This is a genomic window from Klebsiella sp. 10-1 (assembly GCF_009758445.1).
GTDB lineage: Bacteria > Pseudomonadota > Gammaproteobacteria > Enterobacterales > Enterobacteriaceae > Klebsiella > Klebsiella scottii.
Genome location: NZ_WQRE01000007.1, coordinates 173,554 through 231,106 on the forward strand (window position 1 = coordinate 173,554; position 57,553 = coordinate 231,106).

The following is a 57,553-nucleotide window of genomic DNA, read 5'->3' on the forward strand; positions in this document are numbered from 1 at the left end:
GCAACGACTCCCCGATCACCCGCGTGATGTTTAATCCGGGCGACACCATCACCAGCCACGAAGGCTGGCAGCTCCAGGTTGACGAAGTTAATGAAGAAAACGGCCTGCTGGCCTATACCGGGACCCGTCTGGATACCGAGGAAGCCAACGTGGTTCTGCGTGAAGTGCTGCTCGACAGCAAGCTGGTTTTCAGCAAGCCGCAGGACCGCCTGTTCGCCGGGCAGATCGACCGTATGGACCGCTTTGCGCTGCGCTACCGCGCGCGTAAATATCAGAGCGAGCAGTACCGGATGCCGTGGAGCGGCCTGCGCGGCCAGCGTACCAGCCTGATCCCGCACCAGCTGCACATCGCCCACGACGTTGGCCGTCGCCACGCCCCGCGCGTGCTGCTGGCGGATGAGGTCGGGCTCGGTAAAACCATCGAAGCCGGGATGATCCTGCATCAGCAGCTGCTGGCCGGCGCCGCCGAGCGCGTGCTGATCGTCGTTCCGGAAACCCTGCAGCACCAGTGGCTGGTCGAAATGCTGCGCCGCTTCAACCTGCGCTTCTCGCTGTTTGACGACGAGCGCTACGCCGAAGCGCAGCACGACGCTTATAATCCGTTTGAAACCGAGCAGCTGGTAATCTGCTCCCTGGATTTTGTTCGCCGCAGCAAGCAGCGCCTTGAGCACCTGTGTGACGCCGAATGGGATCTGATGATCGTCGATGAGGCACACCACCTGGTGTGGAGCGAAGATGCGCCGAGCCGTGAATACCAGGCGATTGAACAGCTGGCCGAGCGCGTGCCGGGGATCCTGCTGCTGACCGCCACGCCGGAGCAGCTGGGAATGGAGAGCCATTTCGCCCGTCTGCGCCTGCTGGACCCAAACCGTTTCCACGACTTCGCCCAGTTCGTTGAAGAGCAGCAGAACTACCGCCCGGTGGCCGACGCCGTCGCCCTGCTGCTGGCAGGCAACAGGCTGAGCGATGCCGATCTGAATATGCTCGGCGAGCTAATCGGCGAGCAGGATATCGAGCCGCTGCTGCAGACCGCCAACAGCGATCGCGACGGGGCGCAGTCCGCGCGCCAGGAGCTGGTCTCCATGCTCATGGACCGCCACGGCACCAGCCGCGTTCTGTTCCGTAACACCCGTAACGGCGTGAAAGGCTTCCCGAAACGCGAACTACACACCATTCGCCTGCCGCTGCCGATGCAGTACCAGACGGCCATCAAGGTCTCCGGCATTATGGGCGCGCGTAAAACCGCCGAAGAGCGCGCTCGCGACATGCTCTATCCGGAGCAGATCTATCAGGAGTTTGAAGGCGATAGCGGAACCTGGTGGAACTTCGACCCGCGCGTCGAGTGGCTGATGGGCCACCTGACCAGCCACCGTTCGCAGAAGGTGCTGGTGATCTGCGCGAAAGCCGCCACCGCGCTGCAGCTGGAACAGGTGCTGCGCGAGCGCGAAGGTATTCGCGCCGCGGTCTTCCACGAAGGGATGTCGATCATCGAACGCGACCGCGCCGCCGCGTGGTTTGCCGAAGAGGACACCGGCGCGCAGGTGCTGCTGTGTTCTGAAATCGGCTCCGAAGGCCGTAACTTCCAGTTCGCCAGCAACCTGGTGATGTTCGATCTGCCGTTCAACCCGGACCTGCTGGAGCAGCGTATTGGCCGTCTGGACCGTATCGGCCAGGCGCACGATATTCAGATCCACGTACCGTATCTGGAAAAAACCGCCCAGTCGGTGCTGGTCCGCTGGTATCACGAAGGCCTTGATGCCTTCGAGCACACCTGCCCGACCGGCCGTACCGTTTACGATAGCGTCCATGACGAGCTGATTAACTATCTTGCCGCGCCGGAGACGACCGACGGCTTCGACGCGCTGATTAAATCCTGCCGCCAGCAGCACGACGCGCTGAAAGCGCAGCTGGAGCAGGGCCGCGACCGCCTGCTGGAGATTCACTCCAACGGCGGCGAAGGGGCGCAGGCGCTCGCCGAAAGCATTGAAGAACAGGATGACGATACCAGCCTGATCGCCTTTGCCATGAACCTGTTTGATATCGTCGGTATCAACCAGGACGATCGCGGCGAGAACCTGATTGTGCTGACTCCGTCCGATCATATGCTGGTTCCGGACTTCCCGGGCCTGCCGGAAGACGGCTGCACCATCACCTTTGAGCGCGACGTCGCGCTCTCCCGCGAAGACGCGCAGTTCGTCACCTGGGAGCATCCGCTGATTATCAACGGCCTGGACCTGATCCTTTCCGGCGATACCGGCAGCAGCACTATCTCGCTGCTGAAGAACAAGGCGCTGCCGGTCGGGACGCTGCTGCTCGAGCTGATTTACGTCGTCGAAGCGCAGGCGCCGAAGCAGCTGCAGCTTAATCGCTTCCTGCCGGCCACGCCGGTACGCATGCTGCTGGATAAGAACGGCAACAACCTCGCCGGCCAGGTGGAGTTCGAGAGCTTCAACCGCCAGCTGAGCGCCGTTAACCGCCATACCGGCAGCAAGCTGGTCAACGCGGTACAGCAGGACGTTCACGCGATCCTGCAGCTCGGCGAAGCCCAGGTCGCGAAGGCCGCTCAGGCGCTGATCGCAGCGGCGCGCGATGAGGCTAACGACAAGCTGTCGGCGGAGCTGTCGCGTCTGGAAGCCCTTAAAGCGGTTAACCCGAACATCCGCGATGACGAACTGTCGGCAATTGAGAGCAACCGTCAGCAGGTGATGGATGCGCTGGCCCAGGCCGGCTGGCGTCTTGATGCGCTGCGTTTAATCGTCGTCACTCACCAGTAACGGAACGCGAATATGGCGATGGAAAACTACAATCCGCCGCAGGCCCCCTGGCTGGTTATCCTCTATCAGGATGAGCACATTATGGTGGTCAACAAGCCGAGCGGCCTGTTGTCCGTGCCGGGGCGGCTGGAGGATCATAAAGACAGCGTGATGACGCGCGTGCAGCGCGACTTTCCGCAGGCCGAGTCGGTTCACCGGCTGGATATGGCCACCAGCGGCGTGATTGTGGTGGCGCTGACCAAAGCGGCAGAGCGCGAGCTGAAGCGTCAGTTTCGCGAGCGTGAGCCGAAGAAGCAGTACGTCGCCCGCGTGTGGGGTCACCCGCAGAAAGCAGAAGGCCTGGTGGATTTGCCGCTGATTTGCGACTGGCCGAACCGGCCAAAGCAGAAGGTGTGCTACGAAACCGGCAAGGCGGCGCAAACCGAGTATGAGGTGCTGGAGTACGCGGATGATAACAGCGCCCGCGTGCGCCTGAAGCCGATTACCGGGCGTTCGCACCAGCTGCGCGTGCATATGCTGGCCCTCGGCCACCCGATTCTCGGCGACCGCTTTTATGCGACACCGGAAGCGCTGGCTATGGCCCCGCGCCTGCTGCTGCACGCGGAGATGCTGACCATCACCCATCCCGCTTTCGGCAACGCAATGACCTTCCGCGCGCCGGTCGACTTCTGACCGCTGATTCCCCGGGCTATGGCGTAAGCGCCTTACCCGGGCTACCCCGCCCCTCCGCTAAGCGCGGCGAGAGCGGGGTTCCTCACGCTATCATCCGTTAGTCGCGGGCAAACCAGGCGTCAATCATCTGCTCTACGTGAGCGGCCGACTGCTGCGGGTGGCGATCGTTGCTCTCGGCAGCAGACGGGCGGCTCTGCAGGCCGTCCGCCGGGCAAATCACTTCGATATTCCATAAACGCCCCAGCGGATGGGATTGCGTCAGCTCCGTGCAAAGCGCGTTAATTTCACTGGCAGAGTGCTCAACGCACCACAGCGCTTCCGGCCCGGTTGGCAGCCACTGCACCTGGCGGTCCAGCGTTTGCCAGCGGTGTTTCCACAGCAACTGATCGAAAGCCTGCAGCGCCACGCCCATCATATTGCGATAGCGGATGCTGTCTTTCTCCGCGCCCGGCGTCACCAGGGTGAGCGAAATAACCGGCTGCTGATAATGGGTTAACAACTCGCTCTGACGAGCTTCACGCTGCGCTTTCACCGCCAGCTGGGTTTCTACGCTGGCGCCCGCACGGGCGGGAGTATCCACGGACATTAATTCCTCTCCTTCACTGAATAAAATAACGGCGGCAGGGCTGCCGTCGCGATAACGGATTTCGCTGCTGATTGTATCGCTAAATGAACAGAATTTAGGATACAGGACAAAGAAATTTTCTTCGTCCTGTGGAGGGAAATAGCAGTTTTTCCTGTTAGCACAGAACTAAATCACGCCATAAAGTGACTCAGAAACAGCAGGCCCAGAGAGACATTGATCGCTCCACCGATGCGGGTGGCGATTTGGGCGAACGGCATCAGGTTCATTCGGTTGCCGGAGGTCAGAATCGCCACATCGCCGGTTCCTCCCTGGCCGCTCTGGCAGCAGGAGACGATCGCCACATCGATCGGATGCATGCCAATTTTTTTACCGACAAAGAACCCGGTCGCCACCAGCGCGGAGACGGTGCTGATAATCACCAGCAGATTAGTGATAGTAAAGGCGTTAACCAGCTCCTGCCACGGCGTAATGGCGACGCCAACGGCGAACAAAATCGGATAGGTCACCGCCGTGCGGAAGAACTTATACACCACCTGAGAGCCCTCCTGCAGGCGCGGCGATACGCCGTTAGCCAGCTTCAGCAGCACCGCCAGGAACAGCATCCCCACCGGCGCCGGCAGGCCAATCATCTTTTGGCCCAGCATCCCCAGCATATACAGCAGCACCGCCAGCAGCGCCCCGGACGCCAGCGTCGCCACGTCCGTTTTGCCGCCGAAGCTTTCGTCACCGGCGGTTTCACGATGCGTTTCATTGCTGCGGTTCGGCATCAGCTGGCCTTCGCCAGTCAGATGCGGGAAGCGCTTGCCCAGCTGGTTCAGGCTGCCGGAGATGACAATCGCCGTCAGGCTGCCCAGCATAACCATCGGCAGAACGCGGCCTAACGCGACGCCCTGATCCATATGCAGCAGCGCGGCATAGCCAATCGACAGCGGTATCGCCCCTTCCCCTACGCCGCCGGCCATAATCGGCAGGACGATAAAGAAAAATACCTGGAACGGCTCCAGGCCTAATGCCGTCCCGACGCCAACGCCGACCAGCATGCCGACAATTTCACCGCACACCATCGGAAAGAAAATGCGCAGGAATCCCTGAATCAGCGTGGTGCGGTTCATGCTCATTATGCTGCCGACGATAATGCAGCAGATGTAGAGATAGAGAATATTGGTCGACTTGTAGAATTTGGTGGTGGATTCAACCACCACGTCCGGCAGCAGGCCGTAATGGACCAGCGCCGAGGGAATAAAGGTCGCACAGATCGCCGCCGCGCCGAGCTTGCCGAGCACCGGCAGGCGCTTGCCAAACTCGCCGCAGGCAAAGCCAAAAAACGCCAGCGTCGCCACCATCACCACAATGTCGCTCGGCAGCTTGCCGCCCAGACAGTCAAGGGCAATTAAGCCGCCGGCCAGCAGGAACAGAGGCAGCGGGATAATCCCGACTTTTCGGTTATCCATAACGTGCCACCAGCGCTGTTTCAGCGTGGCCTTTGGGGTGTCGATGGGGTCGAGGGTCGCAGAGAATGCATTGTCTGTGGTGCTCATAGGTTTAGCCCTTTAGTTATTATTCATCTTCAGACTAGGGGGGAATAAGCCGACTTAATGTGAGGATCGCCAGATTAAAAATGAAGTTTTAATGGGCACTATGGTTTTTATGGTTTCTATTCCCGGCGTGATATATCTCTGATTTATTAGCGTGGTTTTTATGGTTTTTTGTCGCAAGCGCTATAGATCATTTATAAATAGGCTTCGCGGATCGATCCTGTTCCCTGACCCCGGCGTAAGCGGCCGCTCGTTTCTTACCCGCCTTACTGAGACTCCGTACAAGGCCTATGAAAGTTTCCTTTCAATTTAAGCTGTTTATTTCCCTGGTGGCGTTTTTCTCGATCCTGTTTGCCCTGCTGGGCGTTTATTACTATTTCGATGCCAGCCATCAGCTTTATCAGGAGATGAGCACCCGCGCCAAAATACAGGCCGAAGAGATCGCCCTGATGCCCAATTTACGTCAGCAGGTTGCCCGCAAGGACCCGCAGGCGATCAAAACCTTTATGCAGGAAATAGCCGCCCGCAGCGACGCCAGCTTTATCGTTGTTGGCGACGCGCGGGGCGTGCATCTGTTCCACTCCGTGCACCCGGAATGGGTCGGTACCCGGCTGGTTGGCGGCGATAATCAGGCGGTGCTGGAAGGGCAAACCATTACCACTATCCGCAAAGGCGGGCTCGGGATTTCGCTGCGCAGCAAGGCGCCGGTGCGTAACGAGGCGGGCCAGGTGGTGGGCATCGTTTCCGTCGGCTATCTGACCAGCTACCTCGACAGCATCACGCTGCAAAAAGTCATCAATATCTTCGTCGCCGCCGTGCTGCTGCTGGTTGCGCTATTTATCTTCTCCTGGTACTTCACCCGCAGCATCAAAAAGCAGATCTTCTCCCTGGAGCCGCGGGAAATCGGCCTGCTGGTGCGCCAGCAAAAGGCGATGATGGAATCGATTTATGAAGGGGTCATCGTTATCGATCATACCCGCCGCATCAAGGTCATTAACCGCGCGGCCCGCAGCCTGCTCGGCCTTAGCCAGCCCGCGTACCGGCTGCGCGGGCAGTCCATTGATAGCGTCATCGTTCCGCAGCCGTTTTTCGCCAGCGGCGAGATGCTGGAAAGCGACACTCACGATGAGCTATGCCGCTTCAACCAGCTCACCGTACTTGCCAGCCGGGTGCGCATCATGCTGGAGAATTCGCTGCAGGGCTGGGTGATCACCTTCCGCGATCGCGATGAAATCAACTCGCTTAGCGCCCAGCTCAGCCAGGTGAAACGCTATGTGGATAACCTGCGCATCATGCGCCATGAGCAGCTCAACCGCATGACCACGCTTTCCGGCCTGCTGCATATGGGCCACTACGACGAGGCCATTCGCTATATTCAGGCGCAGTCGGAGCATGCCCAGGAGCTGCTGGACTTTATTTCATCCCGCTTTAGCTCGCCGACGCTCTGCGGCCTGCTGCTGGGCAAGGCCGCCCGGGCGAGCGAGAAAGGCGTCGAGCTGAGCTTCGATCCCGCCTGCCACATCGACCGCCCGCTGCCGTCATTAATCGAATCGGAGCTTATCTCTATCATCGGCAATCTGCTGGATAACGCCATTGAGGCCACCCAGCGCGCCGAATTGCCGCACGAGCCGGTTGAAGTGCTGATCCAGCTCAACGCCCGGGAGCTGATGATTGAAGTGGCCGATCGCGGCGTCGGTATTCGCCCGGAGATCCGCGATCGAATCTTTGAACGCGGCGTCACCACTAAAACCCGTGGCGATCACGGCATCGGACTGTATCTTATTGAACATTATGTCACTCAGGCTGGCGGCACCATCGAGGTCGCCGATAACTCGCCGCGCGGGGCCATCTTTACGCTATTTATTCCCGCCGACGGTCCGGCCCACCCGCCACAAGGGGCAAACTATGCATCATGACCTGGTCGATGTGCTGATCGTCGAAGATGAGAGCGAGCTGGCGCGGCTGCACGCCGAGCTGATTCAAAAACACCCGCGCATGCGGCTGGCGGGAATGGCCGCCTCGCTCACCCAGGCGCGGCAGATGCTCAACGCCAGCCCGCCGCAGCTGGTGCTGCTCGACAACTATTTACCCGACGGAAAGGGGGTGACGCTGATCACCGACCCGCTGCTGGCGAGCGCCAACTGTTCGGTTATTTTTATTACCGCCGCCAGCGATATGGAAACCTGCAGCCTGGCCATTCGCAACGGGGCCTTCGACTACATCCTTAAGCCGGTCTCCTGGAAACGGTTGAGCCAGTCTCTCGAGCGCTTCGTTCAGTTTTACGACCAGCAGCGGGAGTGGAAGATTGTCGATCAGCAAAACGTTGATTCGCTATATCAGCTGCAGGCGAAAAACTATCGCGCCGATAGCGGCAGTAAAGGGATTGAGGAAAAAACGCTGGCGCTGGTGCAGAACCTGTTTACCGGGCGGGAAGAACACTGCTTTTCGGTCGATGAGGTGGTGAACGACGCCGGCCTGAGTAAAACGACCGCCCGCCGCTATCTGGAGCACTGCGTGGAAACGGGCTTTCTGGAAGTGGAAATGCTGTACGGTAAAATTGGCCATCCGCGGCGGATGTACCGCCGCGCCAGGAGCCCGTCCTGATGCCTCACCCCGGCGGGAGAGGCCGGCAAATCAGAAACCGCGCTGCTCTTTGACCAGCTCCCAGGCCTTCTGAATATCCTGAGCCTTCTGCTTCGCCATCTCCATCATTTCCGGCGGCAGGCCCTTCGCCACCAGCTTATCCGGATGGTGCTCGCTCATCAGCTTGCGGTAGGCGCGCTTGACGGTCGCCGCGTCATCGGTCGGCTTCACGCCCAGCACGTTGCAGGCGTCCTCAAGGGTCGGTCCGCGCTGCGCCTGCTGCCAGCCGGCCTGGCCGCGGCCCTGGTTCCCGGAGTGCTGCTGCGAACCGCCGCCGAACTGAGCTCCGCCCTGCATCATCCGCAGGAACTGTTCAAACTGGGCGCGGGAGATCCCCAGCTCGTCGGCAATGACGAACAGAACCTCGCGTTCATTAGGGTGCAATTCGCCGTCGGCGAAGGCCGTCTGCAGCTGAATTTCCAGAAACATCCGAATCAAATCAAAGCGGCCGAAACAGACGCTGCGCAGCTGACGCATTTTCTCGCGCAGCGGATAATCATCTGATTTCCCTACGCGAAAGGCCTGCTGTGCCGCCGTACGCGACTCGCCATGCAAATTCATGCGATCCATCAGGATGCTGGCGACATGAATATCGGCTTCGGTAACGCGACCTTTGGATTTGGTCAGATGGCCCATCACCTCAAAGGTGGTGGAAAAGAACAGCGACTGCCGCTCCTGCTGGTTAGCAAAAACGTTAATCCGCCGACGGCGCGCGCGATCGAATATATGACCGACCAGTAAGCCCAGCACCACGCCCCAGAAACCCGCGCCCATCATCAGCGCAACCGCAACCCCAATTATTTTTCCCAAATACTGCATAGACTCCCCAATCTTTATGCCGCCAGTTAAGCTATATATGACCGCACGTTACAAAGCACTGACGCTTCGGTCAATTGTGGGACATAGCCTATAATTTGCTTTATCATACTCGTCATTCTACACGGTGCCTAACGCTCGGGATTGAAACGGGCAGGATTAACACTAGCGCGATGAAGATGAGTACGTTAGGCTCTGACCGTTTGCAAGCCGCTGCCACAAGATGACGGAACAACAAATACAACGTATGAAAAAACGTATTCCCAGCCTCCTGGCCACCATGATCGCCAGCGCCTTGTATAGCCAACAGGGCATCGCCGCCGATCTCGCCACGCAGTGTATGCTTGGCGTCCCAAGCTATAATCGTCCCCTCGTTGAAGGTAAAACTAACGAGCTGCCGGTGACGATCGATGCCGATCATGCGAAGGGCAACTATCCGGATAATGCCACATTCACCGGTAACGTCGATATTAATCAGGGGAATAGCCGTCTTCAGGCGGATGAGGTTCAGCTTCATCAGCAGCAGGCAGCGGGCCAGCCTCAACCCGTGCGCACGGTCGATGCGCTGGGCAACGTTCACTATGACGATAATCAGGTCATCCTGAAAGGCCCGAAAGGCTGGTCAAACCTGAACACCAAAGATACCAATATCTGGGAAGGTGATTACCAGATGGTCGGCCGTCAGGGCCGCGGCAAGGCCGATCTGATGAAACAGCGCGGTGAAAACCGCTACACCATTCTGGAAAACGGCAGCTTTACCTCCTGTCTGCCGGGTTCTGACACCTGGAGCGTCGTCGGAAGCGAAGTTATTCACGACCGCGAAGAGCAGGTTGCGGAAATCTGGAACGCGCGCTTTAAGCTCGGCTCAGTGCCTATTTTCTACAGTCCTTACCTGCAGCTGCCGGTAGGCGATAAGCGTCGTTCCGGCTTCCTGATCCCTAACGCCAAATACAGCACGAAAAATGGCGTGGAGTTCTCTCTTCCTTACTACTGGAATATCGCACCTAACTTCGACGCCACCCTGACGCCGCACTATATGAGCAAGCGCGGCGGCGTGATGTGGGAAAACGAATTCCGCTATCTGACCAAAGCCGGCGCGGGGCTGTTCGAGTTTGACTACCTGCCGTCCGATAAGATCTACCAGGACGATCACTCCAGCGACAGCAACAGCCGCCGCTGGCTGTTCTACTGGAACCACTCCGGGGTCATCGACCAGGTATGGCGCCTTAACGCCGACTATACCAAGGTCAGCGATCCGGACTACTTTAACGATTTCAGCTCTAAATACGGTTCCAGTACCGACGGTTACGCCACGCAGAAATTCAGCGCCGGCTACGTAAACCAGAACTTCGACGCCACCGTGTCGACCAAACAGTTCCAGGTCTTTAACCGCGATTCGAGCAACTCCTATGCCGCTCAGCCGCAGCTGGACGTTAACTACTACCAGAACGATGTCGGTCCGTTTGATACCCATCTGTACGGACAGGCGGTGCACTTCGTCAATACCAACGGCAACATGCCGGAAGCGACCCGCGTCCACTTCGAGCCGACGATCAATCTGCCGCTGTCTAACGGCTGGGGCAGCATCAATACCGAAACCAAGCTGCTGGCGACCCACTACCAGCAGAGCAACCTCGACGACTACAACGCGGCTAACAATGCGGACTACAAAGAGTCCGTTAACCGCGTGATGCCGCAGTTCAAAATCGACGGCAAAATGGTCTTCGAGCGCGATATGCAGGAGAGCTTTACCCAGACTCTGGAACCGCGCGTGCAGTATCTGTACATCCCGTATCGCGACCAGAGCCATATCGGTTCTTACGACTCCACCCTGCTGCAATCGGACTACAGCGGCCTGTTCCGCGACCGCTCCTACAGCGGCCTGGACCGTATTGCATCCGCAAACCAGGTTACCACCGGCGTCACGTCTCGCGTATATGATGCAGCCGCCGTTGAACGTTTTAATATTTCCGTTGGTCAAATCTATTATTTCACCGAGTCACGTACCGGTGATGACAACATCAACTGGGAGAATAACGACACAAGGGGTTCACTGGTATGGGCCGGAGATACTTACTGGCGCATCGCCGATGACTGGGGTTTACGCGGGGGAATTCAGTACGATACGCGTCTGGATAACGTCGCAACCGGTAACGGCACCGTTGAATACCGTCGCGACGAAAACCGCTTAATCCAACTTAACTATCGTTATGCCAGCCCGGAATACATTCAGGCAACGCTGCCTTCGTATTCAACCGCTGAGCAGTACAAAAACGGTATTTCTCAGGTGGGTATGACCGCCAGCTGGCCGGTTGTCGATCGCTGGTCCGTTGTCGGCGCATACTACTTTGATACCAATACCAAAAAGAGCGCCAACCAGATGTTAGGGGTCCAGTATAACTCCTGCTGCTACGCTATTCGCCTCGGCTATGAACGCAAGATCAACGGCTGGGATAACAACGGCAACGGCGAGAGCAAATACGACAATACCTTTGGCATCAACATTGAGCTACGCGGCCTGAGCTCCAACTACGGTCTCGGCACCCAGCAGATGCTGCGTTCGAACATTCTACCGTACCAGAACTCCCTGTGATGTGGCTGGTTTAAAACGTAATCCGCATTTGCGGTTAATTGAAATGGAAAAAGTATGAAGAACTGGAAAACGCTGCTTCTCGGTATCGCCATGATCGCGAATACCAGTTTCGCTGCCCCACAGGTTGTCGATAAAGTAGCGGCTGTCGTCAATAATGGCGTTGTTCTTGAAAGCGACGTCAATGGCCTGATGCAATCGGTTAAGCTTAACGCCGGCCAGGCCGGTCAGCAGCTGCCGGATGATGCCACCCTACGTCATCAGATCCTCGAAAGACTGATTATGGACCAGATTGTTTTGCAGATGGGCCAGAAGATGGGCGTGAAAATCTCTGACGACCAGGTCGATCAGGCGATTGCCAACATCGCGAAGCAGAACAATATGAGCATGGATCAGATGCGTAGCCGTCTGGCCTATGATGGTCTGAACTACGCCACCTACCGCAATCAGATCCGCAAAGAGATGCTGATTTCAGAAGTGCGTAATAACGAAGTGCGCCGTCGCATTACCGTGCTGCCGCAGGAAGTTGAATCTCTGGCGAAACAGATTGGCGATCAGAACGATGCCAGCACCGAGCTAAACCTGAGCCACATCCTGATTCCGCTGCCGGAAAACCCAACCTCCGACCAGGTTGCCGCCGCGCAGGATCAGGCGAACGCTATCGTTGAGCAGGCCCGCAGCGGTGCCGACTTCGGCAAGCTGGCTATCAGCTACTCTGCCGACCAGCAGGCGCTGAAAGGCGGCCAGATGGGCTGGGGTCGTATTCAGGAGCTGCCGGGGATCTTCGCCCAGGCGCTGAGTACCGCGAAGAAAGGCGACATCGTCGGCCCGATCCGTTCTGGCGTTGGCTTCCATATCCTGAAAATCAACGATATGCGCGGCGAAAGCAAGAATATCTCCGTTACCGAAGTCCACGCCCGCCACATTCTGCTGAAGTCGTCGCCAATCATGAACGATGCCCAGGCTAAGGCCAAGCTGGAGCAGATTGCAGCCGACATTAAGAGCGGAAAAACCACCTTCGCTAAAGCAGCGAAAGAGTTTTCTGAAGATCCCGGCTCAGCTAACCAGGGCGGCGATTTAGGTTGGGCAACCACCGATATCTTCGATCCGGCGTTCCGCGATGCGCTGATGCACATGAGTAAAGGCCAGACCAGCGCTCCGGTGCACTCCTCCTTCGGCTGGCACCTGATTGAGCTGCTGGACACCCGCCAGGTTGACAGAACCGACGCGGCGCAGAAAGATCGCGCCTACCGGATGCTGATGAACCGTAAGTTCTCGGAAGAAGCGGCGACCTGGATGCAGGAACAGCGCGCCAGCGCTTACGTCAAAGTTCTGAGTAACTAATTTACCGCCCGATACGCCAGCCGTTCCACGCGTATCGGGCGGCAAGCGCATAGCGCCCCCAGGCTGACCGATGAGCCGCCGGGGCGATGCCGCTGACCGTAACGTTGCCTGCGACGGCCCAAAACGGGCGAAGCTCATGGATGAACCGCTAACGGCGTAGCCAACCAGGAAATAGCCTGAAGGATGAAGCGTATGAATCGTGTTGTCATCACTCCCGGGGAACCTGCCGGGATTGGCCCTGACCTCGTCGCGCAGCTTGCGCAGAGAGACTGGCCGGTTGAGCTGGTGGTTTGCGCCGATGGCGCACTGTTATCTGACCGAGCCCAACGGCTCGGTCTTCCTTTATTGCTTCAGCCCTACGATCCGTCCCGCCCCGCCGCCCCGCAGCGCGCCGGCACCCTGACCCTGCTTCCCGTCACGCTAAACGCCCCGGTAACGCCCGGCGTGCTGGACGTGCGCAACGGCAGCTACGTGGTGGAAACCCTGGCGCGCGCCTGCGACGGCTGCCTGAACGGCGAGTTTGCGGCATTAATCACCGGGCCGGTCCATAAAGGCAATATCAACGACGCCGGGATCGCCTTCACCGGGCATACCGAATTCTTCGAAGAGCGCTCGCAGGCCAGTAAAGTGGTGATGATGCTGGCCACGGAAGAGCTTCGCGTCGCGCTGGCGACCACCCATCTGCCGCTGAAAGCGATCAGTGACGCCATTACCCCCGACCTGCTGCGTGAAGTCATCACCATCCTTGACCACGATCTGCGGCACAAGTTTGGTATTGCCCACCCGCATGTGCTGGTGTGCGGTCTGAACCCGCACGCGGGAGAAGGCGGCCATATGGGTACGGAAGAGATCGATACCATCATTCCGGTGCTGGAAGAGATGCGCGCTCGGGGGATGAATCTCAGCGGGCCGCTGCCTGCTGATACCCTTTTTCAGCCCAAATATCTCGACCATGCCGACGCGGTGCTCGCGATGTACCACGATCAGGGCCTTCCCGTGCTAAAATACCAGGGCTTCGGCCGTGGCGTGAACATTACGCTCGGTTTACCTTTTATTCGAACCTCCGTTGACCACGGTACCGCGCTAGAACTGGCGGGCCAGGGGAAAGCGGATGTCGGCAGTTTTATCACGGCGCTTAATCTCGCCATTAAAATGATTGTTAATACGCAATGAATAATCGAGTCCATCAGGGCCACTTAGCCCGTAAACGCTTCGGGCAAAACTTTCTCAACGATCGATTCGTGATCGACAGTATTGTCTCAGCCATTAACCCACAGAAAGGTCAGGCGATTGTCGAAATCGGCCCGGGCCTGGCAGCGCTGACCGAACCGGTTGGTGAACGTCTGGACGAGCTCACCGTTATCGAGCTGGACCGCGACCTGGCCGCCCGCCTGAAAACGCACCCGTTCTTAGGGCCAAAGCTGACCATTTATCAGCAGGATGCCATGGCCATGAACTTCGGCGAGCTGTCGCAGAACATGGGTCAGCCGCTACGCGTGTTCGGCAACCTGCCTTACAACATCTCCACGCCGCTGATGTTCCATCTGTTCAGCTATACTGATGCCATTGCCGACATGCACTTTATGCTGCAAAAAGAGGTCGTCAATCGCCTGGTTGCCGGTCCGAACAGTAAGGCGTATGGTCGACTGAGCGTGATGGCGCAATATTACTGCCAGATCATTCCGGTGCTTGAAGTCCCGCCGACCGCCTTTACGCCGCCGCCTAAAGTCGATTCCGCCGTGGTTCGCCTGGTGCCCTATCGCACGCTGCCGCATCCGGTCAAAGAGGTTCGCGTACTGAGCCGAATCACCACCGAAGCGTTCAACCAGCGCCGGAAAACGATTCGCAATAGCCTCGGCAATCTGTTCAGCGTTGAAGTGCTGACCGAGCTGGGCATCGACCCGGCGAAACGCGCAGAGAATATTTCCGTGGCGCAGTATTGTCAGCTAGCTAACTGGTTAACTGAAAACTCGCCCACCAAGGAGAGCTAACCATGATCAATTCGCCCCGAGTTTGTGTACAGGTACAGAGCGTCTATATCGAATCGCAGTCTTCTCCGGAAAACGATCGTTACGTCTTCGCTTATACCGTCACCATCCGCAATCTGGGGCGGAGTCAGGTTCAGCTTCTTGGCCGCTACTGGCTTATCACCAACGGTCACGGTCGTGAGACTGAGGTTCAGGGTGAAGGGGTTGTCGGCGAGCAGCCGCATATTCCCGCTGGCGGGGAGTTTCAATACACCAGCGGCGCGGTTATTGAAACGCCGCTGGGCACCATGCAGGGACATTACGCCATGATCGACGTGAACGGTGCGCCGTTCTCCGTCGACATCCCTGTTTTCCGTCTCGCAGTACCAACGCTCATTCACTAAAACCATGTCTACATACCTTATTGGCGACGTTCACGGTTGCTACGATGAACTGATCGCATTATTAAAGCAGGTTGCGTTTACCCCTGGCAGCGATACGCTATGGCTTACCGGTGATTTAGTCGCCCGCGGCCCGGGCTCGCTGGAGGTTTTACGCTACGTAAAATCCCTTGGCGATAGCGTGCGTATTGTCCTTGGCAATCACGATCTCCATCTGCTGGCCGTCTTCGCCGGCATTAGCCGCAACAAGCCAAAAGATCGCCTGAAGTCACTGCTGGAAGCGCCGGATGCCGATGAGCTTCTCAACTGGCTGCGTCGCCAGCCGCTGATGCAGATTGATGAAGAGAAAAAGCTGGTGATGGCCCATGCCGGCATCACGCCGCAGTGGGATCTGCCAACGGCGCAGCAGTGCGCGCGCGATGTTGAAGCGGTGCTCTCCAGCGACTCCTATCCGTTCTTCCTCGACGCCATGTATGGCGACATGCCCAACAACTGGAGCAGCGAGCTGAGCGGCCTTGCGCGACTGCGCTTTATCTCCAACGCCTTTACCCGCATGCGCTACTGCTTCCCGAACGGGCAGCTGGATATGTATGCCAAAGAAGCGCCGGAGGACGCCCCGGCGCCCCTGAAGCCGTGGTTTACCATCCCCGGTCCGGTGGCGAACGAGTACAGCATTGCTTTTGGCCACTGGGCTTCGCTGGAGGGACGCGGAACGCCTGAAGGCATTTATGCCCTGGATACCGGCTGCTGCTGGGGGGGAGATCTCACCTGCCTGCGCTGGGAAGACAAGGCGTACTTTACCCAGCCGTCGAACCGGCAGAAGGATCTGCATGAAGGTGAGGCGGTCGCCTCCTGAGAAAGATCCCGGATAGCTGCGCGTTATCCGGGTTATCTGAGAAGCCCTGTTCCCGGAAGCTTAGCGGCGTTCCAGAACTTCGAAGCAGTAGCTATGCGAGTTCTGCGCATCGGCGTCGTGGAATTCGCTGAATACCGACTCCCACTGGTCCGGATCGTAATCCGGGAAGTGGGTGTCGCCTTCCACTTCAGCATCAATATGCGTCAAATAGAGCTTATGGGCTTTCGGCAGGAACTGCTCGTACACGCGGCCGCCGCCGATCACCATCATCTCTTCAACGTCGCCGCAGGCGGCAATCGCTTCATCAACCGATTTAACCCACTGCACGCGATCGTCACTCCCGGGCTGGCTGCTGATCACGATATTTTTACGTCCAGGCAGCGGACGACCAATAGATTCCCAGGTCAGACGCCCCATAATCACCGGCTTGTTTAACGTATTACGTTTAAACCAGGCGAGATCGGCAGGCAGGTTCCATGGCATGGCGTTTTCCATACCAATGACGCGATCCACCGCTAACGCCGCAATCAGACTGATCATTGAATATTTCCCAAATACAAAAAATTGCCGCCACTATACGGAAAGCATAATACTTCGTCGACTGGACGGAGAGTAAAGAATACGAAAATTTTCGGATTTGCTGGCGAGCCCACGTCAGCCTCGTGAGCCGCCAGATGAGAACGGCGCGCGATGCCTTAAGCTGAAGGCTTATTCTCCGGCTCGTCGGCAATATCCCCCGTATGCCTGCCCTCTTCCGTACCCTGCCAGCCGTGGCGCTGGACCAGCGACAGATGGGTGCGGTCTTCGTTGATGATGCCGGTCAGCATATCGCTGGTGCGCTTAAAGACCGCCACGCGGGAAGCCGGGTCGTTTTCCGCCATCTCCACCATCTCTTCCACCATTTTGATATTGAAACGGCGGAACAGATCGGCGCGCTCGCGCGCCTCATAGGCGCCCAGGCCCAGCGCCTCCAGCGCCATGCGCCCGGACTTCAGCGCCGCTTCAAAGGTTTCACGCTCGGGCGCCTCGACCCCGGCCTGGCGCAGCTGAATATAGTGATCGATATCGCGGGCCCGCGAGATAATTTGCAGATGCGGGAAGTGCTCTTTCGCCAGCTCAACCAGCTGCAGGCTGGCCTGCGGATCGTCGATAGCGTTTATCAGCACTTCCGCTTTTCCCGCTCCCGCCGACTCCAGCAGATCGGCCCGCGTCGCGTCGCCGTAGAACACCTTCATATCAAATTTACGCAGCGCCTCAACGTGGTCAGGATCGTGGTCGAGGATGACCATCTTCACCCCGCCGGAGAGCAGCACGCGGCCGGCGATCTGCCCGTAGCGGCCAAAACCGGCGACAATCACCCGCGGCTGCTCTTCATCAATCTCATCGGCCTCGCGCGCCTGTCCGGAGGATGATTTTTCCAGCCGGGTCAGCAGCACCAGCAGGATCGGCGTCGCCGCCATCGACAGCGCCACCGCCAGGGTCAGCGCCCTGGCCCACTCGCTATCCAGCACCTCGGCCATTTGCGCGGCGCCGAATACCACAAAGGCAAACTCGCTCCCCTGCCCCAACAGCACCGCAAACCAGCGGCGCTGGGCGCGCGGTACGCCGAGTGGTTTCGCAATCAGCCACAGCATGACGCCTTTGATGACCAGGAACCCGGCCAGCAGAATCAAAATGCGCAGCGGATGAGTCACCAGGGTGCCAAAATCCACCGACATCCCGACGCCAATAAAGAACAGCCCCAGCAGCAGCCCCTTGAACGGTTCAATATCGCTTTCCAGCGCGTGGCGGTACTCCGAGCTGGCCAACAGCACCCCGGCAAGGAAGGCGCCCATCGCCATCGATAGCCCGACTTCTTCCAGCAGCAGCCCAAAACCAAAGACCAGGAACAGGGCCACGGCGCTGAACACCTCCCGCAGGCCGGAGCGGGCAACGAAGCGCAGCACCGGCCGGGTCAGGTAGCGACCGAGCACCACTACCAGCGCCAGCGCGCCCGCCACCTTCAGCGCCGACAGGGCAAACGCCCACAGCGTGGTGGAGCCGCCGCTGCTGGCCAGCAGCGGGATCATCGCCACCAGCGGGATGGCCGCGATATCCTGAAACAGCAGCACCGCAAAGGCGCTACGCCCCATTTGCGAAACCGTCAGGTTGCGTTCATTCATGGCCTGCATCGCGATCGCCGTAGACGACAGCGCCAGCGTCATGCCGATAAGCTCAGCCACCTGCCAGCGCATTCCCAGCAGCATGCAGAACAGGCCAATCAGCGCCCCGCAGGCCACCATCTGCAGCGCACCGCCGCCAAATACCGAGGCCCGCAGCTTCCACAGGCGCTGCGGGTCGAGCTCAAGGCCGATCACGAACAGCATCAGCACCACGCCGATTTCGGCGAAGTGGAGGATCGTCCCGGCGTCGGTCACCAGCTTCAGCCCCCACGGACCGATAATACAGCCGGCGATCAAATACCCCAGCACCGAGCCGAGGCCAAGGCGGACGGCAATCGGTACGATCAGCGCGGCGGACCCGAGATAGATCAGCGCCTGTATCAGCGTATGGCTATCCATTGTGCGCCTCCTGCCATTCGATTAAGCGTTGTCGATAGCGGCGCGCCTGCGCCTGGAGGGTTTCGTCGTCGCAGATAAAGGTGCAGTGCATCGCAAACGGCGGCAGCCACTTCATCCCGCAGTACAGTCCGGTAGCCTGCAGCGGCTGGGCCAGCACGTCAAAACCGGGGAAGGAGCCAATATCGAAGTGGCTTTCGCCGCCGCCGGTGGTGACCGCCCACATCAGCGATTTACCGTGCAGGGCGATGCCGTTATGGCCGTAGGCCCAGCCGTGCGACAGCACCTTGTCCAGCCACAGCTTCAGCAGAGGCGGAACGCTGTACCACTGTAAGGGATGCTGCCAGATAACCAGATCCGCGCGGGCCAGCGCCGCCTGTTCGGCGGCGACGTCGATATTAAAATCGGGGTAAAGTTGATAAAGGGAGCGTATCTCTACGCCATCCAGCGTCCCTGCCTGCTCAAGCATCCGCTTATTCGCATGCGAGTGATGCGGATAGGGATGGGCATAAATTATCAGAATCATTGATTAGCCTGCGTTAACTCTTGTTGTAATCAGCAAGAGTGTAGTCAGTTAATCGAAGCGCTTACAATGATAACTGTGATTTATGTCGCCTTATCCTACGCGTTCCGCGGCTGCTTGCTGACGCTGACATCGGGCTCGCTGCCCGCAAGGTCGCAGCGTTTCGGCAGCAGGAAGGTCATGGTTCCGGCAATGATTAACGATCCGGCAAGCGCGCAGACCGCCACGTTTTGTCCGTACAGATAGATCATCACGCCTACCAGATAGGGGCCGCAGAAACCGCCGAGATTCCCGAGGCCGTTAATCACCCCGCGCGCGCTGCCGGCCACTTCCGCTGAGGCAATCCGCCCCGGCATCGACCAGAACGGACTGGTTGCCGATTTCAGGAAGAAGCCGCAAATCACCAGCGCAATATAGGCCGCCACCACGTGTTCGCGCAGCACCACCGACGCTACCAGCGCGGCGGCAAAGCTGTAGAGCGAGAAGCGGACCCACAGCCGACGCTTGCCGCTGCGATCGCTAAATAATGAAATTACGTAGATCCCGGCGAGGGTAGCGACGAACGGCAGCACCGCCAGCAGGCCAACGCTTGCCATGTTGCCGCCGGTCAGTCCTTTAAGAATGGTCGGCAGCCACAGGGTATAGCCGTAATCGCCGGTCTGGTAAAAGAAGTTGAGGATCACCAGCTTCATCAGCCCGGAATTGCGGAAGACATCTTTTACCGGCGCGTTGCTCACCGCATCTTCCGCCAGTTTGGCCGCCCGCTCCGCGGCGAGGGTGGTGACCAGATAGTTGCGCTCCTTCTCCGGCAGCCAGCGGGCCTCTTCCGGGCGGTCGCTAATCATGTACCACCACACCGCCAGCACCACCAGCGACAGCAGCCCTTCGATAATAAACAGCCAGCGCCAGTCGAGCGCGGCGATAATGGCACCGGAGACCGGGGCGGTCAGCATGCCGCCCAGCGGGGCAAACATCATGACAAAGGCGTTGGCCCGGCCCAGCTCTTTTTCCGGGAACCAGTTGCTGACCATCGTCAGGACCACCGGCAGCATCCCACCTTCGGAAACGCCGAGAATAAAGCGCAGAACCAGCAGCTGATATTCGTGGGTCACAAAGCCGGTCGCCACCGATACTATCGCCCAGGCTACCAGCGACCAGGCAATAAAACGTTTTCCGCTGCCGTTTACCGCAATCCGCCCACCGGGGATTTGCAGAAATAAATAGCCAATAAAAAATATACCGCTGGCAACACCAGCCATCTGGCTGGTAATACCTAAATCCTCTTCCATGCCACCGGGTAAAGCAAAACTAATATTAACCCGATCCATAAACGAAATAATACAGGCGATCAGCACCGGCGTAATAATACGCAGCCAGCGGGTGCCGGGAATTTTATCATTCATATTTCGCACTCTCTATGCAGAGGTTATCGTTGTAATTTAAGAACCTGTCCCACCAGGTTCTCATTGGCGCTGGGTACAGAAATAAGAGCGGTAATTAATTAATAGCGTTGGGCAGCGGGTTCCCGGAAAAATAAGCGGCGACGTTAGCAAACACCACATCACTCATTTTCTGTCGGGTTTCATGGGTTGCGCTGGCAACGTGCGGTTGCAGGACCACATTATCGAGCGCAATCATCTCGGCGGGAACCCGCGGTTCGTCTTCAAAGACGTCGAGAGCGGCCCCGGCGATAACACCGTTTTGTAACGCCTGAATCAGAGCCTTTTCGTCGACCAGCGACCCGCGGGCGATGTTGATAAGCCACGCCTGTTTTGGCATCACGTTAAAGACGGAAGCATCGATCAGCCCGCGGTTGGCTTCACCGCCGGAGGCGGCAATCACCAAAAAATCGCTTTCATGGGCCAGGGTATGCAGATCGGCGCACCACTGATAATCGAGCCCGGCCACCTGCTTACGGTCGGTATAGAGCACCTGCATATCAAAGCCACGGGCGCGGCGGGCGATGGCCTGGCCAATATTGCCCATCCCCAGCAGGCCGATGCGCTTGCCGCTGACCTGAGTTGCCAGCGGCAGGCCGCCGTTCAGCCAGCGGCCTTCCCGCACAAAGCGGTCGCCCTGACACAGCTGGCGCGAACCGGCCAGCAGCAGCCCCATCGCCAGGTCAGCGACATCGTTGGTCAACACGCCGGAAGTGATGGAGACGGCGATCTGCCGGGAGCGGGCATACTCTAAATCCACCGCATCAGTACCGACGCCGAAGATAGCGATCAGGCCAGCGTGCGGCAGCAGCTCCAGCACGCTGTTCTGCACGCCGACGTCTCCACGGGTCACGACGGCCGCAACGTTCTCTCCCTGCTCGCGCAAAAAGGCGATCGGATCGTCCTGCTCGTACAGGCGCAATAGCGGGAATTCGGCGGCCAGCTGCTCCTGTAAGGTCTCAATAACGGGGGCCACTAAAAGGACGGCTCGGGTAATAGCACTATTCATCGGATCACCTGTTTGAAGTTTCATAACGACTGTAGCCACTATCAAACGGTTTTTTGTCGCGGCGTTTTGCGATCTGCATCACGCTGAATCGTGTTAAAAATAGCTGTTACACCGTCCGTGATCGATAAGACAAAACCCGCGGATTGCGGGCCTGGGGCGGATCGTACCTTAACCTTCTGCTAACACGGCGCTATCGTCACGCCAGCGGCGCTATATGGTTTCCCCCATCGACAGGCGATAGTGCAGATCGACCTTTTCAATGGTTGGCAGTCCTTTGATTTTTTTAATTAATATCTCTGTTGCAACCTTGCCCATTTCAAAGCGTGGCGTCAGGACGCTCGCCAGGCGCGGCGAGATAATCTGGCCGATTTCCAGGCCATGAAAACCGGCTATAGCCAGCTCTTCAGGCACGCTGATACCAGATGCCAGGCACTCCTGTAACACGCCAACCGCCAGATCGTCATTGGTGCACAGAATGCCGTCCATGCGGGCATACATCTGGCGCGCCAGGGTCATCATCCCGGTACCGATCGATACCGACGACACCTTGTTCGGCGCGATACGTCCCACCGCCAGCCCGGCATTTTCCATCGCCTGGCAGTAGCCGGCGTAGCGCTGCTCGTCGCGCACGTCGGACATCGCGCCAAAATAGACGATCTGCCGTTTACCGCTCGCCAGCAGCATATTGGTCATATCGAAACCGGCTTTGAAGTTGTCAAAGCCCACGTTGATACGCCCCGGATTCTCCGCCAGCCCCATCACCTCCGCGACGGGGATTTTCGCCGCATTGAGGTACTTATCGGCCCGCAGGGTGTGGGCAGATTCGGTCAGCAGCAGGCCTTTGACATTAAAGGCCAGCACGGCGGCAATCTGCTCCTCTTCGCGCTGGCGGTCATAATCATAGTTCACCACCAGCGTCTGATAGCCGTGGGCGGCGGTAACCGATTCGATACCGGCCAGCAGGTCGGCAAAGATTTGGTTATGAAAGGAGGGGATCAGTACGCCAATGCGCGGCACGACGACGCCGATCATCGCCGGATTATCGGGATCGGGCTCATAGCCAATTTCCGCAATCACGCTGGCGATGCGCTCTGCCGTCTCCGGTTTGACTTTATCCGGCGTACGTAAATAGCGGCTGACGGTCATTTTGGTTACGCCAGCCAGCGCTGCAATATCATTGAGCGTTATGCGTTGTGCTTTCATCTACCTGCCCGTCAAATACGTCCACTGCATCAGGTTATTATGCCTGCCGATGAACAAAAAGAGAATCGAACCTCACTATCGTTAACCCCTTGAGTAACGGTAATTTACGCCCGGCTTCACGTTTAATGTAACCCCTTTTCGTAACACCGTTTTGAGTGATCTCCATCACGGTTTTACCCGGCAAAAATCCGTGAGATAGAGCACAGGTTCTTCCGCTTCACCTTTTTGTGGATCAGGAATAAAAGCGCACACCGTCATTTATATTCAGCCGTTAATCAGGATATCAAGATGAAAGATCTTTTCAGCTTACAAGGCAAACGCATTTTAATTACTGGCGCCGGGCAAGGTATTGGTTTTGTCATGGCGCAGGGCCTTGCACAATATGGCGCAGAAATTATTATCAACGATATTTCTGCCAGCCGTGCAGATGATGCGGTCATGAAATTACGTGACGAAGGCGCCATCGCTCATGCGGCGGTATTTAATGTTACCGATGCTGATTCCGTCGAGCAGGCAATTAGTCACATCGAAGAGGAAATTGGTGCCATCGACGTATTATTTAATAATGCGGGCATTCAGCGTCGCCATCCGTTTACCGAATTTCCGGTACAGGAATGGAACGATGTTATTTCCGTGAACCAAACCGCGGTATTCCTCGTCTCCCAGGCCGTGGCGAAACGAATGGTCGCTCGCCAGCGCGGAAAAATCGTCAATATCTGTTCAATGCAGAGCGAGCTTGGCCGCGACACCATTACGCCGTACGCCGCCGCCAAAGGCGCGGTAAAAATGCTGACCCGCGGCATGTGCGTCGAGCTGGCCCGCTATAACATCCAGGTCAACGGCATCGCGCCGGGCTACTTTAAAACCGCCATGACCCAGGCGCTGGTTGATGATAAAGCCTTCACCGACTGGCTGTGCAAGCGCACGCCGGCCGCCCGCTGGGGCGATCCGCAGGAGCTGGTTGGCGCAGCGGTGTTCCTGTCGTCTAAAGCCTCTGATTTCGTCAACGGTCATCTGCTGTTCGTCGACGGCGGCATGCTGGTTGCTGTCTAAGTAAGGAGCGCATTATGGCAGGGCAATGCATTATTTTGATGGGTGTCTCAGGCACCGGAAAGACCACCGTCGGCCAGGCGTTAGCCCAGGCGCTCGGCGCGAAATTTATCGATGGAGACGATCTTCATCCACGGCAGAACATCGTCAAAATGGCCGCCAGCCAGCCGCTCAATGACGAAGATCGCGGACCGTGGCTGGAACGGATTGCGGACGTGATTTTTAGCCTTGAGCAGAAGAATGAGTCGGGCGTGCTGGTGTGCTCGGCGCTGAAGAAGCGCTACCGCGATCGGCTGCGCGAGGGCAGCGGCAATCTGCGCTTTCTGTGGCTGACCGGCGAGTACGAATGCATTCTGCAGCGGATGCAGCAGCGTAAGGGGCATTTTATGCCGGAGGCGCTGCTGCGCAGCCAGTTTGCCGCGCTGGAGACGCCGGACGCCAGCGAGAGCGATATTTTAGCCGTTGATATTGCCCCCGACGTCGCCAGCATCGTGGCGCAGTCATTACATTTACTAGAGCATCAATCACTACAGGGAATGCCGGCATGATTATTGATACCTTAACCGCTGCGGCAAAAAATACGTTCTATCCGTCGGTTATTCGTCAGGCGCTGCAGGCTGTCGTCCAGCAGGACCCGCACTCGCTGCCGCCGGGGAAATATACGGTCGATGGCGATAACCTGTTTTTCACCGTGGTCGAAGGCCAGACGCGCCCGCTGGCGGAACAGCGTCCGGAGTACCATCGTCAGTACATTGATATTCATATCGTGCTGGCAGGGACTGAGATTATTGGCGCCGGAAATAAAGGGCTGACAATCACCGCGGACGGGCCGTTTAAGGACGCCCATGATATTGGCTTTTGCACAGAAATTAGCAGCGAAACGCTGATTCACTTACATCCTGAGGAGCTGGCGATTCTGTTTCCCGGCGAGCTTCATCGGCCGATGGGCGCCACGGATGCCGGCGCGCCGCTGCGTAAAATTATCGTCAAAATAGATCACGCCCTGCTGTAAAACCGGTAACGATAACCGGCCCCGCATTCACCCTCGCGGGGCCCTGGATAACGATTAGTTATCCAGCTCGTCCATCGATTTCACCTGATCGCGATTGATCTGCTCGGTGCGGCCGGTTGCGGCATTTTTGTAAGAGACCATGCCGGTATCGCTATCCACCTGCGGCTTGCCGTCCGTCACGATGGTTCTGCCATCGGTGGTTTTCAGCGACTGATTTGATGAGCACCCCGCCACAAACAACACTGCCGTCGCTGCCAGCGCGGATGCCACCAGAATTTTGTTCCGCATTGTATCCTCCTGTTTTTTCGTCAATGAGTATTGTTATCGTGCTAATTATAGTTAGCCCGAGCAGGGGGGAAGTTAAAAGCAGAACTCTCCGAAGATGACCAACATAAAAAAACGGGCCGACGATAACGTCAGCCCGTTTGGTTCCGCAGCCGGCAGCGCCGGAACGGCTTATTTTTTGATTTGCGCGTGCATTTCCTGAACCGAGGTCACCTTCTCCATAGCGTTGGCGTTCAGCGCCATAGCCGTGGCGAAGCCGCCGTTCAGGGTAGTGTCGTAATGCACCTTGTACTGCAGGGCGCTGCGGCGAATCAGCTTGGAGTCTTCAATCGCCTGGCGGCCTTCGGTGGTGTTGATGATGTAGGTGTATTCGCCATTCTTGATACGGTCCTGAATATGCGGACGACCTTCATGCACCTTGTTCACCAGGCGCGGATTGATACCGGCTTCGCCGAGAACAATCGCGGTACCGTGGGTGGCATCCAGCTCGAAGCCGAACTTCAGCAGCTTAGCCGCGAGGTCCACCACGCGCTCTTTGTCGCCTTCACGCACGGAGAGCAGCGCGCGGCCATGTTTTTTCATCGTCGAGCTGCTGCCCAGCTGCGCCTTGGCGAAGGCTTCCGCAAAGGTGCGGCCGACGCCCATCACTTCCCCGGTAGAGCGCATTTCAGGCCCTAACAGCGGGTCAACGCCCGGGAACTTGTTGAACGGCAGCACCACTTCTTTTACCGAGTAATACGGCGGGATAATCTCTTTGGTCACGCCCTGCTGCGCCAGCGTTTGGCCGGCCATGACGCGTGCCGCCACTTTAGCCAGCGGAACGCCGGTGGCTTTGGAGACAAACGGTACGGTACGCGCGGCGCGCGGGTTCACTTCAATCAAATACACTTCGTTGTTTTTGACCGCGAACTGCACGTTCATCAACCCGCGTACCTGCAGCTCGAAGGCCAGCTTCTGCACCTGCTCGCGCATCACGTTCTGAATGTCCTGGCTCAGGGTGTAGGCTGGCAGAGAGCACGCGGAGTCGCCGGAGTGAACGCCGGCCTGCTCGATGTGCTCCATAATGCCGCCAATCAGCACCATCTCGCCGTCGCAGATAGCGTCAACGTCGACTTCTACCGCATCGTCAAGGAAACGGTCCAGCAGCACCGGCGCGTCGTTAGAGACGCTTACCGCGGTCTGGAAGTAGCGACGCAGGTCAACCTCGTCGTAGACGATTTCCATCGCCCGACCGCCGAGAACGTAGGACGGACGCACCACCAGCGGGTAGCCAATCTCTTTGGCCTTCTCAACGGCCATCTCAATCGCGGTCACGGTGGCGTTCGCCGGCTGTTTCAGCTTCAGACGGTCAACCGCCTGCTGGAAACGCTCGCGGTCTTCCGCACGGTCAATCGCGTCCGGGCTGGTGCCGATAACCGGCACGCCGGCCGCTTCCAGCGCGCGCGCCAGCTTCAGCGGAGTCTGGCCGCCGTACTGAACGATAACGCCCTTCGGCTTCTCGATACGCACGATTTCCAGCACGTCTTCGAGGGTGACCGGCTCAAAGTACAGGCGGTCGGAGGTGTCGTAGTCGGTGGACACGGTTTCCGGGTTACAGTTAACCATAATGGTTTCGTAACCATCTTCGCGCAGCGCCAGCGAGGCGTGCACGCAGCAGTAATCGAATTCGATACCCTGACCGATACGGTTCGGGCCGCCGCCAAGCACCATAATTTTATCGCGGTCAACCGACGGGTTCGCTTCACACTCGTCTTCATAGGTTGAGTACATGTAGGCGGTATCCGTTGCGAACTCCGCCGCGCAGGTATCCACGCGCTTGTAGACCGGGTGCAGGTTGTACTGGTCGCGCAGCTTGCGGATTTCCGCCTCGCGAACGCCCGCCAGCTTAGCCAGACGCGCGTCGGCAAAGCCTTTACGCTTAAGCATCCGCAGGAAGTCAGCGTCAAGGCCGTTGATGCCGGCCTCCTCCACTTTCTCTTCCAGGCGCACCAGCTCTTCAATCTGCACCAGGAACCAGCGATCGATGTTGGTCAGGTTGAAGACGCCGTCAACGGACAGGCCCGCGCGGAAGGCGTCGGCGATGTACCAGATACGCTCGGCGCCGGCGTCTTTCAGCTCGCGGCGAATTTTGGTCAGCGCTTCCGGGTCGTCGAGGCTCACTTTAGGGTCAAAGCCGGTTGCGCCCACTTCCAGGCCGCGCAGCGCTTTCTGCAGCGACTCCTGCTGGGTGCGGCCAATCGCCATCACTTCGCCGACCGATTTCATCTGCGTGGTCAGGCGGTCGTTAGCGCCGACGAACTTCTCGAAGTTGAAGCGCGGGATCTTGGTGACGACGTAGTCGATAGAGGGTTCGAACGATGCCGGGGTACGGCCGCCGGTAATGTCGTTCATCAGCTCGTCAAGGGTGTAGCCCACCGCCAGCTTCGCCGCCACTTTGGCAATCGGGAAGCCGGTCGCTTTCGAAGCCAGCGCCGAAGAGCGTGATACGCGCGGGTTCATTTCGATAACAATCAGGCGACCGTCTTTCGGGTTCACCGAGAACTGGACGTTGGAACCGCCGGTTTCAACGCCGATTTCGCGCAGCACCGCCATCGAGGCGTTACGCATCACCTGGTACTCTTTATCGGTCAGGGTTTGCGCCGGGGCCACGGTGATGGAGTCACCGGTATGGATGCCCATCGCGTCGAAGTTTTCGATGGAGCAGACGATGATGCAGTTGTCGTTCTTATCGCGCACCACTTCCATCTCGTACTCTTTCCAGCCGATCAGCGATTCATCGATCAGCAGTTCGTTGGTCGGAGAGAGATCCAAGCCGCGGGTACAAATTTCTTCAAACTCTTCGCGGTTATAGGCAATACCGCCGCCGGTTCCGCCCATGGTGAAGGAGGGACGGATGATGCACGGATAGCCCACGTCAGCGGCAACCGCCAGCGCTTCTTCCATCGTGTGCGCGATACCGGAACGTGCGGTGTCGAGGCCAATTTTCTTCATCGCCACGTCGAAGCGACGACGGTCTTCCGCTTTATCAATCGCGTCGGCGGTGGCGCCAATCATGGTGACGCCAAACTCTTCCAGCACGCCCTGACGTTCCAGCTCCAGCGCGCAGTTCAGCGCCGTCTGGCCGCCCATGGTCGGCAGTACCGCATCCGGACGCTCTTTTTCGATGATTTTGCGTACCACTTCCCAGTGGATCGGCTCAATATAGGTGGCATCGGCCATTTCCGGGTCGGTCATGATGGTGGCTGGGTTAGAGTTCACCAGAATGACGCGGTAACCCTCTTCGCGCAGGGCTTTACAGGCCTGGGCGCCAGAGTAGTCAAATTCACAAGCCTGGCCGATAACGATCGGGCCAGCGCCAAGAATCAGGATGCTTTTTATATCTGTACGTTTTGGCATGGCTTTTTTCTCCTGATTATTTCGCGGACTGGCGGTACTGCTCAATTAACTCGATGAAATGGTCGAACAACGGCGCGGCATCGTGCGGGCCTGGGCTCGCCTCCGGGTGTCCCTGGAAGCTGAAGGCCGGCTTATCGGTGCGGTGAATGCCCTGCAGCGTACCGTCGAACAGGGACTTGTGGGTCACCCGCAGGTTAGCCGGCATGGAGGCTTCGTCTACCGCAAAACCGTGGTTCTGCGCGGTAATCATCACCACGTTATTATCAATATCTTTAACCGGGTGGTTGCCGCCGTGGTGGCCGAACTTCATCTTAACGGTCTTCGCTCCGCTCGCCAGCGCCAGCAGCTGATGGCCGAGGCAGATGCCGAATACCGGAATATCGGTGGTGAGGAATTTCTCAATTGCCTCAATCGCATAGTCGCACGGCGCCGGGTCGCCTGGGCCGTTGGAGAGGAAGATGCCGTCTGGATTCAGTTTCAGAACCTCTTCTGCAGAGGTTTTTGCCGGCACGACCGTCAGGCGGCAGCCACGATCCACCAGCATGCGCAGGATGTTGCGCTTAGCGCCGAAATCGTAGGCCACCACGTGGAACGGCAGCTCGCTTTCCGCCTTCGCTTCCGGCAGGTCGCCCTCCAGAGTCCAGCTCCCCTGCGTCCAGCTGTAGGTTTCTGAGGTGGTGACTTCCTTCGCCAGGTCCATCCCGTTGAGGCCTGGGAATGCTTTTGCCTTTTCCAGCGCCAGCTGCGCGTCGAGGCTATCGCCAACGATGATGCAGCCGTTCTGCGCGCCTTTTTCACGCAGCAGGCGGGTCAGCTTACGGGTATCGATATCGGCAATCGCCACGATGTTATGGCGCTTGAGGTAAGAAGAGAGGTCTTCGGTATTACGGAAGTTGCTGGCAATCAGCGGCAGGTCGCGAATAACCAGACCCTGAGCATGCACCTGGGAAGACTCTTCGTCGGCGGCGTTGGTGCCGACATTACCGATATGGGGATAAGTAAGGGTGACAATTTGGCGAGAATAGGAAGGATCAGTGAGGATTTCTTGATAACCGGTCATTGAAGTATTGAAAACGACTTCCCCAACCGCCGTGCCCGTTGCCCCGATGGCCCGACCGTGAAACTGGGTTCCGTCTTCCAGAACCAATAGCGCTGACTTAATCAAAACACCCTCCAGAGAATATTCACTCACTTTATTTGCATATTAATGCATTCGCGTAGCATGAATCAATGCAAATTTGCTTACCTATGGATTTCTGGCAAACGGCGGCATTCTGGAGAGATGTCGGGGAAAAGTCAACTTAAAGCGCATATTTTTAATATCATTTTACGCCACTGGCTCATTAGCGCTGCTTTAGCGGCTAAAAAGATCAACAAACTAGCCTTAGAAAACGCTTGCGCAGCGTCTGGATTGTAAAACATTGCCCATCAACATGAAAAAGTAGACCAGATGGTCAAAATTCACATAAAAGTAACAGTTAAAGGCAGGATAATCGCAGATTATAGCGATCTTAATCAAAAAGACAGAAAAATCCGTAAAAAATAAAAAGGGCAATAAAACATTGCCCTCTGCAATCAATTACTTATTGAATGCCATAACCACATCACGATGGGTAATAAACCTTATAAAGAGTTCAGTTCAAGGACGTCACGCATATCAAAGAGACCGCTTTTCTTGCCTTTCATCCATAATGCCGAGCGAACCGCGCCGTTGGCAAAGGTCATCCGGCTTGATGCCTTATGGCTGATCTCAATACGTTCGCCAATATCGGCGAACATCGCCGTATGTTCGCCGACGATATCCCCCGCGCGCACCGTGGCAAAGCCGATCGTTCCCGGAACGCGTTCGCCGGTGTAGCCTTCACGACTGTAGACCGCGCAATCTTTCAGATCTTTGTTCAGCGCACCGGCAATCGCCTCGCCCATCGCCAGCGCGGTCCCCGACGGGGCATCCACTTTATGCCGATGGTGCGCTTCAATAATTTCAATATCAGTGTAGTCGCCCATCACCTTCGCCGCCTTTTCCAGCAGCTTGAGCAGTACGTTGACGCCGACGCTGAAATTGGCCGCAAAGACGATAGCAATCTCCTGCGCCGCATCGCGAATGGCCTGTTTCCCCGCGTCATCAAAACCGGTGGTGCCGATCACCATCCCTTTACCGTGCTCGCGGCAGAATGCGAGGTGGGTCAGCGTCCCTTCCGGGCGGGTGAAATCGATCAGCACATCAAAATCATCTTTGACCGCCGTCAGGCTGCTTTGCACCGTGACGCCCATGTTGCCTGCGCCCGCCAGTTCGCCGGCGTCGCTGCCGATCAGGGAGGAGCCATCGCGCTCCAGCGCCGCGCCAAGCGCCACGCCGTCCATCTGCTGTACCGCCTGAATTAACTGGCGTCCCATCCGGCCGCCCGCGCCCGCGATGGCCACGCGGATTTGTGCATCATGCATAGCTATTCTCTTTTGTTAACTTTACGTAAATTGTTTTCAGAGTAACCAGCCCATCGATGGGCCGCTACTCAAAAACGCCGATAATTAGAAATTTATGACAAACCGCGGTCGATATCAGTAAAAACTATATGTTTGTCATCGTACGAAGGAGAGATATCGTCGCGCTAAAGCGCCGCTTCGCCAGCAGATAGCGCGCGAAACACGCCGCTAACGGCCTGATATCGCTGACTCTTCCCGGCGAAATCCGCATGATTCACGGATGACCAGCGCCGGCGGCAGGATAATCCGTTTCGGCGGCTCATCATTACCCTGAATACGGCTATACAACAGCTCCCCCGCTTTACGGCCGATCTCTTTCGCCGCCACCGATACGGTGGTCAGCGCCGGCTGTACCAGCGCCGCTTCGGTAATATCATCGAAGCCCACCAGCGCGAAATCCCGCCCCGGTTCACGGCCCGTTTTGCGCAGAGCCTGCATCACCCCCAGCGCCACGATATCCTGATAGCAGACCGCCGCCGTAATCTCCGGATAGCGGGACAGCAGATCCTCCGCCACCTTCGCACCCTCAATCTGGCTGGCCTGCGCGGTAACAATCCACTGCGGATTGGGCGAGATCCCGCTTTCCAGCAGCGTGCTGGTAAAGCCGCCAATGCGCTGCGCCCGGGTGCCTGAACTCGGGCTACCGCCGATAAAGGCAATATTCTGGTGGCCCATTTTTAGCAAATGCCGCGTCGCCATCTGGGTGCCAAGGAAGTTGTCGGTGCCGACGAAATCAAAATCCGGATCGTTGAGCGGGCGAACCACCATAATGGCCGGAATATTGCGCCGTTTCAGGGCTTCAAAAAATGAGGTCGGCGTCTCCCGCGCGGCGCACAGCACCATGCCGCAGGCGTTATTACGCATCAGCGAATCGACAAATTTTTGCTGGCGTTCCCCCGACTCTTCGCTGTTAGCCAGAAACAGCAGCAGATCGTGCCGCTCCATTTCATGGCTCAGGCCCGCCGTCATCTCGCCATAAAAGGGGTTAGTAATATCGTGCAGCAGCAGCCCGACCTGATTACTGCTGCGGTTGCGTAGATTGGCGGCGGTCTGGTTGTAGACATAACCCGCGTCATCCAGCGCCTTGAGTACCCTTTCGCGCGTGGCCTGTGAAATCCGCCCCCGGTTACGCAGCACCATCGAAACGGTCGCCGTCGATACCCCTGCTCTTTCCGCCACCTGCGCCAGCGTCACTGTCGTCATCACCCCTCCCGTTTATTCGCCACAGGTTAATCGAATAACCTGTATTTTGTATTTTTCCCTGTGACTGCCTTCACATTAAAGGCCATTTCGCCCCCTGACTTGTCGATTATGGCGGGTTAATCGCGTTAACCACACTGCCAAAACAAGGTTAATCGATTAATCTTCATTTAGCCAATATGGAGAGTGAAAATGCAAACGACCTATAACAAATACCCTGAGGTTGCGATTCGGGGCTATGACGACCACGCCTGGCAGGGCTGGGAGTCCATCCGTACCGCGCTTAGCGCCAGGACGTCGGCGGCCGCGAGAACCGTGCTGGTTGTCGATTGCTATCCGGGCGTGCGGCTGGAAGAGCTGGAACAGCATCTGCTGCCGGGGCTCGGCGGCGCGCTGACGCTTAACGTAGAGTCCGCTCGCCGCGACGAGCAGGCAATCCACGCCCTGCTGGCGCGCAATCTTACCGACGACCGCGTGTTCGGCGTGCTTTCCTGTCACCATCTTGACGAATTTTTTGCCCCCGAAAAGCTGAATAGCCTGCGCCAGCAGATCGCGGCCGTCAGCGAGGGCGTCGTGGTCATCTATGGGCCCGGCGCGGCGCTGGTTCATCCCGGCGATCTGCTGGTGTACGCCGACATGCCGCGCTGGGAGATCCAGCAGCGCATGCGCCATAGCGGCCTGGGGAACTGGGGGGCGGATAATCAGGATGAAGATATCCTCCGCCGCTACAAGCGCGCCTTTTTCATTGAATGGCGCGTCTTCGATCGGCATAAGGTGCCGCTGCTCAAACGCGCCGATTTTTTGCTTGATACCACGGTAAAAAATGCCCCGGCTCTGGTCAGCGGCGAAGCGCTGCGCGCCGGGCTACAGCAGACCACCACCCAGCCGTTCCGCGTCGCCCCTTTCTTCGATCCCGGCGTCTGGGGCGGGCAGTGGATGAAGCAACGATTCGATCTCGATCCTACGGCCGCCAACTACGCGTGGTGTTTTGATTGCGTGCCCGAGGAAAACAGCCTGTTACTGCGTTTTGGTGACGTACGGATCGAGATCCCCTCCCAGGACCTGGTGCTGCTGCACCCACGCGCGCTGCTGGGTGAAAAGGTACACGCCCGCTTCGGCGCCGAGTTCCCGATCCGGTTTGATTTTCTCGACACCATCGGCGGGCAAAACCTGAGTTTCCAGGTTCATCCGATAACCGAATATATCCAGCAGCAGTTTGGTATGCACTACACCCAGGATGAGAGCTACTACATCCTCGAGGCGGAGCCGGAAGCCGTCGTCTACCTGGGGACTCAGACGGGGATCAAACCGCAGGAAATGCTTGCCGATCTGCAGGCCGCCGGCCGCGGCGAAAAGGCCTTCGACGATCGGCGCTTCGTTAACCAAATCCCGGCGCGTAAGCACGATCACTTTCTTATCCCTGCCGGTACGGTGCACTGTTCAGGACGCGGCACAATGGTGCTCGAAATCAGCGCGACGCCGTATATTTTCACCTTCAAGCTCTGGGACTGGGGGCGTTTAGGTTTAGACGGATTGCCTCGCCCGGTGCATCTGCAGCACGGCGAACAGGTTATTGACTGGCAGCGCGATACGCAGTGGGTCAACGACAACCTGGTTAACCGCATTGAGCCCATTGCCGAAGGTGAAGGCTGGCGGGAGGAGCGGACGGGAATGCACGAGCGCGAGTTTATCGAAACCCGCCGCCACTGGTTCCGCGCGCCGGTCACGCACCATACCCACGGCGGGGTTAACGTTCTGAACCTGGTAGAGGGAGCAGAAGCCGTGGTCGACAGCCCGAGCGGCGCCTTTGCCCCCTTCACCGTGCACTACGCCGAGACCTTTATCATTCCGGCCGCCGTCGGGGAGTACCGTATTTCGCCGGCGGGTCAAGGCAGCGGACAGCAGATAGCCACCATCAAAGCCTGGGTAAGAGGATAAGGTCATGATTAACGTTATTGTTGCCACTCACGGCCCGCTGGCTGACGCCCTGCTGGCCAGCGGGCGGATGGTTTACGGCGAGCTGCCGTATATCTCAACCGTCACCCTCGACGAGCAGGCGGGCATCGAAGGCTTTAAGCAGGATTTTGCCCGCGCGCTGGACGGCGCCGGGCAGCAGGCCGACGGCGTACTGGTGCTGTGCGATATGCAAAGCGGAACGCCGTGGAACGTCGCCTGCCTGCACGCTTTCTCTGCGCAGACAACGCCCCCCGTCGCCGTACTGGCGGGGGTGAATTTCCCGATGCTGCTGCAGTGTGAAGAGATTCGCCACCTGACGGATGTCCACGCCGCTGCCGAACGGCTGCTGGCGTTAACCGTACCAACCCTGATTAAAGCCTCCCCGGTTTTAGCCGTTCAGCCAGATGATTTTTAGAGGAAAACGCTTATGAGTATCTCTTTTGTACGTATTGACGACCGGGTGATCCATGGGCAGCTCGTGACGCGCTGGGCCAAAGAGCTGCCCTGCGACGGTATCGTGGCGATTGACGACGCCGTCGCGGCCGACCCGCTCCTCTCATCGGTGATGAAAGGCGCCGTGCAGGACCTCAAGGTCTGGCTGTTCGACACCGCCACGGCCATTGAAAAGTTACCCAAAGTCATCGCCAGCGAGAAACGCTATTTCGTGATAGGCAAATCCCCGGTCACCTTACAGCGCCTGGAAGCGGCGGGGATCAGCCTGAAAAATGCCAACGGTAAAATCAACGTTGGCCCGATGAGCGCCCGCGCCGATACCACCACCATTGGGCCGAATCAGTCGGTTAACGCCGCCGAGATCGCCGCCTTTGACTGGCTGGTGCAGCGCGGGCATCACGTTGAATTCCGTCTGGTGCCGGATGCCAGCTGCTACAGCTGGCAGGACGCGCGGCAGAAGCTGAAATAAGGAGCGGATGATGATTATCGAAGCTACGCTGATTGGCATTCTTTGCTATCTGGGGGCCCTCAGCAGCCCCTGGCTTTTAGGCCTGACCGGCGGCTGGTATCTGATTACCCGGCCGCTGGTCTCCGGCATGCTGGTCGGCCTGATTTTAGGCGACCTGAAGACCGGGATCGTGATAGGCGTTGCGGTCCAGGCGGTGTATATCGCCATGGTGACGCCGGGCGGCTCAATGCCCGCCGACCTCAACTTCGTCGCCTGGCCGGCGATTGCGCTGGGTATTTTGTCGGGTAAAGGACCGGAAGTCGCGGTGGCGCTGGCGGCGACTATCGGTATCGCCGGCACGATTTTGTTCAATGCGATGATGGTGCTGAACTCCTTCTGGAACCACCGCGCCGACGTGGCGCTGGAGCGCGGCGATGAGCGCGGTATTTATCTGAACAGCGCGATCTGGCCGCAGGTCAGTAACTTCATTCTGCGTTTTGTTCCCACCTTTATTGCGGTCTATTTTGGCGCCCAGTACATCAGCGGCTTTATGGACAGCCTGCCGAAAATCGTGCTCGCGACGATGAACGTGCTGGGCGGCATTCTGCCGGCGGTGGGGATCGCGATTCTGCTTAAACAGATCATCAAGAACTACACCATGCTGATCTATTTTCTCGTCGGGTTCGTCTGCATCGTCTTTTTAAAGCTCAACATGGTCGCGCTGGTGATCGTGGGCTCGCTGCTGGCGCTGATCCACTACAACTATAAGCCGGAACCGCAGCAGGCCGCGGGCAGCAAGCCGGCCGTCGATGATGAGGATGAATTCTGATGGAAGAACGTACCCTGAACCGTAAAGATCTTCGCCGCTGCTGGCGGGCGTGGATGATGCACAACCTCTCGTCGATGAGCTTTGAGCGCCTGGAGTCGTTCGGCTTCTGCCTGAGCATGCTGCCGGTGGCGAAAAAGCTCTATCCGGACGCGGCCCAGCGCACTGAAATGCTGCGCCGCCACGCCTCCTTCTACAATACCGAGCCGCAGATCGGCGCGATCGTTAACGGGATGGTGCTCGGACTGGAAGAGAAAAAAGCCAATGGCGAGCCCATCGACGGTGAGACGATCAACACCCTGAAGGTTGGCCTGATGGGGCCGATCGCCGGGATCGGCGACTCGATGATCCCGGGAATGCTGATCCCTATTCTGCTGAGTATCGGCATGGCGCTGGCGGCGGGCGGCAACGTCCTCGGGCCGCTGTTTTATATCGTCGCCTGGCTGGCGATTATTATCCCCGGCTCGTGGTTCCTGTTTTTAAAAGGCTACAAAATGGGCTCCGGCTCGGTGGAGATGCTGGTCAGCAGCCGCTCCACCCGCCTGCGCGAGGCCCTGTCGCTGCTCGGCGTCTTCGTGATGGGCGGCGTCGCGGCGAGCTACGTGAAGCTGGGAACCGGGCTGGAGTTCATTACCCGCGATGGCGTCAATATCCACGTGCAGCAGATGCTGGACGGCATATTCCCGCAGCTCCTGCCGCTGGTAGTGGTGCTGGGGACCTGGTATTTAATGGCGAAGCGCGGCGTTTCGCCGGTGAAGGCGATGGTCATGCTGCTGGTGCTGGCTGCGGCAGGCGTCGCCAGCGGTCTGTTTGCCGGCTAGCCGCGAACGCGACCCCGGTTTGCAGGCCGGGGTCGCCGCCTGTAGCGCCAATATCTGAACCGGGGCATCGTGCCCCGGTTTTTTATGGATGAAAGTTGTGCCACAGCTCCGCCGTCCTGTCGGGACTGGAGATAAACTGCAGGCGGGCGGGATCGTCGATAAATTGCTGATAAATCGGCGCTGAGGTGATGCCAAACTCCACGTACCGGCGCGGCGTAATCGCCTGCAGGCGGCCGGGAAGATAGCGTGAATTATGCTGCCAGATAACGTGGTTATCCTGCAGCAGCGGGTACCACGCCAGCCCCTTATGCGCCCGCACGGCATCATATTCAAAGCCGTACTCCCGATCGCACCAGGCGCCGAAGGTCAGCGGCACCTCGGGATCGGCGGAAATTGTCGCGTGCCCCCACCCCGGCGGCACCAGCACCTTATCACCGGGTTCGGCAATCACCGCAAAGCAGCGGCCCGGGTCGTCCTCCACCCGCTCCTGCATATAGATAATCGCCCTCCCCTGCCAGATTTCATACAGCTCCGGCGGCGACCAGCCGCTGTGCTGGCTGACACGATGAATATGGCCCTGGCTGCGCACCGGCTCTTCCCCCAGCCTTCCGGCGGCGTAGGTCACGACGCCAAACAGCAGCATGCGCTTTTTCAGCTCATCGCGATCCTGCATGCGCGCCACGTCCATCGTGATCGCATAGACCTCATCCGGCCCTTCACAGTGCGGATCGCGCAGCGAGGCGCGGATCTCATCGAGGCGACGGATCTCCGGCATCGGCCCGGTCACGTCATTGCCGTAGCTAAAACCAGGAGGGTTCTGGTGAATCGTCATATCCAGGCCCCAGGCGCGGGCGGAGTCAGCCATTCTGCACCTCCTTTGCCTGAATCGTCTGGTTCTCCTCCACGACCCGCAGCCTGAAGCCGCTGCCCAACGCCGCGTAGTCATGCCCCGCTGCGGAAGGCCAGACCGCCAGCGCCGACAGAATATCGCTGCCGGTGTTAATTAACCGGTGGGCGGTATAGCCGGGGATAACGTGCACCGAGCCGGCGAATACCTTCTCCAGACGGGTTTCCCGGCGCTCGTTTTGCAGCAGCAGCAGGCCGCCGCCGCGCAGGCCGAAGTAGACTTCGCCCTGCTCGCGGCGGGCGTGAAAGTGCCCGCGGGTCATAAAAAATTCATCCCCGACTTTGCCGGGTTGGAGATGGGTTACGCCGGTATAGAGCTCGCCCGGTGCGGAGGAGGTCTCCAGCATTTCGACTTCGTACACCACGAGATCGCCCGCCATCGTCAGACGGGTTCGCTCATCGGCAAAAACGCCGACCAGATCCTGAATACGCGTCGACTTGCGCAGCATCGGGCCGTCGGAAAACAGGCCGCTGGCCCACGCCACCTGCGGTGGCTGGAAAAAGAAAGGATTCATATTTGTCTCCGGCCCAAGGAGAACAGCACAATCAGCTTAGCAGATTAATCGATTAACCCAAGGGCGAGCGGATGACTTTGTAGCGGATGTCACAGCCGGCACCGCAAATGTACCTTCACGCCAGCATGTAGCTCACGATCAGCTGGCCCTTTTTCATTTTCACCTGAGTTATCACCACCTCGCCCAGCTCAGAGAGGCTGGCAACGTGGGTACCGCCGCAGGGATAGGCAGGCAGTGAACCAAACCCCACCCTGCGCAGCCCGTCGGCCACGGAGATATGGCGCGGCAGGTTTTCCGCCCGCCAGCCGGCAACCTTTGCCTGCAGAGCGCCGGCCTCCGGCAGGGCCGCGTTAGCGCCTGAAGTGAAGGTAATCCGCCCCTCTCCGGGCCAGTGATGGGCTTTCGTCGGCTGCCAGCCGCACTGCTCTCCCGCCAGGCCAATCAGGTGGCCTGCGGAGTGCAGGCGGGCATGCTGATGCCGCGCTGCGGCATCAATCCGCATCGCCACCTCGCCCAGGGCCAGCGGCTGCGGGACAAGGTGCAGAATGCTGTCGCCAAACGCCGTCACGCCGTCAACGGCGATATCCGCTATCCAGCCGCGATCCGCCGGCTGCCCGCCGCCCTGCGGATGAAACAGCGTCCGGTCCAGCTCGATTGCGTAGCGGCCATCGGCCTGCGCCGCGCAGCTCACCACCCGTGCGCGCCCTTCGGTGGCATCGCTGGTGTAATAAAGACGTTCAGTCATGGTTGTTCTCCTCTCTTTGCGCACAGTATATTGATAATACGCACAGAGATAATCCCGTCATCCGTCAATGCACCTTTGCTTAGAGGGCACAAATGAATTTAAGCTTACTTCCCGATTTAGCCCTCTTCGTGCAAATCGTCGAGCAGGGCAGCTTTTCCGCGGTCGCCCGGCTTTCGGGAACCACGCCCTCCGCGGTCAGCCGCAGCGTCTCGCGCCTTGAACAGGAGATGGGCAGCAAGCTGCTGCACCGCTCCACGCGCAAACTCCGCCTGAGCGATGCCGGAAAGACGGTTTACGCCCATGCGCTGGAGATGCTGGAAGCCGCGCGCCTGGCGATGGATGCCGCCGGCAGCACTCAGCAGGTGGCGCAAGGCAAGCTGACGCTCAGCGTGCCGAAGGCCGTCGGGCGGTTTGTTATCCATCCGCTGATGACGGAGTTTCTGACCCGCTTTCCGCAGGTCGATGTCTGCCTGCGTCTCGAAGATCGCTATCTTGACCTGATTGATGATGGTATCGATCTGGCGCTGCGTATCACCCATTCTCCTTCGCCGGGGCTCCACGGCAAGCCGCTGATGCCGGTCAGCCACGTGATCTGCGCCACCCCGCACTATTTACAGCAGCACGGCGCGCCGCAAAATCCGCAGGATCTGCGCGCCCATAGCTGCATCAGCCTCGGCGAAACGCCCGCCGATGCGCGCTGGAAATTTCGTCGTGAAGGAAAAACAGAGACCGTTCAGACCCGAGGACGCTACGCCGCCAACCACACCGCCGTGCGGCTGGATGCGGTGAAGCAGAATTTAGGCATTGGCAGCCTGCCGCTGTTTACCGCCCGCGAAGCGCTGGAGCGCGGGGAGATCGTGCAGGTGCTGGCTGAGTGGGAGTTTATCAGCAGCTATTCCGGCCAGCTTTGGCTGCTGTGGGCGGGCAATAAGCATATGCCCGCCAGAATGCGGGCCATGATTGACTATCTCAGCGAGAAAATTTATCGCCGCTAAACGGCTATGGCGCCAGCGCCAGAACTTCTGCTACCCAGCGCTGGAAGCCTGCCACGTCCAGATCCAGCGCCACGCTGGCGTTAGCCGGCTGGCCAAGGCGGCCTTCGATATCAACGACCGTGGTGCCCGCCGTCCAGCTCCCCTGCGTTTCGACCGCCACAAAGCACGATTTAAGGGTAAACAGCTCGGGGCGAACCAGCCAGGCGATGGCGCACAGGTCATGCATGCGCAGCCCGCTCTCCATGCTGCCGCTGCGGTAGTGGCTGAACAGCGCGTGGAGCATTTTCCCGGTCCTGTTCAGCGTCGGCAGCGTGGCGAGGTACTCCGGCGCGAGCATGGCCTGATTCGTGACGTCCAGTCCGCACATCACAATCTCCAGCCCGCTCTGAAACACTTTGGCCGCGGCTTCCGGATCGATGGCAATGTTGAACTCCGCATTGGGGGTGAAGTTACCTCGCCCGGCGGACCCGCCCATAATGACCAGACGACGAATGTTAAACCGACACTCCGGATACTGCGTCAGCAGCAGCGCAATGTTGGTCAGCGGGCCAATGGCCACCAGCGTCATCGGCTCCGGGGCATGCATCAGCGCATCGCGAATGGCCTGAAACGCCGGTTTCGGCAGCGGCTGGCAGCGATGCTCGACAAACTCATACCCCTCCATCCCCGACTCACCGTGCACGGAGGCCGCATCGCGCAGCGGGCGCAGCAGGGGCATTGAGGCTCCCTGGGCCAGCGGTACGTCGGCGTTCCAGAAATGCAGCAGCTGCAGCGCATTGCGGGTGGTTTTTTCTACCGACACGTTGCCGGCCACCGTGGTCATCAGCTGCAGATCCAGCTCGGGCGCGAACAGCGCGGCGGCGATCGCCGCCGCATCATCAATGCCGGGATCGGTATCAAGAACGATCGGTAAGCGCATAAACTCTCCAAAAAAAATGCCAGACGTTAAGTCTGGCATCTTCGCATACTGACGGCGCAAAGAACTTATTCTACTTCACGGACATCGACCCGCAGCTCTTTGGGAACTTCAAATACGATATTCTCTTCGCGTCCTTCCAGCGGCACCGCTTCGCCGCCGCCCAGCTCCTGCAGGCGAGCGATCACGTTCTGTACCAGGACATCCGGCGCCGATGCGCCGGCGGTCACGCCTACGCATTTGGCCGCTTTGACCCACGGCTCCTGGATATCGGTCGCATCATCGATCAGATACGCCGCTTTCCCCATGCGCTGTGCGAGTTCGGCCAGACGGTTGGAGTTGGAGGAGTTCTTCGACCCCACCACCAGCACCACGTCCGCCTGCTCCGCCAGCGCGCGTACCGCTTCCTGGCGATTGGTGGTGGCGTAGCAAATATCATCTTTACGCGGCCCGACAATTTTCGGGAAGCGCTCGCGCAGGGCGTCAATGACGTCAGAGGTGTCATCAACGGAGAGCGTGGTCTGGGTCATGAACGACAGCCTGGCGTCGTTTTTCACCTCCAGCGTCCAGACGTCGTCCGGCGACTCCACCAGATACATGCCCCCCTGCGGGTTGCTGTACTGGCCCATCGTCCCCTCAACTTCCGGGTGGCCGGCGTGACCGATCAGAATCGACTCTTCGCCGCGGCGGCTGGCGCGAGCCACTTCCATATGGACCTTAGTCACCAGCGGACAGGTGGCATCGAAAACCGTCAGATCGCGGTTTTTCGCTTCGTTGCGTACCACCTGCGAGACGCCGTGAGCGGAGAAAATCAGGATCGCGCCGTCCGGCACTTCACCGATTTGCTCGATAAAAATAGCGCCGCGCTTGCGCAGGCTATCGACCACATAGCGGTTATGCACCACCTCATGACGAACATAGATCGGCGCGCCGTACAGCGTCAGCGCGTTTTCGACAATGCTGATAGCGCGGTCAACGCCGGCGCAGAAGCCGCGCGGGTTAGCCAACAGGATCTGCATTTTACTCCTCCAGCGCCGGATCGACTTCCAGCACTTCAATATCAAAATGAACGGTGCGCCCGGCCAGCGGATGGTTGAAATCAACGGTGATGGAATCGCCGTTAACTTCCCGAATCACGCCGGGCATTTCGCTGCCATCCATTGCGGTAAAGAGCATAATTGCGCCGATTTCCGGTTCGCCCGCATCGATAAATTCGCGGCGGGAGAAGTACTGAATCAGGTCCGGGCTGGGTACGCCAAACGCGGCATCAGGCTCAAGGGAGAAGTTGGTTTTATCCCCCGCCTTCAGCCCCAGAAGGTGCTGTTCGAGCCCCTCGGAGAGCGAAGCATCGCCGAGACGGAACAGCGCCGGCTTGCCGTTATTGCGCGTAGATTCCGCGGTGGAGCCATCATCAAGTTTCAGCGTGAAGTGCACCAGCACTCCGCTGTTGCTCTGTACAGAGTTTGACATGCAGGTTTGCTCTAAGTTGGTTCTGTGTGTACCCCGCCGGCAAGACAGCTGGCGGGGTACGCTTATAATGTAGGCCGGGCCGGCGTAAACGCCACCCGGCAAGGATTACGCGGTTTTCTTCGCAGCGCCGGGCAAAAAGCCCTCCAGCACAATCAGCGCCGCGCCGATACAAATGGCGGTATCGGCCAGGTTGAAGGTGGCGAAATGCCACTCACCGACGTAGAAATCAATCATATCGACGACAAAACCATGCCACAGCCGGTCAAACAGGTTGCCTAACGCCCCGCCAATAATCAGCGCGTAGGCGATGTTATTCAGCTTCTGCGTCGCCTTCGAGCGGTACATCAGCACCGTCAGAATCACGCAGATGCCGAGGGCGATCCCCGCAAAGAACCAGCGCTGCCAGCCGCCGCTATCGGCGAGGAAGCTAAAGGCCGCGCCGTAGTTGCGCGCATAGTGCAGGTTCAGCGATGGGAACAGCGCTACCGTATCCCCCAGAGCGAAGTTCTGGAGGATCAGGAATTTGCTGCCCAGATCGATAATCAGCACGGCTACGACGACCCAAAGCCAGCGTAGCCCGGTCGAACAAACAGATTTACTCATCAGGCAAACTTACGTTGTTCGCCGTCACCGGCGACGTTGCTGACACAGCGACCGCAGATTTCCGCGTGTTCCGCCACCTTGCCGACGTCGCTGGTGTAGTGCCAGCAGCGTGGGCACTTATCGCCTTCCGCTTTGCTCAGCACAACCTTCAGCCCCTTCAGCAGCTCGCTCTGCCAGGCATCAGCCGGCGCCTGCGCATAGTCGGCAACGTTCGCCCCGGAGGTTAACAGGACAAAGCGTAATTCATCGCTCAGCGCATTCAGCTTCGCCGCCAGCTCGCTATCCGCATACAGCGTGACCGCCGCCTCAAGAGAGCCGCCCACCAGCTTGTCTGCACGAGCCTGCTCGATAACCTTGTTGACTTCGCCGCGCACTTTCAGCAGTTCGTCCCAGAAGCCATCGTTCATCGCTTCGTCGTCAGCCAGGCCAAACAGGCCTTCATACCACTCGCCGGTGAAGACGTATTTCTCGCGGGAACCCGGCAGGTAGCCCCAGATTTCGTCGGCGGTGAAGGACATGATCGGCGCCATCCAGCGCACCAGCGCTTCCACGATGTGGAACAGCGCGGTCTGGCAGCTGCGACGCGCCACGCTGTCCGCTTTCGCGGTGTACTGGCGGTCTTTGATGATGTCGAGGTAGAACGAACCCATCTCGATGGAGCAGAAGCGCATCAGGCGCTGCACCACTTCGTGGAAATCGTAGGACTCGTAGGCTTTGAGGATATCTTCCTGCGCCGCTTTCGCGCAGCTCACCGCCCAGCGATCCAGAACCACCATCTCTTCCGGTTTCACCATGTCGGTCAGCGGGTCGAAGCCATTAAGGTTCGCCAGCAGGAAGCGCGCGGTGTTACGGATACGACGATAGCTGTCGGCGGCGCGTTTGAGGATCTCATCGGAGACCGCCATTTCGCCGGTATAGTCGGTGGAAGCCACCCACAGACGCAGGATATCCGCGCCCAGCTTGTTCATCACGTCCTGCGGAGAGACGGTATTGCCGATGGATTTGGACATCTTGCGGCCCTGGCCATCAACGGTAAAGCCGTGGGTCAGCACCTGACGATACGGCGCTTTGCCCTTCATCGCCGTGGAGATCATCAGCGAGGACATAAACCAGCCGCGGTGCTGGTCGGAACCTTCCAGATACATATCGGCGGCGTGACCGGAAAACTCCGGACGCACGTCAACCACCGAGGAGTGGGTAGAGCCGGAGTCGAACCACACGTCGAGGGTATCCGGCACTTTCTCGTAGCTGTCGGCATCGGCACCGAGGATGTCGCGGGAGTCGAGATCCCACCACGCCTGAATACCGTCAACCTCAACGCGCTTCGCCACTTCTTCCATCAGCTCCAGGGTGCGCGGATGCAGCTCCTGGGTCTCTTTATGCACAAACAGGGACATCGGCACGCCCCAGGTACGCTGACGAGAAATACACCAGTCAGGACGGTTGGCAACCATCGATTCGATACGCGCCTGGCCCCAGTCCGGGATCCACTGCACGCCTTTAATCTCTTTCAGCGACTGCGCGCGCAGGCCTTTCTGATCCATGCTGACGAACCACTGCGGCGTGGCGCGGAAGATGATCGGCGACTTGTGGCGCCAGCAGCACGGATAGCTGTGCTGCATTTTTTCAACGTGCAGCAGCGCGCCGCTGTCACGCAGCAGCTCAACGATGATGTCGTTAGCTTTGAAGACGTTGATACCGTCCAGCGACGGATAGGTTCCTGGCAGGTAGGCGCCGTCCGGACCCACCGGATTGGCGATTTCCAGACCATATTTCTGGCTGATGGTGTAGTCGTCAGGGCCGTGGCCGCCGGCGGTATGCACCGCGCCGGTACCCGCATCGAGGGTAACGTGGTCGCCGAGGATCGCCGGAACGTCGAAGTCGAGGAACGGATGCTTAAAGCGCATCAGCTCCAGCTCAGCGCCGTTGATCACCGCAAGGATGGTGTAATCCGCGATGCCCGTACGCTTCATCACGCTTTCAACCAGGTCTTTCGCCAGGATCAGCGCCTGGCCTTCAACCTGCACCAGCGCATAGTCGAATTCCGGCGACAGGGAGATGGCGCGGTTAGCCGGCAGGGTCCACGGCGTGGTGGTCCAGATAACCAGGGAAACCGGGCCGCTGACGTCGGCAACGCCGAATTTCGCCAGCACCGCCGCTTTATCGACCGCGTGGAACGCCACGTCGATAGACGGGGAGGTTTTGTCGTAATACTCAACTTCCGCTTCCGCCAGCGCGGAACGGCAGTCTACGCACCAGTGCACCGGCTTCGCGCCTTTGTGCAGGTGGCCGTTGCCGATGATTTTACCCAGCGCGCGGATGATATTGGCTTCAGTTTTGAAATCCATGGTCAGATACGGACGCGACCAGTCGCCCAGCACGCCAAGACGGATAAAGTCTTTACGCTGGCCGTCAACCTGGGTCGCGGCGTATTCGCGGCACTTAGCGCGGAACTCGGCAGCGGTGAACTTCTCGCCCGGTTTGCCGTATTCCTGCTCCACTTTCAGCTCGATCGGCAGACCGTGGCAGTCCCAACCCGGAACGTAGGGAGAATCATAGCCCGTCAGCCCTTTGGACTTAACGATAATGTCTTTCAGAATCTTGTTAACCGAGTGACCAATATGAATGCTGCCATTCGCATAAGGAGGGCCATCATGCAGAATGAAGGTTTTTTTGCCTTTTTTCGCCGCACGGATGATGCCGTACAGATCATCATCGGTCCAACGCGCCAGCATTCCCGGTTCGCGTTTGGCGAGATCGCCACGCATCGGGAACCCTGTTTCCGGCAAATTCAGGGTGGATTTATAGTCACTCATCAGATTCTCGGTTCCGTATTTCGGTTTGATAAACACCAACAGGTTTATGCCTGGCTGGTCAGCCCAAAAAGCTCGCGGGCCGTTAACTCATCACGTGCAATTTGCGCCTTCAGCTCATCGAGCGACGCAAACCGCTGTTCGTTACGTATTTTTTTACGCAGTATTACATCTATATGGCGACCGTAGAGGTCCATTACAACGTCCAACAGATGTACTTCCAGCTGTTGACGCACGCCGGCGACCGTTGGGCGAGTGCCAATATTGGCGACACCCGGCAAAGGTTTGTCGCCAAGCCCCGTCACTTCTACCGCATAGACCCCTTTAACCGGGGAAACCTGACGACGCAGCGGTAAATTCGCCGTCGGGAAGCCAATGGTGCGCCCCAGCTCATCGCCGTGCACCACGCGCCCGGAGATGGTAAACGGATGGCCCAGCAGGGTTTCTGCCAGGGCAAGATCGTCATCCGCCAGCGCCTGCCGCACCGCGGTGCTGCTGATGCGTACGCCGCCTTCACAGAAAGTCTGGGTGCTGGTTATGTCAAACCCAAACTCCACTCCGGCTTTCTGTAATAACAAGAAATCCCCCTGACGACCAGCGCCAAAGCGGAAATCATCGCCCACGGCAAGGAACTGCACGCCCAGGCGGCGGACCAGCAGTTCGCTGATAAAGTCCTGAGCGGTCAGGGCGGCAAAGCGTCGGTCGAACCGCACGCACAGCACGTAGTCGACGCCGCTTTCAGCCAAATAGCGCAGCTTTTCACGCAGGCGCGTCAGGCGCGCGGGCGCCTTATCGGCGGCAAACAGCTCCAGCGGCTGCGGTTCGAAAATCATCACCACCACCGGTAAGCCACGCTGGCGGCCCTCTGCGCGCAAGCGCTGCAGCAGCGCCTGATGCCCGCGATGCACACCGTCAAAATTACCAATGGTCAGCACGCACCCGCGCGGGGCCTGGCTGAGATTATGTATGCCGCGTATCAGCTTCATGTCTGGCTCAAAACAGTGAAAATCGTCCGAGTATACCTTGTACAACTGGCGACGTTAACCAGCGATTGCACCTCTTCGTTGAAAGATCCCGAGAATTCATCAACTCAGCGCTGGAACGCGGGGAAAACTACGCGCGCCCGTCGATTTTTATGGTGGAAAGGCTGTATTCGCCCGCAACAAGCTGGTAGAATCTTGCGCCATCACTACGTAATAAAGCGTCGTTGTTTTAAGCGCCGCTTATTTGCACAAATCCATTGACAAAAGAAGGCTAAACGGGCATTCTCCTCGGCCTTTGAATTGTCCATATAGAACACATTTGGGAGTTGGACCTTGGCTAATATCAAATCAGCTAAGAAGCGCGCCGTTCAGTCTGAAAAGGCCCGCAAGCACAACGCTAGCCGTCGCTCTATGATGCGTACTTTCATCAAGAAAGTATACGCAGCCATCGAAGCTGGCGACAAAGCTACTGCACTGAAAGCATTTAACGAAATGCAACCAATCGTGGACCGTCAGGCTGCTAAAGGTCTGATCCACAAAAACAAAGCTGCGCGTCATAAAGCAAACCTGACCGCTCAGATCAACAAACTGGCTTAATAGCCTGCTTGTTATCGCTTTGTAGAAAAACCCGCGAAAGCGGGTTTTTTTATGCCTGAAATCTGCCGACCGTCAGCGCTGCGGCGAGGTAAAGAGCGCCGAGTAGTCGCGGTTGCAGATACGCTGTACCGCCGGATGCTGGATCATGCGCTCGGCAAAGATGGCGTGATACTCCTCCATCACGTTCTCCATCCGGCCAATCTCAATGATCGACTCGTCATGGTAGAAATCATGCGCGTAGAGCGTCGGGGCGACAAAAATCGCATTGTGCGCCGCACCGAACGCCTTCATCAGCGCCGCGTCATCAAACTCCCCGAGGATCTCAACCTTGAGCCCCTGCGAATTAAACCAGTTCAGCAGCTTGCGGCCTAGCATCGAACGTCTGCCGGGGATCAGCAGGCGACGCTCCTCAAGGCAGGCGGGAAACGGTTTCTCCGGCGGCGGATTCATACACCAGAAGCTCACGCTGCATTCGCCGATGCGCACCGAAAACAGCCCCTCCTGCTGGGTTGAGTCGATGGGGCAGTCGGAGATAATCATATCGAGCTTATGCTGGCTCAGCTGCTCCAGCAGCATCTCGTGGGTCGATTCAAAGCAGCGCAGGTGGATCTGCTCATCCTCAACCACCGCGGCATCCAGCACGCCGCTCACCAGCCGCTTCGAGAGCGCATCCGCCACGCCGACGTCGAACAGCAGATTGGACTCCTTGCGATAGTTGACGATATCCAGCATCTCCTGGCTTAGCGTAAACATGCGGTCGGCATAGCGGAACACCAGTTCACCCAGCTCGCTCGGCTCCAGCCCCCTGCCCTTACGCTTAAACAGCTTGCCCTGCAGGCGTTCTTCAAGCGCTTTAATTTGTCCGGTGATGGTCTGCGGCGTCAGAAATAGCGCTTCCGCCGCCCCGACAACGGAGCCTTCCTTGTACACGTGCCAGAAGTAGTACAGATGGTTGTAATTAATATGCGACATGCTTCTCTCCCTGATAATGTCCTGGAGAGCCTCTGCGGGCTCTCCGAAAGTGTTACGCCGCTATGCGCTTACGCAGCAGCATATATCCGCTGACGGCCGATAGTACCGAGCCGGTCAGAATGCCAAGCTTGGCCCAGTTGATTAATCCGGGGTCAGTGCTGGCAAACGCCAGGCTGGCGATAAAAATCGACATGGTAAAGCCAATCCCGCAGAGCACGCCGACCGCCATAATCTGCTGGAAGCTGGCCCCTTTCGGCAGCGAAGCCCACTTCAGCTTCAGCGCCAGCCAGCAGAACAGGCCGATCCCCAGCGGCTTGCCAATAAACAGCCCGGCAATAATCCCCAGCGGCAGCAGCGACGTCAGCCCCTCAAGCGTCACTTCTTGCAGCGAGACGCCCGCATTAGCAAAGGCAAAAAGCGGCAGGATAAGCCAGGCAACCCACGGGTGCAGAACGTGCTCAAGCTGCTGCGCCGGCGATTTTCCATCCTGCTCCTTCAGCGGGATCATAAAGCCGACAATGACTCCCGCTAAGGTGGCGTGAACTCCGGATTTCAGCACCGCGGTCCACAGCACCGCCCCGACCAGAATATAGATACCGGTGCGCCGCACCCCGCTCAGGTTCAGCAGCGCCAGCACGCCAATGGCTCCCGCCGCCACGGCGAGCGACAGCATGGAAAGGTCGCTGGTGTAGAACAGCGCGATAATGACGATCGCCCCCAGGTCATCGATAATGGCCAGCGCCATCAGGAAAATCTTCAGCGCCACAGGCACGCGGCTGCCCAGTAGCGCCAGCACGCCCAGCGCAAACGCAATATCGGTTGCCGCCGGGATCGCCCAGCCCCCTCTGGCAATCGGGTCCTGAGCGTTAAACGCAAGGTAGATCAGCGCCGGGACGATCATCCCACCTAAGGCGGCCAGCACCGGGAATACCGCCTGACGACGGCTGGCCAGCGCCCCCTGCATCATCTCGCGCTTTACTTCGAGGCCAATCAGCAGGAAGAAGACGGCCATCAGCGCATCGTTAATCCACAGCAGCATGTTCTTGTTGATTTCTAACGCACCGACGCGCAGCTGAACCGGCATTGTCAAAAAGGCGTGATACAGGCCGCTGGTGGCGTCGGTATTTGCCAACAGCATCGCCAGCGCGGCGGCAAAAATGAGGATTATGCCCCCGGAAGCATCGCTACTTAAAAAACGCTGCAGATGTTTCACTTTTTATTCTCTCTATCAGGATTATTCATCGTTTAAACTATTTTAATCGCCATAACAGATCGAAAAAATAAGATTATTATTGCCCTTTCAATCGGTTTTTACGAACTAAAAAGAGAAGGATCAGAAAGATGTCCGATCGAGAGGTTCAGACATCATTAACGGATAGACGGCGAGAAATAAAAAAGCCACTTTGCGATAAAGTGGCTTTTTACACGGCACGATGATTAGCGCGTCAAATCATCGAAGAATTTCTTCACGCCGTCAAAGAAGCTTTTGGAGCGCGGGCTGTTGTTCTCACCCGTCGGGCCGCCGAAGCTTTCCTGAAGTTCTTTCAACAGCTGCCGCTGCCTGTCGTTGAGGCCAACCGGCGTTTCAACAACCACACGGCACAGCAGATCGCCCTGCGCGCCGCCGCGTACGGACTTCACGCCTTTACCGCGCATGCGGAACAGCTTGCCGGTCTGCGTTTCGCCAGGCACCTTCAGGTTCACGCGGCCGTCCAGCGTCGGGACTTCGATCTCGCCGCCCAGCGCCGCCATGGTGAAGTTAATCGGCACTTCGCAGTACAGGTTGTTACCTTCACGCTCAAAGATGGCGTGCTGCTTCACCTGGACCTGAACGTACAGATCGCCGGCTGGAGCACCGTGCTCGCCGGCTTCACCTTCGCCAGACAGACGAATGCGATCGCCGGTATCTACGCCTGCCGGGATTTTAACCGACAGCGTTTTGGTTTTCTCTACGCGACCGTGACCGTGACATTTATTGCACGGGTCTTTAATCAGCGTTCCGCGGCCCTGACAGTGCGGACAGGTCTGCTGAACGGCGAAGAAGCCCTGGCGCATCTGCACCTGGCCGGCACCGTGACAGGTCGGACAGGTCTGCGGCTTGCTGCCCGATTTAGCGCCGCTGCCGTGGCAAACGTCGCACTCTTCCAGCGTCGGGATACGGATCTCTTTCGTTACGCCGCGAACCGCTTCTTCCAGCGTCAGATCCATGTTGTAGCGCAGGTCAGCCCCGCGCGACGCGCGCTGACGACCGCGGCCACCGCCGAAGATGTCGCCGAAAACATCGCCAAAGATATCGCTGAAATCCGCGCCACCGCCGAAACCACCGCCGCCGCCGCCCATGCCGCCCTGCTCAAACGCGGCGTGGCCGTACTGATCGTAGGCCGCACGCTTCTGGTCATCCGTCAGGATTTCGTAGGCTTCTTTGATTTCTTTAAATTTAGCTTCGGCCTCTTTATCACCCTGGTTGCGGTCCGGGTGATATTTCATGGCCAGGCGCTTGTACGCCTTTTTGATTTCACGCTCTTCCGCTGTTTTGGAAACGCCTAAAATCTCGTAATAATCTTGCTTTGCCATTGGTGTTTTTCAGCCCCTTAACATGCGTGCACGGGCGGAGAGGAAACCTCTTCGCCCGTGCCAGTGTTTTACCCGTTCAAAGGGCGATTATTTTTTGTCTTTCACTTCTTCAAACTCAGCGTCAACGACATCATCGTCTTTCGCATTGCTTTCGGAAGCTTCAGCGCCGCCAGCCTGCTGCTGAGCATGCTGCTGCTGGGCAATTTCCATCAGCTTCTGAGAAGCCTGAGCCAGCGCCTGCATTTTCGCTTCGATATCGGCTTTGTCTTCACCTTTCAGGGAAGTTTCCAGCGCGGTCAGCGCAGACTCGATAGCGGTTTTGTCGTCAGCCGGCAGCTTGTCGCCCGCTTCTTCAACCTGCTTACGCGTGCTGTGCAGCAGATGGTCGCCCTGGTTGCGAGTCTGAACCAGCTCTTCGAACTTACGGTCAGATTCCGCGTTCGCTTCTGCTTCACGGACCATTTTGGCGATTTCTTCTTCGTTCAGGCCGGAAGACGCTTTAATGGTAATTTTCTGCTCTTTACCGCTGTTCTTATCTTTCGCGGAGACGTGCAGGATACCATCGGCATCGATATCGAAGGTCACTTCGATCTGCGGCATGCCGCGCGGCGCCGGGTTGATGCCGTCGAGGTTGAACTGACCCAGTGATTTGTTATCGGAAGCGCGTTTACGCTCGCCCTGAATCACGTGGATAGTTACCGCAGACTGATTATCTTCCGCAGTCGAGAACACCTGGCTGTGCTTGGTCGGGATAGTGGTGTTCTTGTTGATCAGCGCAGTCATCACGCCGCCCATAGTTTCGATACCCAGCGACAGCGGGGTAACGTCCAGCAGCAGAACGTCTTTAACTTCGCCAGTCAGTACGCCGCCCTGTACCGCTGCGCCGATAGCAACAGCTTCATCCGGGTTAACGTCTTTACGCGGCTCTTTACCAAAGAACTCGGCAACTTTCTTCTGCACCATCGGCATACGAGTCTGACCACCGACCAGGATAACGTCCTGGACGTCGGATACGGACAGGCCAGCATCCTGCAGCGCAACTTTCAGCGGCTCGATAGAACGGTTAACCAGGTCTTCCACCAGGCTTTCCAGTTTCGCACGGGTCACTTTAATGTTCATGTGTTTCGGACCGGTCGCATCTGCGGTGATGTACGGCAGATTCACGTCGGTCTGCTGAGCGGAAGAAAGCTCGATTTTCGCTTTTTCTGCCGCTTCTTTCAGGCGCTGCATTGCCAGAGGGTCGTTACGCAGGTCAATGCCCTGATCTTTCTTAAACTCGTCAACGAGGTAGTTGATCATACGGCTATCAAAGTCTTCGCCGCCCAGGTGGGTATCACCGTTGGTTGCCAGAACTTCAAAGGTTTTCTCGCCGTCAACTTCGTCGATTTCGATAATAGAGATATCGAAGGTACCGCCACCCAGGTCGTAAACCGCGATAGTACGGTTGCCGACTTCTTTATCCAGACCGTAGGCCAGCGCAGCGGCGGTTGGTTCGTTGATGATACGCTTAACTTCCAGACCCGCGATACGACCGGCGTCTTTCGTAGCCTGACGCTGAGCATCGTTGAAGTATGCAGGTACGGTGATAACGGCTTCAGTTACCGGCTCACCCAGGTAATCTTCAGCAGTTTTCTTCATTTTTTTCAGCACTTCAGCAGAAATCTGCGGCGGTGCGGTGCGGGTACCTTTCACATCAAGCCATGCGTCGCCATTGTCTGCGGCAACAATTTTGTACGGCATGATAGAAACGTCACGCTGAACTTCTTCATCCTGGAAGCGGCGACCAATCAGGCGTTTAATCGCAAACAGGGTGTTTTGCGGGTTTGTCACTGCCTGACGTTTAGCCGGCTGACCAACCAGAGTTTCACCATCCTGGGTATAAGCAATGATAGAAGGCGTGGTGCGATCGCCTTCGGCGTTTTCCAGCACGCGAGCAGTAGTGCCGTCCATAATCGCTACACAAGAGTTGGTAGTACCCAGGTCGATACCAATAATTTTACCCATCTAAACGTCTCCACTAAAAATTCGATCAACATGTGGTTGTGAACCTGTAATAAGGGCGAAACGTGCGGTTTCAACTGCCCAACATCTTTTTTTTTCAGGTTCATTCACTGCGGTTGACTACAAGATGGGGTCGTCCACCGCTTCATCAAGGGGGGAGGCAAAAAAATTTTTATCTTCATCGCCCCACGAAGCCGGGCAGCGACGAGGAGGTTTCCCCGATATGGCGCGAAAAAGCGCGCTTCATATCGTTCATCCGCGATGGCCCCTTAAATGAATGATGATTAAAGCCATACGCTTGCTGCAGAGGGTTCGCCCCGACTTTGAGGGGCCTGAAGCCACACGGATCATAGCCTTACGACCATCATCCCCCGGCCGGCTTCAGGCAAATGCCCGGCATCGTTCGGCCAGAGTGTAAAATTGGTGAAAAATACCTCGCCAGATCATAGACAGCCTGCCGACTCCTCATTATTATGCCGCGCCCCACCGCTGCGTGGCGGGGTAATGCTTCCCTTTCTAATCATTATTCTGAGGAATTATGGGCAACACTAAGTTGGCTAATCCGGCACCGCTGGGCCTTATGGGCTTCGGCATGACCACTGTTCTGCTTAACCTGGCGAATAGCGGCCTGTTCGCGTTTGATGTAGCTATCCTGGCGATGGGCATTTTTTACGGCGGCATTGCGCAAATTTTCGCAGGCCTGCTGGAATTCAAAAAAGGTAACACCTTTGGTTTAACCGCTTTTACGTCCTACGGCGCCTTCTGGCTGACGTTGGTCGCCATTCTTCTCATGCCGAAAATGGGCCTGGCGGAGGCGCCAAATGCGCACTTCCTGGGCATGTATCTCGGACTGTGGGGAGTTTTCACGCTGTTTATGTTCTTCGGTACCCTGAAAGCCGCACGAATGCTGCAGTTCGTTTTCCTCAGCCTGACAGTACTGTTTGCCCTGCTGGCAATTGGTCACCTGGCCGACAACGAAGGCATCGTTAAAATCGCGGGCTGGATTGGCTTAGTCTGCGGCGGCAGCGCCATTTATCTGGCGATGGGTGAAGTGCTCAACGAGCAGTTTGGTCGCACCATTCTGCCGATCGGCGCGCCTCATTGATAGACAATACCCTCGCCTGACGGCGAGGGTATTCAGCAGCCACGCTATGGCAGGCGCTGCAGTTCGCCCCTCGCGGCGGCGGTATACTCCCCCAGCCCCTGACGCAGCCAAATTCCCAGCCCCAGCCCCATCAGCGAAAGCGCCAGCACGTACCACGCCGGAGCCATCGGCGATACGCCCATCAGCATAGTGACGGCAATCGGCGTCAGGCCGCCGAAAATAGCGTAGGACACGTTGTACGAGAATGAAATTCCGGTAAAACGCACCTCCGCCGGAAAGGCGCGGACCATCACATAAGGCACCGCCCCGACCACGCCAACGCACAGCCCTACGGTGCCGTACAGCAGGAAAAGCTGTTCAGGCGAGGTGCCGGAAAGGTGATAGAACGCCCAGCTGGACACCGCCAGCAGAAGGCTGCCGACAATAAAAGTCCGGCTGGCGCCAAAGCGATCTGCCGCCAGGCCTGCCAGCAGGCAGCCGACACACAGCATAATCGTCGCAATGCTGTTCGCCTGCAGAGTCACCGCCGGAGCAAAGCCGTAATGCTTTTGCAGCCATACCGGCGACATCAAAATGACCACCACCACGCCTGCAGATAATAGCCAGGTCAGCAGCATTGAGATCACCACGGCCTTCTGATGCTTCAGCACCACGGCTTTAACCGGCAGCTCCTGGGCTAATGCTTTACGCTGCTGCATCTCAAGGAATATTGGCGTTTCCTGCAGCCAGCGGCGCAAATACATCGCCACCAGGCCGAACACGCCGCCCAGCAGGAAAGGAATACGCCAGCCGCCGTCATGGATGCCCTGCGGCGTCAGGCTGGTATTAATCAGCGTCGCCACCACCGATCCCAGCAGGATCCCCACCGTTAAGCCCGCCGTCAGCGTGCCGCAGGCGATACCGATTTTTTTCTCCGGCACGTGCTCCGCAACAAAGACCCAGGCGCCGGGAACTTCACCACCAATCGCCGCGCCCTGCAGCACGCGCATCAGCAGCAGCAGCAGCGGTGCGACGATCCCCATCGATTCATAGGTCGGCAGCAGGCCTATTGCCAGCGTCGGCAGCGCCATCAGCAAAATGCTCAAGGTAAACATTTTCTTGCGCCCGACCAGATCGCCAAAGTGGGCCATGATAATGCCGCCGAGCGGGCGCGCCAGATAGCCGGCGGCGAAAATGCCGAAGGTCTGCACCTGGCGCAGCCATTCCGGAATATCCGCCGGGAAGAACAGCTCGCCGACGACGGCGGCAAAGAAGACGAAGATAATGAAGTCGTAAAACTCCAGCGCCCCGCCAAGGGCAGCCAGCGTCAGAGTTTTATAGTCTTGTCGATTCAGAGATCGGGTATGTTGTGACATAACGAGCTATTCATCCAGAGGTATGTAGGTGTTATCACGCAGTGTGTAAAGTAAAAAACACTATATCGTAAATAAAACGGCACACCACCAACATTGCAGGTTATGTCAGGAAAGCATCAAATTCAGGATAAACTTTCGCGCCTCGCGCTTTTTGGGCGAAAAGCCGCTACCACTTCCGGCGCAGTCTCAACATAAGGCCCTTCAAGCAGCTGTATACAATACGGTACACTTGCAAAGACGCCGTGCACCAGCACCTGACCATCGGCATCTTTGACCCCTTCAAGGGTTTCCTGAATAGCCTTCGGCTGGCCGGGCAGATTGAGGATCAGCGCCTGTTTGCGGATCACGCCAACCTGGCGGGAAAGAATAGCCGTCGGGACGAAGTGCAGGCTCACCTGACGCATCTGCTCGCCAAAGCCCGGCATAACGCGATCGGCAATCGCCAGCGTCGCATCCGGCGTCACGTCTCGTCTCGCGGGGCCGGTACCGCCGGTAGTTAACACCAGATGGCACCCCATTTCGTCAACCAGCTCGCACAGCGTTTGCTCGATAATCACCTGTTCATCGGGGATCAAGCGGGTCTGGAGCTCAAAAGGGGTCGTCAGCGCACGCGCCAGCCACTCTTCAAGTGCCGGGATGCCTTTATCCTGATAAACGCCGCTGGAGGCGCGATCGGAGATGGAAACTAAGCCGATTCGTAAGGTATTCATCGTTATTCCGTTCAAATAGTGCAATTAGACGGAATGATACACGCTGGAGGGAAATACAGACAGGGTTCAAAAGAAGTAGCGTGACCGGGAGCCCGGCCACGCGCAATGATTACAGCAGGTCGCCGATCATTTTTTCCAGTTTTTCCTGGTCGATAGCAAACTTACGGATACCTTCCGCCAGTTTGTCTACCGCCATCGGGTCCTGGTTATGCTGCCACAGGAACTGAGATTCGGTGATGCGTTCCGGGCGGGCTTTAACTTCGCCGCTGAAGGTCAGCTTACGTTCGATAGCGCCTTCGCTTTCCGCCAGCTCTTTCAGCAGCGTCGGAGCAATGGTCAGACGGTCGCAGCCGGCCAGCTCGAGGATTTCACCGACGTTACGGAAGCTTGCGCCCATCACCACGGTTTCATAACCGTGCTGCTTGTAGTACTCGTAGATTTCGCTAACGGAAACCACGCCCGGATCTTCCGCCGGCGCATACTCTTTCTTATCAGTGTTCGCTTTGTACCAGTCGAGAATACGGCCTACGAACGGAGAGATCAGGAATACGCCCGCTTCCGCACAAGCGCGAGCCTGAGCGAAGGAGAACAGCAGGGTCAGGTTACAGTTGATGCCTTCTTTTTCCAGCTGCTCGGCGGCGCAGATGCCCTGCCAGGTAGAAGCCAGTTTGATCAGAATGCGATCGTTGCCGATGCCCGCATCGTTGTACAGCTTGATGATGCGTTTAGCTTTAGCGATGGATGCCGTGGTGTCATAGGAGAGACGTGCATCAACTTCAGTAGAAATACGGCCAGGAATCAACTTAAGGATTTCGAGACCAATATTCACCGCCAGCTTATCGGAAGCGTCGATAATCTGCTGCGCGCGATCGCTGCTCTGAGCGCGGGCCCAGACGATAGCGTCATCAATCAGCTTACGGTACTCAGGGATCTGAGCCGCGCCAAGAATCAAAGAAGGGTTAGTCGTGGCATCCTGAGGCTGATACAGCTTCATTGCCGCAATATCTCCGGTATCAGCTACGACAGTGGTGTACTGACGCAGAGAAGTCAATTTATCCGTCATGATAGTGTTCTCTTAAACAGCAGTTAAGGGGATGTAACCGGTCTGCCAAGATGATAACACGCTGCATGGTCAGCGCAACTGCGGACCATGCAAGACCGCAGAGTGTGATAAACTGAGCGAATTAATTCTCTGAATGTTAAAGGATTGTCACTAAAATGGTAACGCTTACACGAGCTTACCAACATGGACAAGAGGATGCTTAATGCCTGACTTTTTCTCATTTATCAATGAAATACTCTGGGGCTCGGTAATGATCTATCTGTTACTGGGTGCCGGCGTATGGTTTACCTGGCGGACGAAATGTATTCAGTTCCGTTATGTTCGCCAGTTTGGAAAAAGTTTGCGCAAAAGCCTTCTGCCCCAGCCCGACGGCTTAACCTCTT

At 57.9% G+C, this 57,553-nt stretch carries 52 protein-coding genes (2 of these 52 running past the window's edge); 22 read left to right on the top strand and 30 right to left on the bottom strand.

Going from position 1 to position 57,553, the window contains the following annotated elements; genetic code table 11:
- Positions 1-2,774 carry the 3' portion of an RNA polymerase-associated protein RapA gene (gene rapA / locus GO007_RS22460; protein ID WP_095103813.1) on the top strand. 133 nt of this gene lie to the left of the window's left edge, so 2,774 of the gene's 2,907 nt are visible here — the last part of the coding sequence; its start codon lies off the left edge, out of view; the stop codon is at positions 2,772-2,774.
- Between the two features lie 12 nt (positions 2,775-2,786).
- The gene (gene rluA, locus GO007_RS22465) at positions 2,787-3,446 is read left to right on the top strand and encodes a bifunctional tRNA pseudouridine(32) synthase/23S rRNA pseudouridine(746) synthase RluA (protein WP_095103815.1); all 660 of its coding nucleotides are present in this window, start codon (positions 2,787-2,789) and stop codon (positions 3,444-3,446) included.
- Between the two features lie 97 nt (positions 3,447-3,543).
- Here rluA and GO007_RS22470 read toward each other — a convergent pair whose 3' ends face one another.
- Positions 3,544-4,032: a citrate lyase holo-[acyl-carrier protein] synthase gene (locus tag GO007_RS22470; RefSeq protein ID WP_095103817.1), complete on the bottom strand. Its 489-nt coding sequence runs from the start codon at positions 4,030-4,032 to the stop codon at positions 3,544-3,546.
- Between the two features lie 170 nt (positions 4,033-4,202).
- Positions 4,203-5,570 (bottom strand): 2-hydroxycarboxylate transporter family protein, encoded by a 1,368-nt coding sequence (locus GO007_RS22475; RefSeq protein WP_095103819.1) that lies wholly within the window; start codon positions 5,568-5,570, stop codon positions 4,203-4,205.
- 287 nt (positions 5,571-5,857) lie between these two features.
- On the opposite strand from GO007_RS22475, the gene GO007_RS22480 reads away from it, so the two are divergent.
- Together GO007_RS22480 and GO007_RS22485 are read left to right on the top strand one after the other, a co-directional pair.
- Positions 5,858-7,483, top strand: coding sequence for an ATP-binding protein (locus GO007_RS22480; RefSeq protein ID WP_095103821.1), 1,626 nt, complete (start codon positions 5,858-5,860; stop codon positions 7,481-7,483).
- Positions 7,473-8,171: a response regulator gene (locus tag GO007_RS22485; protein WP_095103823.1), complete on the top strand. Its 699-nt coding sequence runs from the start codon at positions 7,473-7,475 to the stop codon at positions 8,169-8,171. Before GO007_RS22480 ends, GO007_RS22485 begins: the two co-directional genes overlap by 11 nt.
- Positions 8,172-8,201: 30 nt before the next feature.
- Here GO007_RS22485 and djlA read toward each other — a convergent pair whose 3' ends face one another.
- Positions 8,202-9,029, bottom strand: a complete 828-nt coding sequence (gene djlA / locus GO007_RS22490; protein WP_095103825.1) for a co-chaperone DjlA — start codon at positions 9,027-9,029, stop codon at positions 8,202-8,204.
- Positions 9,030-9,273: 244 nt separating this feature from the next.
- Here djlA and lptD point away from each other — a divergent pair, with 244 nt between their 5' ends.
- From lptD to apaH, 6 genes are all read left to right on the top strand, one after another.
- The gene (gene lptD / locus GO007_RS22495; protein WP_095103827.1) at positions 9,274-11,619 is read left to right on the top strand and encodes an LPS assembly protein LptD; all 2,346 of its coding nucleotides are present in this window, start codon (positions 9,274-9,276) and stop codon (positions 11,617-11,619) included.
- A gap of 54 nt (positions 11,620-11,673) precedes the next feature.
- Positions 11,674-12,960, top strand: a complete 1,287-nt coding sequence (surA, locus tag GO007_RS22500) for a peptidylprolyl isomerase SurA (RefSeq protein WP_095103829.1) — start codon at positions 11,674-11,676, stop codon at positions 12,958-12,960.
- 183 nt (positions 12,961-13,143) lie between these two features.
- Positions 13,144-14,133 (top strand): 4-hydroxythreonine-4-phosphate dehydrogenase PdxA, encoded by a 990-nt coding sequence (gene pdxA, locus GO007_RS22505; protein ID WP_189339911.1) that lies wholly within the window; start codon positions 13,144-13,146, stop codon positions 14,131-14,133.
- Positions 14,130-14,951 (top strand): 16S rRNA (adenine(1518)-N(6)/adenine(1519)-N(6))-dimethyltransferase RsmA, encoded by an 822-nt coding sequence (gene rsmA, locus GO007_RS22510; RefSeq protein WP_095103831.1) that lies wholly within the window; start codon positions 14,130-14,132, stop codon positions 14,949-14,951. The genes pdxA and rsmA overlap by 4 nt, the downstream gene beginning before the upstream one ends.
- Positions 14,952-14,953: 2 nt before the next feature.
- Entirely contained in the window at positions 14,954-15,331 is a 378-nt protein-coding gene (gene apaG / locus GO007_RS22515; protein ID WP_041144010.1) for a Co2+/Mg2+ efflux protein ApaG, read from the top strand.
- 4 nt (positions 15,332-15,335) lie between these two features.
- Positions 15,336-16,184, top strand: a complete 849-nt coding sequence (gene apaH, locus GO007_RS22520) for a bis(5'-nucleosyl)-tetraphosphatase (symmetrical) ApaH (RefSeq protein WP_095103833.1) — start codon at positions 15,336-15,338, stop codon at positions 16,182-16,184.
- Positions 16,185-16,244: 60 nt separating this feature from the next.
- Here the strand turns inward: apaH and folA are convergent, their stop codons facing one another.
- The 6 genes from folA to GO007_RS22550 form a co-directional block, all read right to left on the bottom strand.
- Positions 16,245-16,724 (bottom strand): type 3 dihydrofolate reductase, encoded by a 480-nt coding sequence (gene folA / locus GO007_RS22525; protein WP_095103835.1) that lies wholly within the window; start codon positions 16,722-16,724, stop codon positions 16,245-16,247.
- A 155-nt stretch (positions 16,725-16,879) separates the two neighbouring features.
- On the bottom strand, positions 16,880-18,745 hold the full coding sequence (gene kefC / locus GO007_RS22530; protein WP_095103837.1) for a glutathione-regulated potassium-efflux system protein KefC: 1,866 nt from the start codon (positions 18,743-18,745) through the stop codon (positions 16,880-16,882).
- On the bottom strand, positions 18,738-19,268 hold the full coding sequence (gene kefF, locus GO007_RS22535; protein ID WP_095103839.1) for a glutathione-regulated potassium-efflux system oxidoreductase KefF: 531 nt from the start codon (positions 19,266-19,268) through the stop codon (positions 18,738-18,740). The genes kefC and kefF overlap by 8 nt, the downstream gene beginning before the upstream one ends.
- Before the next feature lie 95 nt (positions 19,269-19,363).
- Positions 19,364-20,668, bottom strand: a complete 1,305-nt coding sequence (locus GO007_RS22540) for an MFS transporter (RefSeq protein WP_095103841.1) — start codon at positions 20,666-20,668, stop codon at positions 19,364-19,366.
- A gap of 94 nt (positions 20,669-20,762) precedes the next feature.
- A complete protein-coding gene (locus GO007_RS22545; protein ID WP_095103843.1) occupies positions 20,763-21,713 on the bottom strand; it encodes a 2-hydroxyacid dehydrogenase in 951 nt (316 codons plus the stop codon).
- A 210-nt stretch (positions 21,714-21,923) separates the two neighbouring features.
- Positions 21,924-22,916 (bottom strand): LacI family DNA-binding transcriptional regulator, encoded by a 993-nt coding sequence (locus GO007_RS22550; RefSeq protein WP_095103845.1) that lies wholly within the window; start codon positions 22,914-22,916, stop codon positions 21,924-21,926.
- Between the two features lie 288 nt (positions 22,917-23,204).
- Here GO007_RS22550 and idnO point away from each other — a divergent pair, with 288 nt between their 5' ends.
- From idnO to GO007_RS22565, 3 genes are read left to right on the top strand one after another with little or no spacing between them, the layout of a single operon-like run.
- Positions 23,205-23,969: a gluconate 5-dehydrogenase gene (gene idnO / locus GO007_RS22555; protein WP_095103847.1), complete on the top strand. Its 765-nt coding sequence runs from the start codon at positions 23,205-23,207 to the stop codon at positions 23,967-23,969.
- A gap of 14 nt (positions 23,970-23,983) precedes the next feature.
- Positions 23,984-24,514 carry a gluconokinase gene (locus GO007_RS22560; RefSeq protein WP_095103849.1) on the top strand — a complete coding sequence of 177 codons (531 nt, stop codon included), beginning with the start codon at positions 23,984-23,986 and terminating at the stop codon, positions 24,512-24,514.
- Positions 24,511-24,978, top strand: coding sequence for a NanQ anomerase/TabA/YiaL family protein (locus tag GO007_RS22565; RefSeq protein ID WP_095103851.1), 468 nt, complete (start codon positions 24,511-24,513; stop codon positions 24,976-24,978). Before GO007_RS22560 ends, GO007_RS22565 begins: the two co-directional genes overlap by 4 nt.
- Before the next feature lie 54 nt (positions 24,979-25,032).
- Here GO007_RS22565 and GO007_RS22570 read toward each other — a convergent pair whose 3' ends face one another.
- The 5 genes from GO007_RS22570 to GO007_RS22590 all read right to left on the bottom strand — a co-directional run bounded on the left by GO007_RS22570 (position 25,033) and on the right by GO007_RS22590 (position 32,346).
- On the bottom strand, positions 25,033-25,266 hold the full coding sequence (locus GO007_RS22570; RefSeq protein ID WP_041143999.1) for a YgdI/YgdR family lipoprotein: 234 nt from the start codon (positions 25,264-25,266) through the stop codon (positions 25,033-25,035).
- 168 nt (positions 25,267-25,434) lie between these two features.
- Entirely contained in the window at positions 25,435-28,659 is a 3,225-nt protein-coding gene (gene carB, locus GO007_RS22575; protein WP_095103853.1) for a carbamoyl-phosphate synthase large subunit, read from the bottom strand.
- Between the two features lie 16 nt (positions 28,660-28,675).
- Entirely contained in the window at positions 28,676-29,824 is a 1,149-nt protein-coding gene (gene carA, locus GO007_RS22580) for a glutamine-hydrolyzing carbamoyl-phosphate synthase small subunit (protein ID WP_095103855.1), read from the bottom strand.
- 458 nt (positions 29,825-30,282) lie between these two features.
- Complete coding sequence (gene dapB / locus GO007_RS22585; protein WP_095103857.1) at positions 30,283-31,104, bottom strand: 4-hydroxy-tetrahydrodipicolinate reductase; 822 nt, start codon at positions 31,102-31,104, stop codon at positions 30,283-30,285.
- Between the two features lie 207 nt (positions 31,105-31,311).
- Entirely contained in the window at positions 31,312-32,346 is a 1,035-nt protein-coding gene (locus tag GO007_RS22590; protein WP_095103859.1) for a LacI family DNA-binding transcriptional regulator, read from the bottom strand.
- Between the two features lie 189 nt (positions 32,347-32,535).
- Here GO007_RS22590 and GO007_RS22595 point away from each other — a divergent pair, with 189 nt between their 5' ends.
- From GO007_RS22595 to GO007_RS22615, 5 genes are read left to right on the top strand one after another with little or no spacing between them, the layout of a single operon-like run.
- Entirely contained in the window at positions 32,536-34,281 is a 1,746-nt protein-coding gene (locus GO007_RS22595) for a class I mannose-6-phosphate isomerase (RefSeq protein WP_095103861.1), read from the top strand.
- Between the two features lie 4 nt (positions 34,282-34,285).
- The gene (locus tag GO007_RS22600) at positions 34,286-34,714 is read left to right on the top strand and encodes a PTS sugar transporter subunit IIA (protein WP_095103863.1); all 429 of its coding nucleotides are present in this window, start codon (positions 34,286-34,288) and stop codon (positions 34,712-34,714) included.
- A gap of 12 nt (positions 34,715-34,726) precedes the next feature.
- Entirely contained in the window at positions 34,727-35,221 is a 495-nt protein-coding gene (locus GO007_RS22605) for a PTS sugar transporter subunit IIB (protein ID WP_095103865.1), read from the top strand.
- Between the two features lie 10 nt (positions 35,222-35,231).
- Positions 35,232-36,029: a PTS mannose/fructose/sorbose/N-acetylgalactosamine transporter subunit IIC gene (locus tag GO007_RS22610; RefSeq protein WP_095103867.1), complete on the top strand. Its 798-nt coding sequence runs from the start codon at positions 35,232-35,234 to the stop codon at positions 36,027-36,029.
- On the top strand, positions 36,029-36,847 hold the full coding sequence (locus GO007_RS22615; protein WP_095103869.1) for a PTS system mannose/fructose/sorbose family transporter subunit IID: 819 nt from the start codon (positions 36,029-36,031) through the stop codon (positions 36,845-36,847). The genes GO007_RS22610 and GO007_RS22615 overlap by 1 nt, the downstream gene beginning before the upstream one ends.
- Before the next feature lie 82 nt (positions 36,848-36,929).
- Here the strand turns inward: GO007_RS22615 and GO007_RS22620 are convergent, their stop codons facing one another.
- From GO007_RS22620 to GO007_RS22630, 3 genes are all read right to left on the bottom strand, one after another.
- A complete protein-coding gene (locus GO007_RS22620; RefSeq protein ID WP_095103871.1) occupies positions 36,930-37,712 on the bottom strand; it encodes a glucose-6-phosphate isomerase family protein in 783 nt (260 codons plus the stop codon).
- On the bottom strand, positions 37,705-38,268 hold the full coding sequence (locus tag GO007_RS22625; RefSeq protein ID WP_095103873.1) for a glucose-6-phosphate isomerase family protein: 564 nt from the start codon (positions 38,266-38,268) through the stop codon (positions 37,705-37,707). Before GO007_RS22625 ends, GO007_RS22620 begins: the two co-directional genes overlap by 8 nt.
- Positions 38,269-38,383: 115 nt before the next feature.
- Complete coding sequence (locus GO007_RS22630; RefSeq protein ID WP_095103875.1) at positions 38,384-39,013, bottom strand: alanyl-tRNA editing protein; 630 nt, start codon at positions 39,011-39,013, stop codon at positions 38,384-38,386.
- A 92-nt stretch (positions 39,014-39,105) separates the two neighbouring features.
- Between GO007_RS22630 and GO007_RS22635 the strand changes: the two genes are divergently transcribed.
- Complete coding sequence (locus tag GO007_RS22635) at positions 39,106-40,008, top strand: LysR family transcriptional regulator (protein WP_095103877.1); 903 nt, start codon at positions 39,106-39,108, stop codon at positions 40,006-40,008.
- 4 nt (positions 40,009-40,012) lie between these two features.
- On the opposite strand, the gene rihC is transcribed toward GO007_RS22635, so the two are convergent.
- From rihC to ribF, 6 genes are all read right to left on the bottom strand, one after another.
- Entirely contained in the window at positions 40,013-40,927 is a 915-nt protein-coding gene (rihC, locus tag GO007_RS22640; RefSeq protein WP_095103879.1) for a ribonucleoside hydrolase RihC, read from the bottom strand.
- Between the two features lie 65 nt (positions 40,928-40,992).
- Complete coding sequence (gene ispH / locus GO007_RS22645) at positions 40,993-41,943, bottom strand: 4-hydroxy-3-methylbut-2-enyl diphosphate reductase (protein WP_095103881.1); 951 nt, start codon at positions 41,941-41,943, stop codon at positions 40,993-40,995.
- Position 41,944: 1 nt separating this feature from the next.
- Positions 41,945-42,394, bottom strand: a complete 450-nt coding sequence (gene fkpB, locus GO007_RS22650; RefSeq protein ID WP_045860016.1) for an FKBP-type peptidyl-prolyl cis-trans isomerase — start codon at positions 42,392-42,394, stop codon at positions 41,945-41,947.
- A 105-nt stretch (positions 42,395-42,499) separates the two neighbouring features.
- On the bottom strand, positions 42,500-42,997 hold the full coding sequence (gene lspA / locus GO007_RS22655) for a signal peptidase II (protein WP_041143982.1): 498 nt from the start codon (positions 42,995-42,997) through the stop codon (positions 42,500-42,502).
- A complete protein-coding gene (gene ileS / locus GO007_RS22660; RefSeq protein ID WP_095104111.1) occupies positions 42,997-45,813 on the bottom strand; it encodes an isoleucine--tRNA ligase in 2,817 nt (938 codons plus the stop codon). Before ileS ends, lspA begins: the two co-directional genes overlap by 1 nt.
- 44 nt (positions 45,814-45,857) lie before the next feature.
- A complete protein-coding gene (gene ribF / locus GO007_RS22665) occupies positions 45,858-46,796 on the bottom strand; it encodes a bifunctional riboflavin kinase/FAD synthetase (protein ID WP_095103883.1) in 939 nt (312 codons plus the stop codon).
- Positions 46,797-47,126: 330 nt separating this feature from the next.
- On the opposite strand from ribF, the gene rpsT reads away from it, so the two are divergent.
- Complete coding sequence (gene rpsT, locus GO007_RS22675) at positions 47,127-47,390, top strand: 30S ribosomal protein S20 (protein WP_003018940.1); 264 nt, start codon at positions 47,127-47,129, stop codon at positions 47,388-47,390.
- Between the two features lie 72 nt (positions 47,391-47,462).
- On the opposite strand, the gene nhaR is transcribed toward rpsT, so the two are convergent.
- From nhaR to dnaK, 4 genes are all read right to left on the bottom strand, one after another.
- On the bottom strand, positions 47,463-48,362 hold the full coding sequence (nhaR, locus tag GO007_RS22680; RefSeq protein ID WP_095103885.1) for a transcriptional activator NhaR: 900 nt from the start codon (positions 48,360-48,362) through the stop codon (positions 47,463-47,465).
- A 52-nt stretch (positions 48,363-48,414) separates the two neighbouring features.
- The gene (gene nhaA / locus GO007_RS22685) at positions 48,415-49,575 is read right to left on the bottom strand and encodes a Na+/H+ antiporter NhaA (RefSeq protein ID WP_095103887.1); all 1,161 of its coding nucleotides are present in this window, start codon (positions 49,573-49,575) and stop codon (positions 48,415-48,417) included.
- A 224-nt stretch (positions 49,576-49,799) separates the two neighbouring features.
- Positions 49,800-50,936, bottom strand: a complete 1,137-nt coding sequence (dnaJ, locus tag GO007_RS22690; RefSeq protein WP_095103889.1) for a molecular chaperone DnaJ — start codon at positions 50,934-50,936, stop codon at positions 49,800-49,802.
- 87 nt (positions 50,937-51,023) lie between these two features.
- Positions 51,024-52,940, bottom strand: coding sequence for a molecular chaperone DnaK (gene dnaK / locus GO007_RS22695; protein WP_041143977.1), 1,917 nt, complete (start codon positions 52,938-52,940; stop codon positions 51,024-51,026).
- A gap of 535 nt (positions 52,941-53,475) precedes the next feature.
- Here dnaK and satP point away from each other — a divergent pair.
- Complete coding sequence (gene satP, locus GO007_RS22700) at positions 53,476-54,042, top strand: acetate uptake transporter (RefSeq protein ID WP_095103891.1); 567 nt, start codon at positions 53,476-53,478, stop codon at positions 54,040-54,042.
- A 44-nt stretch (positions 54,043-54,086) separates the two neighbouring features.
- Here satP and GO007_RS22705 read toward each other — a convergent pair whose 3' ends face one another.
- The 3 genes from GO007_RS22705 to tal form a co-directional block, all read right to left on the bottom strand.
- Positions 54,087-55,397 (bottom strand): MFS transporter, encoded by a 1,311-nt coding sequence (locus GO007_RS22705; protein WP_095103893.1) that lies wholly within the window; start codon positions 55,395-55,397, stop codon positions 54,087-54,089.
- 122 nt (positions 55,398-55,519) lie between these two features.
- Positions 55,520-56,107, bottom strand: a complete 588-nt coding sequence (gene mog, locus GO007_RS22710) for a molybdopterin adenylyltransferase (protein ID WP_095103895.1) — start codon at positions 56,105-56,107, stop codon at positions 55,520-55,522.
- A gap of 109 nt (positions 56,108-56,216) precedes the next feature.
- A complete protein-coding gene (gene tal / locus GO007_RS22715) occupies positions 56,217-57,170 on the bottom strand; it encodes a transaldolase (RefSeq protein WP_095103897.1) in 954 nt (317 codons plus the stop codon).
- Between the two features lie 202 nt (positions 57,171-57,372).
- On the opposite strand from tal, the gene GO007_RS22720 reads away from it, so the two are divergent.
- Positions 57,373-57,553 carry the start of an alanine/glycine:cation symporter family protein gene (locus GO007_RS22720; RefSeq protein WP_095103899.1) on the top strand. Its footprint extends 1,250 nt past the window's final position, so 181 of the gene's 1,431 nt are visible here — the first part of the coding sequence; its start codon is at positions 57,373-57,375; its stop codon lies off the right edge, out of view.

Bases quoted from the DNA above. Each gene is read 5' to 3' on its own strand.
- GO007_RS22600 (WP_095103863.1), top strand. From the start codon at position 34,286: ATGATTAACGTTATTGTTGCCACTCACGGCCCGCTGGCTGACGCCCTG.
- GO007_RS22545 (WP_095103843.1), bottom strand. From the start codon at position 21,713: ATGAATAGTGCTATTACCCGAGCCGTCCTTTTAGTGGCCCCCGTTATT.
- carB (WP_095103853.1), bottom strand. From the start codon at position 28,659: ATGCCAAAACGTACAGATATAAAAAGCATCCTGATTCTTGGCGCTGGC.
- rluA (WP_095103815.1), top strand. From the start codon at position 2,787: ATGGCGATGGAAAACTACAATCCGCCGCAGGCCCCCTGGCTGGTTATC.
- GO007_RS22570 (WP_041143999.1), bottom strand. From the start codon at position 25,266: ATGCGGAACAAAATTCTGGTGGCATCCGCGCTGGCAGCGACGGCAGTG.
- dnaJ (WP_095103889.1), bottom strand. From the start codon at position 50,936: ATGGCAAAGCAAGATTATTACGAGATTTTAGGCGTTTCCAAAACAGCG.
- GO007_RS22605 (WP_095103865.1), top strand. From the start codon at position 34,727: ATGAGTATCTCTTTTGTACGTATTGACGACCGGGTGATCCATGGGCAG.
- GO007_RS22620 (WP_095103871.1), bottom strand. From the start codon at position 37,712: ATGGCTGACTCCGCCCGCGCCTGGGGCCTGGATATGACGATTCACCAG.
- dnaK (WP_041143977.1), bottom strand. From the start codon at position 52,940: ATGGGTAAAATTATTGGTATCGACCTGGGTACTACCAACTCTTGTGTA.
- lptD (WP_095103827.1), top strand. From the start codon at position 9,274: ATGAAAAAACGTATTCCCAGCCTCCTGGCCACCATGATCGCCAGCGCC.
- lspA (WP_041143982.1), bottom strand. From the start codon at position 42,997: ATGAGTAAATCTGTTTGTTCGACCGGGCTACGCTGGCTTTGGGTCGTC.
- GO007_RS22480 (WP_095103821.1), top strand. From the start codon at position 5,858: ATGAAAGTTTCCTTTCAATTTAAGCTGTTTATTTCCCTGGTGGCGTTT.
- tal (WP_095103897.1), bottom strand. From the start codon at position 57,170: ATGACGGATAAATTGACTTCTCTGCGTCAGTACACCACTGTCGTAGCT.
- GO007_RS22540 (WP_095103841.1), bottom strand. From the start codon at position 20,668: ATGAATGATAAAATTCCCGGCACCCGCTGGCTGCGTATTATTACGCCG.
- mog (WP_095103895.1), bottom strand. From the start codon at position 56,107: ATGAATACCTTACGAATCGGCTTAGTTTCCATCTCCGATCGCGCCTCC.
- fkpB (WP_045860016.1), bottom strand. From the start codon at position 42,394: ATGTCAAACTCTGTACAGAGCAACAGCGGAGTGCTGGTGCACTTCACG.
- GO007_RS22475 (WP_095103819.1), bottom strand. From the start codon at position 5,570: ATGAGCACCACAGACAATGCATTCTCTGCGACCCTCGACCCCATCGAC.
- kefF (WP_095103839.1), bottom strand. From the start codon at position 19,268: ATGATTCTGATAATTTATGCCCATCCCTATCCGCATCACTCGCATGCG.
- pdxA (WP_189339911.1), top strand. From the start codon at position 13,144: ATGAAGCGTATGAATCGTGTTGTCATCACTCCCGGGGAACCTGCCGGG.
- GO007_RS22595 (WP_095103861.1), top strand. From the start codon at position 32,536: ATGCAAACGACCTATAACAAATACCCTGAGGTTGCGATTCGGGGCTAT.
- GO007_RS22485 (WP_095103823.1), top strand. From the start codon at position 7,473: ATGCATCATGACCTGGTCGATGTGCTGATCGTCGAAGATGAGAGCGAG.
- GO007_RS22560 (WP_095103849.1), top strand. From the start codon at position 23,984: ATGGCAGGGCAATGCATTATTTTGATGGGTGTCTCAGGCACCGGAAAG.
- djlA (WP_095103825.1), bottom strand. From the start codon at position 9,029: ATGCAGTATTTGGGAAAAATAATTGGGGTTGCGGTTGCGCTGATGATG.
- GO007_RS22615 (WP_095103869.1), top strand. From the start codon at position 36,029: ATGGAAGAACGTACCCTGAACCGTAAAGATCTTCGCCGCTGCTGGCGG.
- rsmA (WP_095103831.1), top strand. From the start codon at position 14,130: ATGAATAATCGAGTCCATCAGGGCCACTTAGCCCGTAAACGCTTCGGG.
- rihC (WP_095103879.1), bottom strand. From the start codon at position 40,927: ATGCGCTTACCGATCGTTCTTGATACCGATCCCGGCATTGATGATGCG.
- folA (WP_095103835.1), bottom strand. From the start codon at position 16,724: ATGATCAGTCTGATTGCGGCGTTAGCGGTGGATCGCGTCATTGGTATG.
- dapB (WP_095103857.1), bottom strand. From the start codon at position 31,104: ATGCATGATGCACAAATCCGCGTGGCCATCGCGGGCGCGGGCGGCCGG.
- GO007_RS22610 (WP_095103867.1), top strand. From the start codon at position 35,232: ATGATTATCGAAGCTACGCTGATTGGCATTCTTTGCTATCTGGGGGCC.
- GO007_RS22590 (WP_095103859.1), bottom strand. From the start codon at position 32,346: ATGACGACAGTGACGCTGGCGCAGGTGGCGGAAAGAGCAGGGGTATCG.
- GO007_RS22635 (WP_095103877.1), top strand. From the start codon at position 39,106: ATGAATTTAAGCTTACTTCCCGATTTAGCCCTCTTCGTGCAAATCGTC.
- ispH (WP_095103881.1), bottom strand. From the start codon at position 41,943: ATGCAGATCCTGTTGGCTAACCCGCGCGGCTTCTGCGCCGGCGTTGAC.
- GO007_RS22625 (WP_095103873.1), bottom strand. From the start codon at position 38,268: ATGAATCCTTTCTTTTTCCAGCCACCGCAGGTGGCGTGGGCCAGCGGC.
- GO007_RS22550 (WP_095103845.1), bottom strand. From the start codon at position 22,916: ATGAAAGCACAACGCATAACGCTCAATGATATTGCAGCGCTGGCTGGC.
- ribF (WP_095103883.1), bottom strand. From the start codon at position 46,796: ATGAAGCTGATACGCGGCATACATAATCTCAGCCAGGCCCCGCGCGGG.
- GO007_RS22630 (WP_095103875.1), bottom strand. From the start codon at position 39,013: ATGACTGAACGTCTTTATTACACCAGCGATGCCACCGAAGGGCGCGCA.
- satP (WP_095103891.1), top strand. From the start codon at position 53,476: ATGGGCAACACTAAGTTGGCTAATCCGGCACCGCTGGGCCTTATGGGC.
- surA (WP_095103829.1), top strand. From the start codon at position 11,674: ATGAAGAACTGGAAAACGCTGCTTCTCGGTATCGCCATGATCGCGAAT.
- idnO (WP_095103847.1), top strand. From the start codon at position 23,205: ATGAAAGATCTTTTCAGCTTACAAGGCAAACGCATTTTAATTACTGGC.
- nhaR (WP_095103885.1), bottom strand. From the start codon at position 48,362: ATGTCGCATATTAATTACAACCATCTGTACTACTTCTGGCACGTGTAC.
- GO007_RS22565 (WP_095103851.1), top strand. From the start codon at position 24,511: ATGATTATTGATACCTTAACCGCTGCGGCAAAAAATACGTTCTATCCG.
- apaG (WP_041144010.1), top strand. From the start codon at position 14,954: ATGATCAATTCGCCCCGAGTTTGTGTACAGGTACAGAGCGTCTATATC.
- GO007_RS22705 (WP_095103893.1), bottom strand. From the start codon at position 55,397: ATGTCACAACATACCCGATCTCTGAATCGACAAGACTATAAAACTCTG.
- apaH (WP_095103833.1), top strand. From the start codon at position 15,336: ATGTCTACATACCTTATTGGCGACGTTCACGGTTGCTACGATGAACTG.
- ileS (WP_095104111.1), bottom strand. From the start codon at position 45,813: ATGAGTGACTATAAATCCACCCTGAATTTGCCGGAAACAGGGTTCCCG.
- GO007_RS22470 (WP_095103817.1), bottom strand. From the start codon at position 4,032: ATGTCCGTGGATACTCCCGCCCGTGCGGGCGCCAGCGTAGAAACCCAG.
- kefC (WP_095103837.1), bottom strand. From the start codon at position 18,745: ATGGATAGCCATACGCTGATACAGGCGCTGATCTATCTCGGGTCCGCC.